50 protein-coding genes (2 of these 50 only partly in view) are annotated in these 57,277 nt (G+C 69.8%); 39 read left to right on the top strand and 11 right to left on the bottom strand.

Annotated features, from left to right (window positions below; genetic code table 11):
- Positions 1-920, bottom strand: partial view of an MFS transporter gene (locus ACYVOK_RS01310; RefSeq protein ID WP_460660348.1) — the 5' portion only. The gene continues 304 nt to the left of window position 1, outside the view; the window shows 920 of its 1,224 coding nt (coding positions 1-920); the start codon lies at positions 918-920; the stop codon falls past the left edge of the window.
- Positions 917-2,446 (bottom strand): class I adenylate-forming enzyme family protein, encoded by a 1,530-nt coding sequence (locus tag ACYVOK_RS01305; protein WP_460660347.1) that lies wholly within the window; start codon positions 2,444-2,446, stop codon positions 917-919. The genes ACYVOK_RS01310 and ACYVOK_RS01305 overlap by 4 nt, the downstream gene beginning before the upstream one ends.
- Positions 2,447-2,741: 295 nt before the next feature.
- Here ACYVOK_RS01305 and ACYVOK_RS01300 point away from each other — a divergent pair, with 295 nt between their 5' ends.
- The 6 genes from ACYVOK_RS01300 (at position 2,742) to ACYVOK_RS01275 (ending at position 9,823) form a co-directional block, all read left to right on the top strand.
- The gene (locus ACYVOK_RS01300; protein ID WP_460660346.1) at positions 2,742-4,028 is read left to right on the top strand and encodes an SGNH/GDSL hydrolase family protein; all 1,287 of its coding nucleotides are present in this window, start codon (positions 2,742-2,744) and stop codon (positions 4,026-4,028) included.
- 5 nt (positions 4,029-4,033) lie between these two features.
- Complete coding sequence (locus ACYVOK_RS01295; protein WP_460660345.1) at positions 4,034-5,266, top strand: cytochrome P450; 1,233 nt, start codon at positions 4,034-4,036, stop codon at positions 5,264-5,266.
- A gap of 7 nt (positions 5,267-5,273) precedes the next feature.
- Positions 5,274-6,200 (top strand): alpha/beta hydrolase, encoded by a 927-nt coding sequence (locus tag ACYVOK_RS01290; RefSeq protein ID WP_460660344.1) that lies wholly within the window; start codon positions 5,274-5,276, stop codon positions 6,198-6,200.
- A 54-nt stretch (positions 6,201-6,254) separates the two neighbouring features.
- Positions 6,255-7,325: an alpha-hydroxy acid oxidase gene (locus ACYVOK_RS01285; protein WP_460660343.1), complete on the top strand. Its 1,071-nt coding sequence runs from the start codon at positions 6,255-6,257 to the stop codon at positions 7,323-7,325.
- Positions 7,313-8,578: an aminotransferase-like domain-containing protein gene (locus tag ACYVOK_RS01280; protein ID WP_460660342.1), complete on the top strand. Its 1,266-nt coding sequence runs from the start codon at positions 7,313-7,315 to the stop codon at positions 8,576-8,578. Before ACYVOK_RS01285 ends, ACYVOK_RS01280 begins: the two co-directional genes overlap by 13 nt.
- A 66-nt stretch (positions 8,579-8,644) precedes the next feature.
- Positions 8,645-9,823 carry an MFS transporter gene (locus ACYVOK_RS01275; RefSeq protein ID WP_460660341.1) on the top strand — a complete coding sequence of 393 codons (1,179 nt, stop codon included), beginning with the start codon at positions 8,645-8,647 and terminating at the stop codon, positions 9,821-9,823.
- Here ACYVOK_RS01275 and coaA read toward each other — a convergent pair.
- Positions 9,799-10,752: a type I pantothenate kinase gene (coaA, locus tag ACYVOK_RS01270; protein ID WP_460660340.1), complete on the bottom strand. Its 954-nt coding sequence runs from the start codon at positions 10,750-10,752 to the stop codon at positions 9,799-9,801. The genes ACYVOK_RS01275 and coaA overlap by 25 nt on opposite strands.
- Positions 10,753-10,926: 174 nt before the next feature.
- On the opposite strand from coaA, the gene ACYVOK_RS01265 reads away from it, so the two are divergent.
- From ACYVOK_RS01265 to ACYVOK_RS01250, 4 genes are all read left to right on the top strand, one after another.
- The gene (locus tag ACYVOK_RS01265) at positions 10,927-11,937 is read left to right on the top strand and encodes a LacI family DNA-binding transcriptional regulator (RefSeq protein WP_460660339.1); all 1,011 of its coding nucleotides are present in this window, start codon (positions 10,927-10,929) and stop codon (positions 11,935-11,937) included.
- A gap of 83 nt (positions 11,938-12,020) precedes the next feature.
- On the top strand, positions 12,021-12,371 hold the full coding sequence (locus ACYVOK_RS01260; protein WP_460660338.1) for a holo-ACP synthase: 351 nt from the start codon (positions 12,021-12,023) through the stop codon (positions 12,369-12,371).
- A 2-nt stretch (positions 12,372-12,373) separates the two neighbouring features.
- Positions 12,374-13,771 (top strand): NAD(P)H-hydrate dehydratase, encoded by a 1,398-nt coding sequence (locus ACYVOK_RS01255; RefSeq protein WP_460660337.1) that lies wholly within the window; start codon positions 12,374-12,376, stop codon positions 13,769-13,771.
- A gap of 55 nt (positions 13,772-13,826) precedes the next feature.
- The gene (locus ACYVOK_RS01250) at positions 13,827-16,775 is read left to right on the top strand and encodes a PIG-L family deacetylase (protein ID WP_460660336.1); all 2,949 of its coding nucleotides are present in this window, start codon (positions 13,827-13,829) and stop codon (positions 16,773-16,775) included.
- Here ACYVOK_RS01250 and ACYVOK_RS01245 read toward each other — a convergent pair.
- Positions 16,759-17,523 (bottom strand): META domain-containing protein, encoded by a 765-nt coding sequence (locus ACYVOK_RS01245; protein WP_460660335.1) that lies wholly within the window; start codon positions 17,521-17,523, stop codon positions 16,759-16,761. The genes ACYVOK_RS01250 and ACYVOK_RS01245 overlap by 17 nt on opposite strands.
- Positions 17,524-17,885: 362 nt before the next feature.
- On the opposite strand from ACYVOK_RS01245, the gene ACYVOK_RS01240 reads away from it, so the two are divergent.
- From ACYVOK_RS01240 to ACYVOK_RS01200, 9 genes are all read left to right on the top strand, one after another.
- A complete protein-coding gene (locus tag ACYVOK_RS01240) occupies positions 17,886-19,121 on the top strand; it encodes a GH12 family glycosyl hydrolase domain-containing protein (protein WP_460660334.1) in 1,236 nt (411 codons plus the stop codon).
- Positions 19,122-19,204: 83 nt separating this feature from the next.
- Positions 19,205-19,846 (top strand): HAD family hydrolase, encoded by a 642-nt coding sequence (locus ACYVOK_RS01235; protein ID WP_460660333.1) that lies wholly within the window; start codon positions 19,205-19,207, stop codon positions 19,844-19,846.
- Between the two features lie 15 nt (positions 19,847-19,861).
- Entirely contained in the window at positions 19,862-21,019 is a 1,158-nt protein-coding gene (gene alr / locus ACYVOK_RS01230) for an alanine racemase (RefSeq protein WP_460660332.1), read from the top strand.
- A gap of 7 nt (positions 21,020-21,026) precedes the next feature.
- Complete coding sequence (locus ACYVOK_RS01225) at positions 21,027-22,142, top strand: alpha/beta fold hydrolase (protein WP_460660331.1); 1,116 nt, start codon at positions 21,027-21,029, stop codon at positions 22,140-22,142.
- A complete protein-coding gene (gene tsaE / locus ACYVOK_RS01220; protein WP_460660330.1) occupies positions 22,139-23,275 on the top strand; it encodes a tRNA (adenosine(37)-N6)-threonylcarbamoyltransferase complex ATPase subunit type 1 TsaE in 1,137 nt (378 codons plus the stop codon). The genes ACYVOK_RS01225 and tsaE overlap by 4 nt, the downstream gene beginning before the upstream one ends.
- Positions 23,275-23,943, top strand: a complete 669-nt coding sequence (tsaB, locus tag ACYVOK_RS01215; protein WP_460660329.1) for a tRNA (adenosine(37)-N6)-threonylcarbamoyltransferase complex dimerization subunit type 1 TsaB — start codon at positions 23,275-23,277, stop codon at positions 23,941-23,943. The genes tsaE and tsaB overlap by 1 nt, the downstream gene beginning before the upstream one ends.
- The gene (locus tag ACYVOK_RS01210; RefSeq protein ID WP_460660328.1) at positions 23,940-24,389 is read left to right on the top strand and encodes a GNAT family N-acetyltransferase; all 450 of its coding nucleotides are present in this window, start codon (positions 23,940-23,942) and stop codon (positions 24,387-24,389) included. Before tsaB ends, ACYVOK_RS01210 begins: the two co-directional genes overlap by 4 nt.
- 67 nt (positions 24,390-24,456) lie before the next feature.
- Positions 24,457-25,509: a tRNA (adenosine(37)-N6)-threonylcarbamoyltransferase complex transferase subunit TsaD gene (gene tsaD, locus ACYVOK_RS01205; RefSeq protein WP_460660327.1), complete on the top strand. Its 1,053-nt coding sequence runs from the start codon at positions 24,457-24,459 to the stop codon at positions 25,507-25,509.
- Positions 25,506-25,958: a GNAT family N-acetyltransferase gene (locus ACYVOK_RS01200; protein WP_460660326.1), complete on the top strand. Its 453-nt coding sequence runs from the start codon at positions 25,506-25,508 to the stop codon at positions 25,956-25,958. Before tsaD ends, ACYVOK_RS01200 begins: the two co-directional genes overlap by 4 nt.
- Before the next feature lie 291 nt (positions 25,959-26,249).
- On the opposite strand, the gene ACYVOK_RS01195 is transcribed toward ACYVOK_RS01200, so the two are convergent.
- Complete coding sequence (locus ACYVOK_RS01195; RefSeq protein WP_460660325.1) at positions 26,250-27,422, bottom strand: class I SAM-dependent methyltransferase; 1,173 nt, start codon at positions 27,420-27,422, stop codon at positions 26,250-26,252.
- Between the two features lie 9 nt (positions 27,423-27,431).
- Positions 27,432-28,043 (bottom strand): peptidoglycan-binding domain-containing protein, encoded by a 612-nt coding sequence (locus ACYVOK_RS01190; protein ID WP_460660324.1) that lies wholly within the window; start codon positions 28,041-28,043, stop codon positions 27,432-27,434.
- Between the two features lie 327 nt (positions 28,044-28,370).
- Here ACYVOK_RS01190 and groES point away from each other — a divergent pair, with 327 nt between their 5' ends.
- From groES to ACYVOK_RS01145, 9 genes are all read left to right on the top strand, one after another.
- Complete coding sequence (gene groES / locus ACYVOK_RS01185) at positions 28,371-28,667, top strand: co-chaperone GroES (protein ID WP_130384566.1); 297 nt, start codon at positions 28,371-28,373, stop codon at positions 28,665-28,667.
- A 250-nt stretch (positions 28,668-28,917) separates the two neighbouring features.
- Positions 28,918-30,537, top strand: coding sequence for a chaperonin GroEL (groL, locus tag ACYVOK_RS01180; protein ID WP_460660323.1), 1,620 nt, complete (start codon positions 28,918-28,920; stop codon positions 30,535-30,537).
- Positions 30,538-30,634: 97 nt separating this feature from the next.
- A complete protein-coding gene (locus ACYVOK_RS01175) occupies positions 30,635-31,090 on the top strand; it encodes a GNAT family N-acetyltransferase (RefSeq protein ID WP_460660322.1) in 456 nt (151 codons plus the stop codon).
- A gap of 163 nt (positions 31,091-31,253) precedes the next feature.
- A complete protein-coding gene (gene shbA / locus ACYVOK_RS01170; RefSeq protein WP_460660321.1) occupies positions 31,254-31,874 on the top strand; it encodes an RNA polymerase sigma factor ShbA in 621 nt (206 codons plus the stop codon).
- On the top strand, positions 31,867-33,375 hold the full coding sequence (locus tag ACYVOK_RS01165) for a hypothetical protein (protein ID WP_460660320.1): 1,509 nt from the start codon (positions 31,867-31,869) through the stop codon (positions 33,373-33,375). Before shbA ends, ACYVOK_RS01165 begins: the two co-directional genes overlap by 8 nt.
- Positions 33,376-33,495: 120 nt before the next feature.
- Positions 33,496-35,010 (top strand): IMP dehydrogenase, encoded by a 1,515-nt coding sequence (gene guaB / locus ACYVOK_RS01160; RefSeq protein WP_460660319.1) that lies wholly within the window; start codon positions 33,496-33,498, stop codon positions 35,008-35,010.
- Between the two features lie 29 nt (positions 35,011-35,039).
- Complete coding sequence (locus ACYVOK_RS01155) at positions 35,040-36,143, top strand: GuaB3 family IMP dehydrogenase-related protein (RefSeq protein WP_460660318.1); 1,104 nt, start codon at positions 35,040-35,042, stop codon at positions 36,141-36,143.
- Positions 36,140-36,868: an acyl-CoA thioester hydrolase/BAAT C-terminal domain-containing protein gene (locus ACYVOK_RS01150; protein ID WP_460660317.1), complete on the top strand. Its 729-nt coding sequence runs from the start codon at positions 36,140-36,142 to the stop codon at positions 36,866-36,868. The genes ACYVOK_RS01155 and ACYVOK_RS01150 overlap by 4 nt, the downstream gene beginning before the upstream one ends.
- Before the next feature lie 22 nt (positions 36,869-36,890).
- The gene (locus ACYVOK_RS01145) at positions 36,891-37,289 is read left to right on the top strand and encodes a hypothetical protein (RefSeq protein WP_460660316.1); all 399 of its coding nucleotides are present in this window, start codon (positions 36,891-36,893) and stop codon (positions 37,287-37,289) included.
- Here ACYVOK_RS01145 and ACYVOK_RS01140 read toward each other — a convergent pair.
- Together ACYVOK_RS01140 and ACYVOK_RS01135 are read right to left on the bottom strand one after the other, a co-directional pair.
- Positions 37,286-37,852, bottom strand: coding sequence for a TIGR03086 family metal-binding protein (locus ACYVOK_RS01140; RefSeq protein WP_460660315.1), 567 nt, complete (start codon positions 37,850-37,852; stop codon positions 37,286-37,288). The two genes, ACYVOK_RS01145 and ACYVOK_RS01140, sit on opposite strands and share 4 nt — an antisense overlap.
- A gap of 48 nt (positions 37,853-37,900) precedes the next feature.
- Positions 37,901-39,352, bottom strand: a complete 1,452-nt coding sequence (locus ACYVOK_RS01135; RefSeq protein ID WP_460660314.1) for a hypothetical protein — start codon at positions 39,350-39,352, stop codon at positions 37,901-37,903.
- A gap of 125 nt (positions 39,353-39,477) precedes the next feature.
- On the opposite strand from ACYVOK_RS01135, the gene ACYVOK_RS01130 reads away from it, so the two are divergent.
- From ACYVOK_RS01130 to bsaP, 4 genes are all read left to right on the top strand, one after another.
- Positions 39,478-41,070, top strand: coding sequence for a succinic semialdehyde dehydrogenase (locus ACYVOK_RS01130; RefSeq protein WP_460660313.1), 1,593 nt, complete (start codon positions 39,478-39,480; stop codon positions 41,068-41,070).
- Positions 41,067-42,782, top strand: a complete 1,716-nt coding sequence (locus ACYVOK_RS01125; RefSeq protein WP_460660312.1) for a GMC oxidoreductase — start codon at positions 41,067-41,069, stop codon at positions 42,780-42,782. Before ACYVOK_RS01130 ends, ACYVOK_RS01125 begins: the two co-directional genes overlap by 4 nt.
- Before the next feature lie 583 nt (positions 42,783-43,365).
- Positions 43,366-44,361, top strand: coding sequence for a biotin synthase BioB (gene bioB, locus ACYVOK_RS01120; RefSeq protein WP_460660311.1), 996 nt, complete (start codon positions 43,366-43,368; stop codon positions 44,359-44,361).
- 14 nt (positions 44,362-44,375) lie between these two features.
- A complete protein-coding gene (gene bsaP / locus ACYVOK_RS01115; protein ID WP_460660310.1) occupies positions 44,376-44,561 on the top strand; it encodes a biotin synthase auxiliary protein BsaP in 186 nt (61 codons plus the stop codon).
- Here the strand turns inward: bsaP and ACYVOK_RS01110 are convergent.
- On the bottom strand, positions 44,558-46,009 hold the full coding sequence (locus tag ACYVOK_RS01110) for a S8 family peptidase (RefSeq protein WP_460660309.1): 1,452 nt from the start codon (positions 46,007-46,009) through the stop codon (positions 44,558-44,560). The genes bsaP and ACYVOK_RS01110 overlap by 4 nt on opposite strands.
- A 203-nt stretch (positions 46,010-46,212) precedes the next feature.
- Here ACYVOK_RS01110 and ACYVOK_RS01105 point away from each other — a divergent pair, with 203 nt between their 5' ends.
- Genes ACYVOK_RS01105 through ACYVOK_RS01075 form a run of 7 tightly spaced genes read left to right on the top strand, consistent with a single transcriptional unit; the run spans position 46,213 to position 52,976 of the window.
- On the top strand, positions 46,213-47,526 hold the full coding sequence (locus ACYVOK_RS01105; protein ID WP_460660308.1) for an adenosylmethionine--8-amino-7-oxononanoate transaminase: 1,314 nt from the start codon (positions 46,213-46,215) through the stop codon (positions 47,524-47,526).
- Positions 47,526-48,647, top strand: a complete 1,122-nt coding sequence (locus tag ACYVOK_RS01100; protein WP_460660307.1) for an 8-amino-7-oxononanoate synthase — start codon at positions 47,526-47,528, stop codon at positions 48,645-48,647. The genes ACYVOK_RS01105 and ACYVOK_RS01100 overlap by 1 nt, the downstream gene beginning before the upstream one ends.
- Positions 48,644-49,300, top strand: coding sequence for a dethiobiotin synthase (bioD, locus tag ACYVOK_RS01095; RefSeq protein WP_460660306.1), 657 nt, complete (start codon positions 48,644-48,646; stop codon positions 49,298-49,300). The genes ACYVOK_RS01100 and bioD overlap by 4 nt, the downstream gene beginning before the upstream one ends.
- The gene (locus ACYVOK_RS01090) at positions 49,297-50,361 is read left to right on the top strand and encodes a cytochrome P450 family protein (RefSeq protein ID WP_460660305.1); all 1,065 of its coding nucleotides are present in this window, start codon (positions 49,297-49,299) and stop codon (positions 50,359-50,361) included. Before bioD ends, ACYVOK_RS01090 begins: the two co-directional genes overlap by 4 nt.
- 35 nt (positions 50,362-50,396) lie before the next feature.
- Positions 50,397-50,582, top strand: a complete 186-nt coding sequence (locus ACYVOK_RS01085; protein ID WP_460660304.1) for a hypothetical protein — start codon at positions 50,397-50,399, stop codon at positions 50,580-50,582.
- A 9-nt stretch (positions 50,583-50,591) separates the two neighbouring features.
- Positions 50,592-52,142 carry a glutamine-hydrolyzing GMP synthase gene (gene guaA, locus ACYVOK_RS01080; protein WP_460660303.1) on the top strand — a complete coding sequence of 517 codons (1,551 nt, stop codon included), beginning with the start codon at positions 50,592-50,594 and terminating at the stop codon, positions 52,140-52,142.
- A 33-nt stretch (positions 52,143-52,175) separates the two neighbouring features.
- Positions 52,176-52,976: a tetratricopeptide repeat protein gene (locus ACYVOK_RS01075; protein WP_460660302.1), complete on the top strand. Its 801-nt coding sequence runs from the start codon at positions 52,176-52,178 to the stop codon at positions 52,974-52,976.
- Here the strand turns inward: ACYVOK_RS01075 and ACYVOK_RS01070 are convergent.
- Both ACYVOK_RS01070 and ACYVOK_RS01065 read right to left on the bottom strand, forming a co-directional pair.
- Complete coding sequence (locus ACYVOK_RS01070; protein WP_460660301.1) at positions 52,963-55,623, bottom strand: tetratricopeptide repeat protein; 2,661 nt, start codon at positions 55,621-55,623, stop codon at positions 52,963-52,965. The two genes, ACYVOK_RS01075 and ACYVOK_RS01070, sit on opposite strands and share 14 nt — an antisense overlap.
- A protein-coding gene (locus tag ACYVOK_RS01065; protein ID WP_460660300.1) for an HSP90 family protein crosses the window boundary here: on the bottom strand, positions 55,620-57,277 show its 3' portion. It continues 103 nt past the right edge of the window; the window shows 1,658 of its 1,761 coding nt (coding positions 104-1,761); its start codon lies off the right edge, out of view; its stop codon occupies positions 55,620-55,622. Before ACYVOK_RS01065 ends, ACYVOK_RS01070 begins: the two co-directional genes overlap by 4 nt.

Genomic DNA, 57,277 nt, shown 5'->3' with positions numbered 1-57,277 from the left:
ATCACCAGCACCAGATGATCGCTCAGCCCCAGAACGAGCAGCCTCGGACTGCCGCCGATGACGGCACCGATCGCGAAGGTCAGGTAGCGCGGAACCTTGGTCGCGAGTACGGCGAAACTGATGCTGCCGAGCAACGCCCCGGCCGAGAACGCACCCAGCGTCAGACCGAGACCGGCCGGTGAGCCGAGTTCCTCCGCGACCCAGAGCGGGATGAACACCGCCGTACTCGCGCTCGCGAACACGTTGATCGTGAAGGTCGTGATCAGCATCGTGGCGAGCAACGAGTCGTGCCGGACGAAGGCGAAACCCACGGCGAGGGAGCGGAAGTACTTGTCCCGTCGCGCCTCCACCGCGGCGTGCGGTGGATGGACGAAGGCCGCGACCAGCAGACCGCACACCACGAACGTCCCGGCGTCGATCCACAACACCGAAGCCGCGTCGGTCCAGTAGATGAGCAACCCGGCCAGCGGCGCGCCCAGCAGCGTCGCGCCGCGCGAGAACGCCTCGTGCAACGACGTCACACGGATGAGCGGAACCTCGGCCGCCTCCGCCATCGGCCGCACCAGCAACTCCTTGGCCCGGTCAGCGACTCCCCGCAAGGCTCCGGCCACCGCCACGAGCAACAACAGCACGGCGAACCCGAGCTCGTTGGTTGCCGCGATCGCAGCCACCGCCACCGCACTCGCGAGGTTCGCGATGATCGAGGAGCGCCGTGCGCCGAGCCGGTCGATCACCGGCCCGCCCATGATGCTCGCCACGATGTACGGCACCATCTCGACCGCCGCCACCAACCCCATCCGCGCCGCGCTGCCGGTCGTCACCAGCACCAGCCACGGAATCGCGACCATCGACACCCGCGAACCCACCGCGGACAGGACGTCCGCGGCGAACAGCACGACCAACCCGCGCCGCGGCGTCATGACGTCGGGTGGAGCTGTGCGTAGAGCTTGCGCAAGGCAACCTTGTCGACCTTGGCGATCCGGGTCAGCGGGAGCTCGTCGACGAAGTCGATCGCCGCCGGGGTCCACATCTCGTTCAAGGTGTCCGTCACCAACTGCTGAAGCTCCTCAGCCCTGACCGGTGACCGGGGTACGACGAACGCGTGCACCGCCTCGCCGACCACCGGATCCGGTACGCCGATGACCGCAACGCCGCGGACAGCGGGATGAGCGGCCAGGACGTCCTCGATCGGGCGGCAGAAGATGGCCCAGTTGCGCCGGGTGGTGACGATCATGTCGTGCACCCGGTCGACCAGGAACAGGTAGCCGTCGTCGTGGACGTACCCGAGGTCCCGGGTCCGCAACCACCCGTCGACCAACGTCTCCGCGGTCAGCTCCGGCTTGCCGAGATACCCGGCGAAGGTGAGTTTGCTCCGCACCCACACTTCACCCGTCTGCCCGGCGGGTAGCACCTTGCCGTCGTCGTCCCGGATCTCGATGCGCACATCGCCGTACGGCGTCCCGGCCGAAGCCAACCGCTCGGGGTGCTGGGGATCCTCGGTCAAGCCGGGCAAGGCAGTGACGACAACCGCCTCGCTCAGTCCGTAGACGATCCGCAGCACCGGACCGAAGCGCGCGATGGCCTGACGCAGTCGCGCCGGCGTGGCCGGACCGGCGCCGACGTTGAGCATGAACAGGCTGCTGCAGTCGACGTCCTCGCCGCCGGGATGGTCGAGCAGTTCGTAGAGCATCGGCGGGGTGACATAGGTCGAGGTGATCCTCTCGGTCGAGACGATCCGGTAGAACTCCGCCGGCGACCAGGTGTCGGTCAGGTACAGCACCCCGCCGGTGAACAGGTTGAAGAAGCTGGTGATCTGCCCACTCGCCAACCACAACGGCGAACCCGAGTAATGCCGCAGCAGCGGGAAACCTCCCGCGACGAACGCAGCCGCCAACTCGAGGATCTGCTCGTAGAAGCTCTGCGTGTGGTGCACGAGTTTCGGATCGCCGGTCGTCCCACTGGTCTGCAGCACCGAGTCCGGCGCCGGCACCGACGAATCGATCGCGTACGGCGTCGCGACCGGAGCCGCCACCAGACGCTCCAGCTCGAAGGCAGGCATCGGAGCAAGCGACGCGGCCAGTTCCGCACCGAGCCCGCCGTCGTAGATGAGCGCATCGGCATCGGCGAGGACGGCGAATCGGTCGATCTCGCGCCGCGACGTGATCGGCGCACACCACAGCACCCGGCACCCATGCAGGTGGAGGGCGAGTTGCAGGGCGGGAGCGTCGAAGCAGTTCGCCGCCATCACCAGCACCTTGCCGCCCGGCCGGATCCCGGCGTCGCGGACCGCGGCCGCGATCCGCAGCACGTCGTCGATCAACTCGGCGTACGTCGCGCCGCGAACACCTCGAACCAGCGCGGGACGGTCGGCGTAGCCCCGGAACAACGACAGCACTCGCAGCACATAATTGCCCCGGTGATCGGGCAGGACGAATTCAGGCGGCATTTTGTCAATATCCCCTCGACTCCGGCCACCCCCAGCCGTCGGCGTGACTCTACTGGATGCGCAGGCCCTGCGAAAGAGCTTGATTCAGCCGTGATCGTCGCGCTGCGGAGTCGTGCGGTCACTGCCCTTCCCGGGCGAAGGAATACCCCTGCGCATCGGTCCGGCAATTCCCTCGCTAACCGCTGAGGAACCAATTCCGGAAATGCAATCGGGTTTCGTTGACCGGATTCCTCGGTGCGTATTACGGTCCGTCCGCACCTGATTCCGCCACCGGTGTCCCAGGAGGTCGACGTCCATGCGTATTTCCACCACTTGGCGAACGGTCGCGGTGACCGCCGCCCTGACCGTCGCCGGATCGAGCCTCGCCGGCGCCGGGTACGGCGATGATCGCCGCAAGGCCGAATGGGTCGGCACCTGGGCCACCGCGGTCACCCACGGCAACGCGTCCGGATCCACGAACCTCGGACTGACCGACCAGAGTGTCCGGCTGGTGGTGCGGCCGACCGTCGGCGGCGACCGGATCCGGATCCGGTTGTCGAACATCTACGGCGAGAAGACCGTCACCGTCGGCGCCGCGACCGTTGCCAAACCCGACAAGTCGACCCCTCAGCTGTCCGACATCGACCCCGCGACCCTGCGCACGCTGACGTTCAACGGCTCCGGTACGGCGTCGATGATCAAGGGCAGCGAGCTGCTCAGCGACCCGGTCGACCTGAAGCTGGCCAACCTGGACGACCTGGTGATCAGCCTGTACTTCCCTCAGAACACCGGCCCGACGACCTTCCACGGCTCGTCGCTCCAGGAGAACTTCGTCGGCCCGTCGAACCTCGTCACCCAGACCGGCGGTGCGGCGTACACGCTGACCCGCCGCTGTTGCTGGTTCTTCCTGTCCGGGGTCGACGTGGAGACCGACCGGTCGAAGGGATCGATCGTCGTCCTCGGCGACTCGATCACCGACGGAACCGCCAGCACGTTCAACGCCAACAACCGCTGGCCCGACCAGCTCGCCGAGCGGCTGATCGCGTCGGCCGGCCGGCGGGAGAAGGTGCCGAGTGTGCTGAACGCCGGGCTGGCCGGCAGCCGGCTCAACCACGAGGGCAGTGAGCCGTCCGACAACGGCGCGTTCCCCGGCTTCAACGAGGTCGGCGTGAACTCGCTGGCCCGGCTCAACGAGGACGTGTTCGCGCAGACCGGTGTCCGCACGGTCATCACGGAGCTCGGGGTCAACGACATCTGGATGTCCGACGACTCCGCGGCCGAGATCATCGGCGCGTTGCGGCAGCTGAACGCCCAGGTCAAGGAACGCGGCCTGCGCAGCCTGGTCAGCACGATCACGCCGTTCGAGGGGATGGGCGGCACCGACAGCTGGACCCCGGCGAAGGAGGCCACCCGGCAGGCGGTGAACAGCTACCTGCGGTCGAGCACGGAGTTCGACGGAGTGCTCGACTTCGACAAGGTGCTGCGCGACCCGGCAGCACCCAGCAAGCTGAACCCCGCCTTCGACTCCGGCGACCACATCCACCCGAACGATGCCGGCTACCAGGCGATGGCGGCCTCAGTTCCGCTCGACCTGGTGCGCTGACCGCCATGCCTCGGACCGCGAACGAAGTTCTCGCCGCCCTCGGTTCCGAGCAAGGTCGCCGCGATCCGATGCCGCTGTTCGCCGAGCTGCATCGGATCGGCCCGGTCTGCCGGCTCGCGCCCGGCAGTTCGCCGTACGCCGTGGTGGTGAACGGGTACGACGCCGCCCAGGAGGCCCTCAAGGACACCAGGTTCCACCGGGTGCTGTCGGCGGACCCGGACCCGAAGGACTCGGTCCTGCGCCGGCTCGGCGGCTCGATGATGTTCCGCAACGAGCCGGATCACCTGCGGATGCGCAAGGTCTTCCAGGCCGTGCTGACGCCGCGCCGGCTGGCCGGGTTCGAACCGGTGGTCGACGCCCTGGTCGCCGAGTTGCTCGACGACCTCGGCAAGGCCGGCGCGACGGTGCCCTCCAGCCGGGGCGGGCAGGTGGTGGACTTCGCCGATTTCGCCTACCGGCTGCCGATCACGGTGATCGGGACGTTCCTCGGCATCCCGCGGTCCGACCTCGGCTGGTTCCGCGACCGGACCCAGCGGATCGACGAGTACCTGGACCTGGGTGGCAAGGCGGAGGAGAAGCTGGCGGCGGCCAACCAGGCCGCCGACGAGCTGAACGCCTACTACGCCAGGTTGATCGCCGGCCGCCGGATCCGCCCGCGCGACGACCTGATCGGGTCGCTGGTGCACGCACTGGACTCGGGTACGGCGGGGATCGACGAGCAGGAGTTGATCGACAACCTGCTGGTGCTGGTCAACGCGAGCTTCGTGACCACGATGAACCTGCTCACCAACGGTCTCGAACAGCTGCTCGCGAAACCCGAGCTGGTCGACGCGGTGCGCGACGATCCAGGTCTCGCGTCTGACTACGTCGAGGAGATCCTGCGGCACCAGAGTTCGGTCCAGCTGATCAGCCGGAAGGCCTCGACCGACCTCGAGCTGGCCGGGGAGCCGATCGCCGAGGGCAGTCTGGTGCTGGTCCTGCCGGGTGCCGCGAATCGCGATCCGGCCAGACATCCTGACGCCGACACGTTCGATCCGGGCCGCGACGACCTGCAGCACCTGTCGTTCGGCGCCGGTCCCTTCTACTGTGTCGGGGCCGCGCTGGCCCGGATGGAAGGGCGGGCTGTGTTCGGTCAGTTGTTCCGCCGGTTCCCGGGGCTGCGACTCGCGAGCGAGCCGGTGCGCAGTCGTAGCCTGCTGCTGCGTGGACACGAGTCCATGCCGATCCGATGGGGGTAGCTCGTCCATGCCGCTGGATCCACAGGTCGAGGCCATGCGCGCCGAACGCGAGGCCAACAACGTCCCGCAGCTCTACACGCAGACCCTGGCCGAGGCGCGTGCCGCCGACCTGGCGTCGATCCAGGCCGCGGGTGGCGAGGTCGAGAAGGTCCACCACGTCGAGGACCTCCCCACTGACGACGGCATTCCGTTGCGCGTCTACCGGCCGGACTTGCCGGAGCCTCTGCCGACGCTGATCTACTTCTTCGGCGGCGGCTGGACCCTTGGCAGCATCGAGACGGCCGACGGCATCAGCCGCAAACTCGCCAATGCCGTTCCCTGCCAGGTGATCACGGTCGGATACCGGCTCGCACCGGAGAACCCGTTCCCTGCCGCCGTGCACGACTGCCACAACGCCACACAGTGGATCGCGGCGCACGCCGAGCAGTTGCGGGCGGACCCGTCCAGATTGGTCGTCGGCGGTGACAGCGCCGGCGGCAACCTGGCCGCCGCGACCACTTTGCTTGCCCGTGACAACGGTCCGGCGCTGGCCGGTCAACTGCTGGTCTACCCGAACACGCTCTACGGATCGGACACCCTCTCGATGAGGGCCGGCGACGACCCGTACCTCTTCAACAAGACCTCGGTCGGCTGGTACTGGGATCACTACCTGACCGACCCCGCGGACGGCCGCAACCCGCTCGCCTCACCGCTCCTGGCCCAGTCCCACGCGAATCTGCCACCGGCACTGGTGATCACCGCCGAGTACGACCCGCTGCGCGACGAAGGGGAGTACTACGCCGAGAAACTGCACGCCGCCGGAGTGCCGACCACGCTGAGCCGGTACGACGGGATGGTGCACGGCTTCTTCGCAATGTCCGGCATTCTCGACGGCGGCAAGAAGGCGATGGCCGAGGCGGCCGCCTGGCTGAGCGGGATCTTCGCGGATGACTGAGGTGCTGAGGAGAGAGGGCATCGCGTCCGGCTCGGATGGACGGGGCTGAGCCTCATGGCCGACACGTTGGCCGACTACGAGTCGGTGGCTGCCGCCGTGCTGCCGGTTGCGGTCCGGGACTTCGTCGCAGGCGGCAGTGGTTCGGAGACGACGCTGCGTCTCAACCGCGCGACACTCGACTCGGTCACCCTGACACCCCGCGTGCTGGCCGGGGTCGCCGAGCCCGACACCACCTGCACCTTGTTGGGCACTGACCTGTCGATGCCTGCCTTGGTAGCGCCGATGGCCTATCAGCGCCTGCTCCATCCGGAGGGTGAACTACTGCTCGCGCGAGCCTCCGCCGACGCTGGAATCCCTTATGTGATCAGCACCTTGAGCAGCTACCCCCTGGAGAAGATCGCGGCCACAGGACCTTCTTGGTTCCAGCTGTACTGGCTGCGCGATCGGACCGTTGTGGCGTCGCTGGTGGATCGGGCGGCCGAGGCGGGCTGCGGCGCGCTGATGGTGACGGTCGATGTGCCGGTGATGGGCCGGCGACTGCGGGACGTACGGAACGCCTTCACCCTGCCCGCCGACGTGGCCGCCGCGAATCTTGTCGACATGACGACAGAGGCACACGTCGCCGTTCCGGGGATCTCGGCGGTCGCCGCCCACACGACCTCCGCCTTCGAGCCTGCTGTCTCCTGGCGTGATCTGGAGTGGCTGCGGACCGCGACCGAGCTTCCTCTTGTGGTGAAGGGGATTCTGGATCCGCGCGATGCCCGCCGAGCCGTCGAGGCGGGAGCGGACGGTGTCGTGGTCTCGAACCACGGCGGTCGTCAGTTCGACGGCGCGCCGGCCTCGATCGATGCCCTCGGCCCGGTGGTCGATGCGGTCGGCAACGACTGCAGCGTGCTGCTGGACAGTGGTATCCGCAGCGGGCTCGATGTCGTCAAGGCGGTCGCGCTGGGTGCGTCCGCCGTACTGGTCGGCAGACCGTTGCTGTGGGCATTGGCTGTGGAAGCTGTGGACGAAGCACTCGCGCTGCTCAGGCGGGAAGTGCGGGACGCGATGCTGCTGGCCGGCTGCGCCGATCTGGCCGCGGTGGCCGGGTTGACGACGGGGAGAGCGTCATGGCCGACCTGACTCTGACCGAGCTGCACGGTTCGCTCACCGACCGGGCGCTCAACTCGATGAACTTCCTCAACGAGATCTCGCACCACTATCCCGACGCGATCTCGCTCGCCGCCGGCCGCCCGACCGAGGAGTTCTTCGCACTCGAAGACCTGCACACCTACCTGGACCTGTTCGCGGATCACCTGCGTTCACAGGGGTACGACGAGCCGGCCGTACGACGGACCATCTTCCAGTACGGCCGGACCAAGGGGGTCGTGCACGACCTGATCGCCCGCAACCTCGCCCTCGACGAGGACATCCACGTCGATCCCGAGTCGATCGTCGTCACGGTCGGCTGCCAGGAGGCGATGCTCCTCGCCGTCCGCGCGTTGCGTTCCGAGCCGAACGACGTGCTGCTCACGATCTCACCGACGTACGTCGGAATCACCGGAGCCGCCCGCCTGCTCGATGTCCCGGTCCTGCCGGTCGCCGAGGGCGACGATCTGGCCTCGGTGGTGAAGGCGGCCCGGGCGGACGGGTTGCGGCCGCGGGCCTGCTACGTGATGCCGGACTTCGCGAATCCGTCCGGGCTCACCCTCGAGCTGGCCACCCGGCGGCAGTTGCTCGAGGTCGCGGCCGAGCAGGACCTGTTGCTGCTCGAGGACAACCCGTACGGTCTGTTTCCGGCCGACGGGGTGGACCGGGTGCCGACGCTCAAGGCTCTCGACACCGATCGCCGGGTCGTCTACCTCGGGTCGTTCGCCAAGACCGGCCTGCCCGGCGCGCGGGTCGGGTACGTCGTCGCGGACCAGACCGTCGAGGCGCCGGACGGCACCATCCGACTGCTCGCCGACGAACTGTCGAAGATCAAGAGCATGGTCACCGTCAACACCTCGCCGGTCGCGCAGGCGGTGATCGGCGGCAAGTTGCTCGCGAACGACTTCAGCCTGGTCACGGCGAACCGGCGGGAACGGGAGATCTACGCGGCCAACCTGCGCGCGATCACCGACGGTCTCGCGGCCCGCTTCCCGAACGGCGAGGTCGCCTGGACCGTGCCGTCCGGTGGGTTCTTCGTCGTCGTCACGGTGCCCTTCCCGGTCGACGACGTACTGCTGGAGAAGTCCGCACAGGAGTACGGCGTGCTGTGGACGCCGATGAGCCACTTCTACGACGCCGGGCCGCCGATCCACGCCCTTCGCCTGTCGTGCAGCGCGGTCACCCGCGACCAGATCGACGCCGCCCTGAACCGCCTGGCCGCGCTGATCAGCGACCACCTGCCCTAACTGGTCCTCTGGACCGCGCCAGAACTGGACCTGTCTGGGGGACCGGTCCGCTTCTAGCGTGAAGTCATGACCACCGCTTGCGAGATCCCGGCAGTCCACGTTCCGACGGCTCCCCGCCTGCTGACCGGCCAGTTCGGCCGGTTGCTGGTGATGGTGTTCGGCTCCGGGCTGAGCATGTACCTGCTCACCTCGGTGGTCCCGCTGTACCTCGCCGCCAACGGGTCCGGCGGAGTCGGCGCCGGCCTGTCCACCGGAGCGATGATGCTGTCCGCGGTCGGCACCGAACTGCTGGTTCCGCGCATGCTGGCCCGCTGGGGCTACCGGATCGTGCTCGGCCTCGGTCTGATCCTGCTGGGCGCGCCGTCGCTGGCGCTGTTGGCCACCACGTCGCTCCCACTCGTCCTGACGATCTGCGTCGTCCGCGGCGCGGGGCTGGCGATCCTGGTCGTCGGTGCGGTCGCATTGGTCGCTGACGTGGCCCCCGAGGGTCGGCGTGGCGAGGCCCTGGGTGTCTACGGACTGGTGGTCGGCCTGCCCGCGGTCATCGGTCTGCCGCTCGGCGTCTACCTGACCGATCTGGTCGGCTTCGGCGTACTGTTCGTCCTCGCGGCCGTCGCCTCGCTGGCGGGCCTCGGCACCCTCGGAGCAATGCCCCGGACTGCGAGCGCCGAGGAACAGCACATGCGGGTCCTGGGTGGTCTGCGTGGCAGCGGGTTGTTGATGCCGACGTTCGTGTTCGCCGCGGTCACCGTCGCCGCCGGTATCAGCGTGACCTTCCTCCCGCTGGCCGTTGCCGAGGACAAGCACTCCCTCGTCGCCACCGCGCTGCTGATGCAGTCGATCACCGCGCCCGGCGCCCGCTGGCTCGCCGGCCGGTACGGCGACCGCGTCGGCCCGGCCAAGTTGCTCGCGCCCGCGCTGGTCCTGGCTGCCTTGGGTGCAGGGTCACTGGTCCTGATCGGCAGTGCCACCGCCATCATCGTCGGCTCCACCCTGTTCGGCATCGGCTTCGGTGCCGCGCAGAACCTCACGCTGTCGCTGATGTACAACCGCGTCCCGAAGACCCGCTACGGCCAGGTCAGCGCGCTGTGGAACCTCGCGTACGACGGCGGTTGGGGCATCGGCGCGATCGTCTTCGGCGCGATCGTGGCCGGCACCGGCTACTCGGTCGCCTTCGGCCTGACAGCGCTGATCGTCGCAGTCGCGATCGTGCCGGCGGTTCAGAGTTTGCGCAGCCGGACGTAACGGACGGCGTGGTCCGCGCCTTTGCGGAGAACCAGGGTGGCGCGGGAACGGGTCGGCAGGATGTTCTCCCGCAGGTTCGGCCCGTTGATGCTGTCCCACAGCGACTCGGCCTTCTTGATGGCCTCTTCCCGGCTCAGTTCGCCGTACCGGACGAAGTACGACTCCGGGTTGCGGAACGCCGTCTCCCACAGTTTGAGGAAGCGGTGCACGTACCAGGACCGGATGTCGTCGGCGGCCGCATCGACGTACACGGAGAAGTCGAAGAAGTCGCTGACCGCCAACCCGCTCTTGCCGTCCGCGTGCCGGGGTGCGGGCTGGAGGACGTTGAGGCCCTCGAGGAGGAGGATGTCCGGCTGCTCGACGGTGGTCCGGACGTCGGGCATCCGGTCGTAGTGCAGATGCGAGTAGACCGGCGCCTCGACCGTGTCCATGCCGGACTTCACCTCGACCACGAAACGCAGCAGGGCCTTGCGGTCGTACGACTCCGGGAAACCCTTGCGCATCATCAGGTTCCGGCGTTCCAGTTCGGCGTTCGGCCAGAGGAACCCGTCGGTGGTGACGAGGGCGACCCGCGGGTGCTCGGGCCAGCGGGCCAGCAGTTCGCGCAGCAACCGGGCGGTGGTGGACTTGCCGACGGCAACGGAACCGCCGATGCCGATCACGAACGGCGTCCGGGTCGCGGCCGGCCGGCCGAGGAAGCTCTCGGTGTCCGCGCGCAGCGCGCGGGCGTGCCGGACGTACAGCGAGAGGATCCGCGACAGCGGCAGGTAGACCTCGCGCACCTCGTCCATGTCGATCTCGTCGCCGAGACCACGCAGCCGCTCGATCTCCTCGGCCGTCAGCGGGGACACGGTCGTCTCGGCCAGTTGCGCCCAGGCGGCCCGATCCAGCTCGGTGTAGGGAGTCACCTCCCGCGTCGGCTGCAGCATGTGCCCATTCTTCCCACCCGGTCGTCCGCCGACCCACCCCGGGCGGGCGTGGCTTACGTCTCAGCCGGATGTTCGAAAGTTTCGGGGCAGGTGGCGATACCTGCGTCGAGGTGGGCTTGTATCGTGCTGGCAACAAGCCTAGAGCAGGGGCGGAGGAACGTCGTGGGTCAGCGGGTGACCATCTCGAAAATTGCGGAGCAGGCGGGGGTCTCCGTTCCCACGGTGTCCAAGGTGCTCAACGGCCGCTCCGATGTCGCCGAGACGACCCGGGCGAAGGTCGAGAGCATCATCCAGGAGCACGGCTACCGGCGCCGTACCACTAGTACGGCGAGCAGCCCGATGATCGACCTGGTCTTCCACGAGATCGCCGGCGACTGGGCGGTCGAGCTGATCCGCGGCGTCGAGGAAGTGGTCCGCGCCGAGGGCGTCGAGCTGGTGCTGTCCGAGTGCGGCGACAGCCGGCGGCCGCGGCAGCAGTGGATCGAGTCGGTCCTGCTCCGCCGCCCGCTCGGCGTGATCATGGTGTTCTCCGACCTGGACGCCGACCAGCGGGCGCAGCTCGAGGCGCGGCGGATCCCGTTCGTCGTGGTCGACCCGGTCGGTGACGAGGGCGACGACGTACCCTCCATCGGCTCCGCCAACTGGAACGGCGGGCGGATGGCGACCATGCACCTGCGCAAACTCGGCCACACCCGGATCGGGATGATCGGCGGGCCGGTCGAGACGCTGTGTTCGCGGCAGCGCGTCGACGGCTACACGGACGCGCTGCGGTCGACGGGTGTCGCGATCGATCCCGCGCTGATCCGGGCCGGGGAGTTCGGGGTCAGCAGCGGGCATCGGGAGGCACTGGCGCTACTGAACCTGCCGGAGCGGCCGACCGCGATCTTCGCCGGCAGCGATCTGCAGGCGATGGGGGTGTACCAGGCGGCGCGCGAGCTCGGGCTGGAGATCCCGCGGGACCTGTCGGTGGTGGGGTACGACGACCTGCCGGTGGCGGAATGGGTGTCGCCGACGCTCACCACCGTCCACCAGCCCCTCCGCCAGATGGCCGAACTCGCAACCCGCATGGTCCTCGACCTGGCCCGCGGCACCACCCCCGCAGTACTCCGCCTCGACCTCGCCGTAGACCTCCGCATCCGCCAATCCACCACCAACCCACCCGAAACCCCACCCCAGCCAAGGTGAGGCCATGATCGCCTGACCCCAGTTCCGCGCCGCTTGCGGCGCGTGTTTTTCTGGGGCTTTCAGCAGACGGCTAGGGTGTGGCCATGATCGTCGGTGTGGGTATCGATGTGGTCGACGTGGAGCGGTTCATGAAGACCCTCGAGCGCACCCCCGGTCTGCGGGATCGCGTCTTCACGCCGTCGGAGGCAGCCAAACCACCGGCCTCCCTCGCCGCCCGGTTCGCCGCGAAGGAGGCGCTCGCCAAAGCCCTCGGCGCGCCCGCCGGCATGCACTGGCACGACGCCGAGGTGCAGACCGACGACACCGGCCGCCCGTGGCTGGAGATCACCGGCACCGTCGCCGCCCAGGCCGGCCGGCTGGGCGTCCAGAGCCTGCACCTGTCCCTGAGCCACGACGCCGGGATCGCCTCCGCCGTCGTCATCCTGGAGGGCTGACCATGCGCCGCGCACACACCGTCGAACAGGTCCGGGCGGCCGAGGCCGACCTGATGGCGCGGCTCCCCGAGGGCACGTTGATGCAACGCGCCGCCACCGGCCTGGCGGTTGCCATCAGCAACTTCCTCGGCCGCACGTACGGCGCCCGAGTCGTCCTCCTGATCGGCTCCGGCGACAACGGCGGCGACGCCTTGTACGCCGGTGTCCGCCTGGCCCGTCGCGGCGCGCACGTCACCGCCGTACTGCTGTCCGACAAAGCGCACGCCGCCGGATTGGCGGCGTTGCTGGCCGTCGGTGGCCGGGTCGGATCAACCGGCGACATCGCCACCGCCGACGTCGTGGTGGACGGCATCGTCGGGATCGGCGGCCGTCCCGGTCTGCGCCCGGATGCTCTCGCCGCGGTCGAGCGGGCGCAGCAGTACGACGTGCCGATCGTTGCCGTCGACATCCCGTCGGGCGTCGACGTGGACACCGGCGAGACCCCGGAGCCGCATGTCCGCGCCGAGCTGACCGTCACGTTCGGCACGCACAAGATCTGCCACCTCATCGATCCTGCCGCCACCGCGTGCGGCCCGGTCCATCTGGTCGACATCGGCCTCGACCTTCCGCCCGCTTCGGTCGAGTCCTTGCAGGCGGCCGACGTACGGGCGCTGTATCCAGCGCCGCACGGTGAATCCGACAAGTACTCCCGTGGCGTCCTCGGCCTGATGGCCGGCTCCGCGCAGTACCCGGGCGCCGCCGTCATCGCCACGGCCGGCGCGCTCGGTGGGCCGCTCGGCATGGTCCGGTACGTCGGCCCGGACGCGGTGGCGGCCGAGGTCCGGGCGGCTCACCCTGAGATCGTCGCCGGAGAAGGACGCGTGCAGGCGTGGGCCGTGGGGTCCGGGCTCGGCGACGAACTCGACGTCGGCCGGGTCCGTGACCTGCTCGACGCCGAGGAGCCGATCGTCCTCGACGCGGACGGTCTGCGGGCGCTCGAGGATTCCGGCGACCACACCGGTGTACTGGCGACACCGCACGCGGGCGAGTTGGCCCGGCTGCTCGGCGTCGACCGCTCCACTGTCGAGGCCGCGCGCCTCGAGCACGCCCGCCTCGCCGCTGAACGCTTCGACGCCACCGTTCTCCTGAAGGGCTCCACCACTGTCATCGCCGCCCCCGACGGCCACGTCCGGGTGAACACCAACGCCACCCCCTGGCTGGCCACAGCCGGCGCCGGCGACGTACTGGCAGGTCTCTGCGGCGCGCTCCTCGCCGCAGGTCTCACCACCCTCGACGCGGCGAGCCTGGGGGCCTACCTCCACGCCGCCGCCGCCAACCTCGCCTCTGCTTCCGGCCCCATCACAGCGTTGTCGGTCGCCGCAGCACTCCCGGAGGCAACCCGCCAATTGTTGCGAGGCTGAGCGTTGGTGGGTAGGACTGAGGTGCTGGTGCCTCCGCCGCCCGAGGAGTGTGCACGTGAAGCGTTTCGCGTTGGTCGTCGTCCTTGCTCTTGTTGCTGTGTTGCCGGTGCCCGCCGAGGCCGTGGCTTCGACCACGGCGTACGTGGCTGATCCGGCGACGAAGATCCATGTGATGGGGGAGTGGGCTCACCCGGACGACGACACGAGCATCATCGGGCCCTGTGGGGTGTGGCATCAGCGGTACGGCGTGAAGTGCGGCGTCATCATGGTGACGCGTGGGGAGGGCGGCGGCAACGCGGTCGGGACCGAGTTGGGGCCGGAGCTGGGACTGCGCCGGGAGAACGAGGACCGGGTGGCGCACTACCGGTCCGGGACCGTCGACATCTTCAACCTGGACCGGATCGACTTCTTCTACAACCAGAGTGCTCCGCTCACGCAGTACTTCTGGGACGAGGAGGAGACGCTCCGCCGTGTCACGCGGGTGATCCGTGAGACGCAGCCCGAGATCTACATCGGGTTCACGCCGACCCTCGCGGCCGGGCACGGCAACCACCAGCAGGCGGGCCGGCTGATCTGGGAAGGCGTCCTCGCGGCCGCCGATCCGACCAGGTTCCCGGAGCAACTCGAAGGCCCGGACGCGCTCAGCACCTGGCAGGTGAAGAAGGTCTTCTCCGGCGGCAGTACGGCGGGAACCGGCGGTACGACGACCGCCCCGAACTGCACCACCGGCTTCACCCCCAGCGGTCTCGACACGGTCGCGGGCGTGTGGACCGGGTACGAGTCGCCGTACAAGTGGCCGGCCGGAAACCTGCAGGGCAAACCGGCCGGCTCGGCCAAGATCTGGCAGCAGGTCGCGGACGAGGGCCGGGCGGCGTACCCGACCCAGAGCCGGGTGATGTTCAAGGGAACGTCGGCCCCGGCGTGCCCGCGGTTCGCGATGACGCAGTCGTTCGTCCCGTTCCAGCCGAACTCCAGCCCGCAGGCCGGCCTGGACGAGGCGATCTTGTTCGGCGCGACGAAGCCCGATCCCGGTGGCCTCCCGCTCGGAACCCTGCAGTACCTGACGTTCAGCCGGTTCTACAACGTCGCGGGCGAGCCGTTCCAGGCGACCGTGCACCTGAAGGCGCCCGACGGAAAACTTGCCCCAGGCAACCTCTCGCTCAACGTGCCGTCCGGCTGGACCACCGACGGACCGAAGCCGGTTCCGGCGAAGCCGAGTGCCGACGTCACCTTCACAGTGACCCCGGCAGCGAACGCCCCGGTCGACCAGAACGCCAAGATCGCCGCGACCTACACGACCGCGAAAGCCAGTGGCTACACCGACAACGTCGTACGGATCGTGGCGGCCGTCGAAGGCCGGTTCCAGCGCTGGGGCAACTGGCAGGAGTACGACGAGTGGCTCGCGAAGACCGCGCCGCAGGCCAACCGGCTCGGCCGCTCCCAGGCGATCCAGTCGATGGCCGTCGGCAGCACGATCGACGTACCCGTCACCGTCCACAACTGGTCGGCGAAGCCGCAGAGCGGCGCGGTGTCGCTGAGCCTGCCGCCGAACTTCACCGTCGACGCGCCGTCCAAGCCGTACGATCTCCAGCCCGGTGGTGACACGACCGTCACCTTCAAACTGACCAACACCGACACGGCTCTGCCCGTGAGCCAGAACGTGTCGATCCCGATCCGGACCGCCACCGGAAGTGAGACGCTCACCCTCACGCTGGTCCCGACGACGACCGTTCCGCAGGCCACGCCGGTCGTCGACGGCAAGGCGGAGCCGGGTGAGTACCCGGGCCCGACGCTCGATCTCGGCCGGATCTGGCAGGGCGCGGGCAACTGCACCGGCGTAGAGGACTGCGGTGTTTCGTCAACGGGTGAAGGCAATACGGCGAAGGTGAGCTGGTCCGGCGATGCCCTGTACTTCTTCATCCACGTGCGCGACGACTACCAGTCGTACGCCGTGACGCCGGCCGAATGTGTCGGTCACTGGCAGGCCGACTCGGTCGAGATCCTGCTCGACCCGCGCGGTACGGCGTCACAGGCCTTGATGGACACCGCCAACACCTTCAAGCTCGGCATCTTCCCGTTCAGCCAGAGCGGAGGCCCTTGCTGGTCGAGGGACGCGGACAACCACCAGGGGTACTCGAGCGGCGAACTCGACACCGGTAACGCGCCCGGCGTGCAGGTCGCGTCGACGGCGCAGTGGGTCGGCAGCAACGAGACGACGGTCCCCCACGCGTACGCCGGTGGCGGCTACGACCTCGAGGTGAAGATCCCGCTCTCGACCCTGCCCGCCGCGGTCGACCCGGCAAGGCTCGGTCTCAACATCACGCCGTACGACAACGACGACACCTCGGCAGCCGGTACGACGACCCTGCGGCACATCGATCAGAGCACGCGATTGGGTTGGTCCGCACTCGGATCGATCCAGTCCGACCCGTACCGCTGGGGCCTGGCGACCCTGCCCGGTTACACACCGCCCTCCGACCGCCCCACGACACCGGCACCGCCGAACGTCTCCAACCCGAACCTCAACGGCGCCCTCTCGCCGCAGACGATCGCCCAGTCCGCCCGCAACGGCGTACCCATCTCCGGCCGCGTCCCGACCACCGACCTGAAGATCCTGTACGCCGCCCTCGGCCGAGCGGCCGTGGACATCTACACCCGCTCCGCGGGCACCGGCACCGCAAGGGCGTTCCTGATGACCGGGCAGATCGACGCGATCCCGGTGTGGACGACGAGTTGCTCACCGGCCGCCGACCCGCCACCCGACTACGGCCTCACGCCCTGTGCGGTCACCGACGGAGCGACCCCGCCCTGGTCTCCGGACATGAGCGGCCACCTCGTCGAACAGGCCACCCACCAGATCACCCGCGGCATCCAGCGCTGGTCGATCCCGCTCACCCCGGCCCAACGCGCCCGCCTGGCCGCCGACGGCCGGCTGCTCATCTCCTACGAAACGCCGCAGAACGAGGTCCAGGCCTTCGACGTGCGGATCAGCGGGCAGCGGTGAAGTCGAGGCCGTTGCCTCCGGCCCGTAATTTGAGACGGTTCGCGTCGATCTCGTAGCTGACGTCGCCCCTGAGCCGGTCGAGGAGGGTCTGCTCGAGCCTGCCGGCGTCGCCCGGGCAGGCCCGCCGGGTGGTGGCGATCTCGCCGAAGGTCAGCTTGCCGGTCCCACGCGCGACCAGGCCCTGGAGTTCGTTGCAGCCGGTGGAGCCGGTGACGCGTTCACCGTTGACCGTGATCCAGACCTTGGCGGACCCGGCCTGGTGGGACGCGGTGTCGCCGCTGATCACGGTCTCCAGGGACCACCTGGTGCCGTCCAGGGAGAGGTCGGGTCCGGCGGTCTCGCGGTCGGTCAGCAGGATCGTCGTACCGCCGGAGGTGAGGGTGAGGCGATCGTCCTCGAGCTTCCAGGACGGCTCGGACTTCAGGACGTTCATCAGCCAGCTGTCCTGCGCGTGCCGTGGAGCGTCGCAGCCCATCGCCGTCATGGCCAGGTCGCCGTCGGTCGAGAGCTTGCCGTTGCCGGTGTCGACCGGGGCCTGCATCGAGTTGCAGCCGGCCTCGGCGATCAGCCGGCCGTCGTCGGTGAAGGTCAGCCGGATCCGGCTGTTCGGGACGAGTCGCTTCGGTTTCCCCTCCTCCGTCACCGTCGTGGACAGGTACGTCTTGCCCTCGAGCGATCCGCCCGCACTCGACTCGTTCCCGCAGCCGGTCAGGGCCAGCAGCAGGCCGGCGCCGGCGGCGCTGATCATCCGCGTCCTCACACCCTACGGACGCCGTGACGGCACCGGACGTTGCACTTCGCTCACCGGTGGCACTCGGTGATGGCGACACGCCGGTGCTGGGCGGGAAACCCGAACACGCTCGGTGAAAGCGGGACCCCGAGTTGGCTTTTCACATCACGGTTGGATAACGTCGGGCGCCGTACGCGTGAGAGCGAACGAGAAGGACATGGCCGGTCCAGCTTTTCGACCGGTCTGCCCGGACCGATTCGGTGCTACGGGGAACGCCGACTGTCCTGGCCTCTCTGGGGACCCAACAGAACAGTTGTGGGCCGCTCCTGCAGTGCTGGGGCAAGCAGGGCGGCCCGTCGAACAGACGAGGAATCATCTACATGCCCCCCACCCGAACTGCCCGAAGCCGCGTCGTCATCCCAGCGGTGTTCCTTGCCCTCGGTGTGCTTGTCGCCGCACCGATCGCCGTCCAGGCGGCCAAGGAATCACCTGTCGCTGCGACGACGGCGAGCGCTGCGACGGACAGCACGGCGTCCACCCTCCCGAGCGTCGGACGCGTCGAGTCGTGCGTCCTGGACGCCTACTCCAGCTGTACCGTGCAGCACGGCTTCGGCGTGAAGCCGGCCGCCATCACCGTGACCGCGGCCGGGCCGTCGATCCTGTCGGTCGACCCGAGCCAGACGAACGACAAGTCGTTCCGGCTACGGGCGCTGAACCGCACCGGCGACAGGTACGCCGCCGGCACGCAGCTGCGCTACACCGCCCACTACGACTTCGTCGCGGCCCCGCCGCAGCCGACCACGCCGGCTCCCACGGCCACCGCCACGCCCACGGCCACCCCGACGGCGAGCCCGACCAGCAGCCCGACCACCACGTCCACCCCGACCAAGACTCCGACGTCGTCCCCGACCACCACGTCGGCCCCGACGACGACGCCCACCGCGACCTCGACGCCCACGTCGACGAGCAGCCCGGTGAAGAGCTGCACCAACCCGGTGTGGACCACCACGTCGAGCAACAACCAGGGCGAGGGCCGGACCTTCGGTGCGTACTACGTCCACAACAACATGTGGAACAACTCGAACGGCACCTACGCGCTGGGCGCCTGCAACTACGACAACTGGTACGTCGACGTGACCCAGCCGCTGCCGGGTGACAAGGGCGTCCAGGCGTACCCGAACGTCCACAAGGACTACAACGACGTCCCGCTGTCGAAGATCCAGTCGGCCAAGTTCGCCGCGACCACGCCGGCCAACTGCGCCGCCTGCATCTACAACGTCGCCTTCGACGCGTGGATCGGCGACGGCCTGAACAACGAGCTGATGATCTGGACCGACAACAAGGGCCAGGTCCCGGCCGGCCGGAAGGTCGACACCGTGACGTTCGGTGGCTTCACCTACGACGTCTGGCACACCTCCGGGTACACCGCCTACGTCTCCCAGGTGACGCAGAAGTCCGGCACGATGCCGCTGGCCAGCTTCTTCAACGACATGATCAAGCGCGGCTGGGCACCGAAGGCCACGACCTGGCAGATCGACTACGGCGTCGAGGTCGTGTCCACCGGCAACACCAAGCAGCGCTTCGGCTTCACCGACTTCTCCATCCAGGAGAACTGACCCCCCGCTCGCTCTCGCGAACCCTCGCGGCCGCCGTGACGCCCCCGGTCACGGCGGCCGCGCCCTGTGCATAGGGTGCTGGCGTGACCGGACTGGTGATCTTCGACAACGACGGCGTGCTGGTGGACTCGGAGCGGCTGGCCAACACGATCCTGGCCGAACTGCTGACCGAGGCCGGGTTGCCGTACACGTTCGAGGAGACGGTCCGCGACTTCATGGGCGGCAGCATGGTCTCGATGCGGCAGAAGGCCGAGGCCAGGCTCGGCCGGCCGTTGCCGGCCGACCTGGAGGACCGCTATCACCAGCGGTTGTTCGACGGGTTCGCGAACCTGCGGGCGATCGAGGGTGTGGACGCCGTACTCGACCATCTGGACGCGCAGGGCGTCACGTACTGCCTGGCTTCGTCCGGCACCCATCGAAGGATCCGTACGGCGCTCAGCGCGGTGGGGTTCCTGGACCGGTTCGAGGGCCGGATCTTCAGCGCGGAGGACGTGGCCCACGGCAAGCCCGCTCCGGATCTGTTCCTGCACGCCGCGCGCACCCTGGGCGTCAAACCGGCCGACTGCGTGGTGGTCGAGGACAGCCCGCTCGGCGTCGCCGCGGCCAACGCGGCCGGGATGACGGTCTTCGGGTACGCCGGGATGACGGACCCCGCGAAGCTGTCGTCGGCCGACCTGGTTTTCCACGACATGGCCGCCCTCGCGGACCTGATCGACGGAGCCTGAGACACTGGAGAGGCTATGTCTACCCTCCAGTCACCTGGCGGCGGTCGCCCGGTCCGCGCCGAGGCGGTCGTCGACCTGGCCGCGATCCGCCACAACGTCGCCACACTGCGTGCCCGCGCCCAGAGCGCGCACCTGATGACCGTGGTCAAGGCCGACGGCTACGGCCACGGGATGGTCCCGGTCGCCCGCGCCGCCCGTGAGGCCGGGGCCGACTGGATCGGCGCGGCCGTGCTCGAGGAGGCACTCGCGTTGCGCGAGGCCGGCGACACCGGGCCGATCTTCTGCTGGCTGACCACCCCCGGCGAGCCGCTCGAGGACGCGATCGCGGCCGGGATCGACCTGTCTGCCGGCGCGCCGTGGGAGATCGACGAACTCGCCGCCGGGGTGACCGACCGGCCGGCTCGGGTCCACCTCAAGATCGACACCGGGATGAGCCGCGGCGGCGCCGTACCGGAGGAGTGGCCGGCGCTGATCCGGGCCGCGCTGCGCGAGCAGAAGACCGGCCGGATCGAGATCAAGGGCATCTGGTCGCACCTGGCCTCCTCGGACGAGCCGAAGAGCCCGGCGAACGAGGCCCAGCTGGCCACCTTCATCGAGGCGATCGAGGTGGCGGAGTCGTTCGGCGTCGACGCCGAGTTCAAGCACCTGGCGAACTCCGGTGCCACCCTCGCGCTGCCCGAGACGCACTTCGACCTGGTCCGCCCGGGAGTGGCGACGTACGGGCTCTCGCCGTTCGGTCACGCGCTGCCCTCGGCCGAGCTGGGGCTGATCCCCGCGATGACGCTGAAGGCCCGGCTCGCGATGGTGAAACGGGTCCCGGCCGGCGCCGGCGTCTCCTACGGCCTGACGTGGACCGCGCCGCGCCCGTCCACCCTCGGGCTCATCCCGCTCGGGTACGGCGACGGGCTGCCGCGGCACGCGTCGAACGGCGCCCCGGTCCAGGTCGGCGGCGAACGTCGTATCGTCGTCGGCCGGATCTGCATGGATCAGTGCGTGGTCAACCTCGAGGACGACCCGGCGGCCGCGGGTGCCGAGGTGGTGCTGTTCGGCCCGGGGACGTCCGGCGAGCCGACGGCGGACGACTGGGCCGATGCCGCGCAAACCATCAACTACGAGATCGTCACCCGGCTGGGAGCACGGATCCCGCGTCGGTACGTCGACAGCGGGAGGTAGACCGGCAATGTCCAAAGCTTCGCGGACCGCTGGTCTGATCGGAGCCGCGGTCGGCGTGCTCGCGGCCGGCGCGGCGGCCGGGGTCGCGGTCGAGCGGCAGGTGATCGGCCGCCGGTCGAGTCAGCGCGCGCAGCTCGAGGCGGAACCGTTCGGCTCGCTGCGCGGCACCCCGCACGTCTTCACCGCTGACGACGGCGTCGAGCTGTACGTCGAGGTGGACGAGCTGAAGCGGTCCCGCCGCCCCGCCCCGCCGAAGCGGCGGTTCGGCAAGAAGTTGCCGCTGCCACCGGAAGACCTGACTGTCATCTTTGCGCACGGCTACGGGCTGAACATGGACTGCTGGCACTTCGAGCGCCGCGACCTGGCCGGCATCGGCACGATGGTCTTCTACGACCAGCGCTCGCACGGCCGCTCCGGGCGGTCGGCGAAGAAGAACGTCAGCATCGACCAGCTCGGCCGCGACCTGTACGGGATCCTGGAGCAGTTCGCGCCGACCGGTCCGGTCATCCTGATCGGCCATTCGATGGGCGGCATGTCGATCATGGCGCTGGCCGAGCAGCACCCCGAGCTGTTCGGCGACCGGGTGATCGGTGTCGGCCTGTGCTCGACCAGCGCCGGCGGGCTGGACCGGGTTCCGATCGCGCTGCCGGGCCGGGCGGGCATGCTGATCCGGGCGCTGGCCACGCCGACGGTCGCGGCGCTGGCCCGGATCCCCGACGTCGTGGAGCGCAGCCGCAAGGCCGGGACGGACATCAGCTACCTGCTCACCCGGAAGTACTCCTTCGGTTCCGAGGTGCCGCCGGCGTTCACCGAGTTCGTCAACGAGATGATCGCGGCGACGCCGATCTCGGTGATCGCGGAGTTCTACCCGATCTTCGCGCTGCACGACAAGTACGACGCCCTGCAGCCGTTACAGAAGGTGGAGTGCGTGGTGATCGGCGGCGACTCCGACCACCTGACCCCGTTCGAGCACGCCGAGGAGATCGTCCGGCACGTGCCGGGCGCCGAGCTGGTCGAGGTGAAGAACTGCGGCCATCTGGGCCTGATCGAGCACCACCGCGAGTTCACCGCAGCCCTCCTTGGCATGATCGAACGAGCAGAACAATCCCTGGGACACCCATGACCGACCTTCACGTAGTGGACGCGACCGCCGAGCACGCGGACGAGATCGTGGCGGTGATCCACCACGCGTTCTCCGCCCGGCGGGTGCTGGACCCGCCGTCGACCGCGCTGTCCGAGAACGCGACGACCGTCACCGACGCGGTGAACCGGCACGGCGGCCTGCTGGTCCGGATCGACGGGACTCCGGTCGGCGCGGTGCTGTTCGAGCAGACGGGCGACGTCCTGAACCTGCGCCGCGTCTCGGTGGACCCGCGGCACCAGGCGCGCGGCGTCGCCTCGGCGATGGTCGGCTGCGCCGAGGAGGTCGCCGTACGGCGGGGACTCAGCCGGGTGCAGCTGATCGCACGGGTCGAGTTGCCGGACACCGTGGAGTTCTGGCGCCGGCGCGGCTACTCGGTCGTCGAGCGTCAGGACCACAACCTGATCTACGCGAAGGCGATGCCGGCCGAACTCACCGTGCCGACGGCGGACGACATGCGGGCGATCGGTGAGGAGCTCGCGGGTCAGCTGCGGGCCGGCGACGTACTCGTGCTGTCGGGTGATCTCGGCGCGGGCAAGACGACGTTCACGCAGGGCCTCGGCGCCGGGCTGAAGGTGCGCGGTGACATCACCTCGCCGACGTTCGTGATCTCGCGGGTGCATCCGTCGCTGGTGGACGGCCCGGCGCTGGTGCACGTGGACGCCTACCGGCTGGGCGGGATCGCGGAACTGGACGATCTCGACCTGGACGCGAGCCTGGACGACGCGGTCACCGTGGTCGAGTGGGGTCACGGGCTGGCCGAGTCGCTCGCGCCGGACCGGCTCGACATCGTGGTGACGCGGGGCGACGACGACACCGACGAGACCCGGGAGATCCGGATCACCCCGGTGGGTCCGCGCTGGGCCGCGTCCGGTATTCGCGTCTCCGCCCCCATCCCCGCGGCAGCGCACCCGCCTTCCACCCCCAACCGGGCGACGGACACCCGAGGCACCGCCACGTCGTCGCCCGAGCCTCCCACCACGTCCACCCGGCCAGCGGAGCCGCTCGGTCCCTCCACCTCGTCGACCGAGCCGGCTGCCACGCCCAGCCGGGCGGCGGAGCCGCCCGCCACGTCCTCGTCGTCGGCCGAGTCGTTTGGTTTGGAAGGTTCTTGATGCTGCTTGCTTTCGACACCTCGAGTGCCGCGGTCACCGTGGCCCTGGCCGATCCGGTCAGCGGCGAGATCCTGGCGTCGTCCACGACCGTCGACGCGCTCCGGCACGGCGAGTTGCTCGCGCCCGCGATCGCGGCGTGCCTGGCGACGGCGGGCCGATCGGTGCGCGACCTGACCCGGATCGCGGTCGGCGTCGGCCCGGGCCCGTTCACCGGACTGCGGGTCGGTCTGGTGACCGCGCGGACCATGGCCGACGTCCTCGGGATCGAGGTCGCCGGGGTGTGCAGCCTTGACATCCTGGCGCGGCAGTCGGAGTTGGCACTGCCCGTGGCCGTTGCGACGGATGCCCGGCGCAAGGAGATCTACTGGGCCCTGTACGACGGCCCGGCCGCGGACGGCAGCCGCCGTCGACTGGAGGGTCCGGCCGTCGATCGGCCGGCCGAGGTGGCCCACGTCCTGTCCGGCCTGCCGGTGATCGGGCGCGGTGCCGTGCTGTACGGCGATGCGCTCGGTGTGGCCGAGGTCGACGTCGCCGAGTACCCGTCGGCCGAGGTGCTGGCGACGGGCGTGGCGACCGGGACACTCGAAGTGGTCGCGCCGGATCCGCTGTACCTCCGCCGCCCGGACGTCACCCTGTCCGGCGGCCCGAAAAGCGTGCTGCCGAAGTGAGACCTGCCATCAGGGCGGCGACCGCGGACGATCTGGCCGCGCTGGTCGCGTTGGACGAGGTGTGCTTCGGGCCGGAGGCCTGGAGTACGGTCTCGTGGGCGGCGGAGTTCGACCGGCTGTCCGAGGATCGGATGATCCTGGTCGCGGACGAGGGTGCGGTCGTCGGGTACGTCGTTCTGCTCCTGCCGCCGGTGGCGTTGGACGTGGTCGAGTTGCTGCGGATCGCGGTGGCCCCGGCCGGGCGGCGTACCGGGATCGGCGGCCAGTTGATGACGGCGGCGCTGTCGAAGTGCGCCGGCCGGACGGTGTTACTGGAAGTTGCTGCGAGCAACGAGTCGGCTCTGGGACTGTACCGGGCCTTCGGGTTCGCGGAGATCAGCCGGCGGCGCGGGTACTACGCCGGCGGCGAGGATGCGGTGATCATGCGGTGGCGGGAGGAAGAGTGAGCGAGCGAACCATAGGTCGAGCGGTGCGTAACGCTCACACCGGAGCCGAGCGAAGCGAGGTGGAGGTGTGAGCGTTGAGCCTTTGATCCTGGGGATCGAGACGTCGTGTGACGAGACCGGGGTCGGGATCGTCCGCGGGCAGACGCTGCTCGCCGACGCGATCGCGTCCAGTGTCGAGGAGCACGCCCGGTTCGGCGGCGTCGTACCGGAGGTCGCCAGTCGCGCGCATCTGGAGGCGATGGTCCCGACGATCCGGCGCGCCTGCGAGACCGCTGGGATCAAGCCGTCCGACATCGACGCCGTCGCCGTCACCAGCGGGCCCGGCCTGGCCGGTGCGCTGCTCGTCGGTGTCGCCGCGGCCAAGGGTCTGGCCTTGTCGCTCGACAAGCCCTTGTACGGCGTGAACCACCTCGCGGCCCACGTCGCCGTCGACACGCTGGAGCACGGCGATCTGCCGAAGGGCTGTGTCGCAATGCTGGTGTCTGGCGGGCACTCGTCGCTGCTGGCCGTCGAGGACATCACCGAGGGCGTGCTGCCGATGGGCACCACGATCGACGACGCCGCGGGGGAGGCCTTCGACAAGGTCGCGCGGGTGCTGGGCCTGCCCTTCCCGGGTGGTCCATATATCGACAAAGCGGCCCGTGACGGCGGTGACCGGCTCTACGTGACGTTCCCGCGCGGGCTCACCTCGCAGCGGGACCTGGAACGGCACCGGTTCGACTTCTCCTTCTCCGGTTTGAAGACGGCGGTGGCCCGGTGGGTCGAGGCGAAGCGCCGCGACGGTGAGGACGTGCCGGTCAACCACGTCGCCGCGGCCTTCCAGGAGGCGGTCTGCGACGTACTCACCCGCAAGGCGATCGACGCGTGCAAGGACCGCGGGTTCGAGCACCTGCTGATCGGCGGCGGGGTCGCGGCGAACTCGCGGTTGCGCGCGATGGCAGAAGAACGCTGCGCCGAGGCCGGTATCGCCGTCCGCGTGCCGCGGCCTGGGCTGTGCACCGACAACGGCGCGATGGTCGCGGCGCTCGGCTCGGAGTTGGTCCGGGCCGGGAAGGCGCCGTCGCCGCTGGAGTTGCCGGCGGACTCGTCGATGCCGATCACGGAGGTGCTGAACAGGTGAGGTGGAGTCACCCGGACGGCTTCGAGGCCGACGACTCGGCCGACCGCGTCGATGTCGACGTGGTCCACGGCTTCCTCCGGGGGTCGTACTGGGCGCCGGGGATTCCGCGGGAGGTGGTGGCGCGGTCGATCGCGGGCTCGCTGAACCTCGGCGTGTACGCGCCCGACGGATCGATGGTCGCCTTCGCGCGGGCAGTCACCGACCGGGCGACCTTCGCCTGGCTCGCCGACGTCTTTGTGGTCCCCGAGCGGCGCGGTCACGGGCTCGGCAAGTTCGTCGTCGCCACGCTGCTGGACCACCCGGATCTGAAGGGTGTGCGACGCATCATGCTGGCGACCAAAGACGCGCAGGAGCTCTACCGCGGCTACGGGTTCACCGAACTCGTCGACGACACGAGCAGCATGATGGTGATCCGCAGGGACCCGGCCGAGCTGTACGGCGACAGCTGAGACCGGCTGCGGCGCGGGGAAGGGCGCGGCAGCGGGCAGAGACCTGGGGCCGGTACGCCGCTTACTCCCCAGGTGAAACGGTCAGCGGCCGACCGGTTCTGCTCCGCACACTGCCCCAGCCAGGTGAACGGACGACTTCGGCCGCGTGACCGCCAGTCGACGTACGGCTCCTCAATCCGTACGTCGACCGATCGCTCCTCCGGTCTAGTGGCGGGCCTCCGGGAGAGTGCGGCAGCGGACGCAGCACCTCGCCCGCCGGCAAGTCTCCCGGAGACCCGCTCGTGGGATCGATCATATGTTCGAGTGTGCTCCGAGCGCAACCCGGCGGCAGGAATAGGCCACGGCGTCGCGGCCGATCCGGGTGACGATCAGCGTGGCTGCCGAGGAGCCCTTCGGTGTGAGCTTCTTCCGGAGTTGGGCCGGGTCGACGTCGATGCCGCGCTTCTTGATCTCCAGCGTGCCGATGCGGTGAGTCCGCACCCAGGAACGCAGCGCCTTCTCCTTGTACGGCAGCTCCTCCACGACCTCGTACGCCGACGCGAGCGGAGTCGCGATGAGCTCGTCTGCCGTGACGTAGGCGATCCGTGGATCCAGCAGCCGCCCGCCGACCGCGGCGGCGACCGCAGTCACCAGTCCGGCCCGCACCACGGCACCATCCGGCTCGTAGATGTACTGCCCGACTGGGCCGGTTTCGGCTTCGGGTGTCTCGGTGACAGTTGCTCCGCTGGGCAGCAGCGTTGCCCGCCGCTTCGTGCCGGTGAACAGCCGCCCGGACCACAGTGCGGCCTCCTTCACCTCGCCTGCGTCGCTGATCCACTCGGCCTCCACGCCGTCGGGCACGGCGTCGTGCGGAATCCCCGGTGCGACCTTCACGCAGGCTGTGCGGCGGAGCAGCTCGGTCACGAAGGACCACGGTGGCGAGTAGGCGTTGTGGTCGAACACCCGTCGCCCGTCCGCTCGACGCGCCGGGTCCGCGAACACCACGTCGTACGGCGTGAGGTCGAACGACTCGGCGTCGCCGACCACGACCTCACCGGGCAGGCTGAGTGCGGCCAGGTTGGCGCGTGCTGCGTCGGCCGTGGCCGGATCGCGTTCGATGCCGGTGACCCGGAGGCCGGCGCGTGCGGCGCTGATGAGGTCGCCGCCGATGCCGCAACCCAGGTCGACCACGCTGCTGCCGGGGAGCGCTGCCGCGATGCGTTGAGCCCGGTGAGTGCCGACAGTGGTTCGCGTGGCCTGTTCGAGGCCGTCAGGGGTGAAGTACATCCGGGCCGCGTCCGGACCGAACTTGGCAGCGGCTCGGTGGCGCAGTGAGGCCTGTGTGACCGCAGCGGTCACAAGCGCGGCGTCGTACTCGCGGCGCAGCTTCTCGACCAGTTGGAGCTCTCGGCCGGGCTGGTAGCTCCCGCAAGCGTCGGCGAGGAGTTCAGCGCCGGGGCCGTCCAGCAAGCCGGTGACTATCACCACGCCACTTTAGAGCGGACTCGAGCAGCCCTTGCTCCAACTGCGGGTGGCCATCGAGTAGAGACGCCAGTTCATGGCCGAGCGGGTCTTCGGGCCGTAGATGCCGTCCGCGACGAGCTTGTGCTTGCGCTGGACCATCTTGACCACCGCACGGGTGTTGCTGCCGTAGACGCCGTCGACAGCGAGCTTGGTGCCGTAGCAGAAGTTCAGGTTGCGCTGGAGGACCCGGATGGCGGTGTCCGGGTCGCCGAACACGGTGGAGCCGCGGTGCGGGTCGTCGCCGTGCATGAGATTGCAGTAGGTGCTGTCGCTGCCGTACACGGACGGCATCGGGATGCCCCACGTGCGGTTGACCGGCACCAGTCGCGCCGACCGGCATTGCGGCAGCGCCGCTGCGGCGGCCGTCTGGGCGTCGGCGGAGGCGCGGGTGGCGTCGGCCGACCGGTCTGCCGGAGCCTGCTGCGGCGGCGGACCGGCTGCGGGGGCGTCGGCGCTCGGCGTCCCCGGCTGGTCCTTCGAAGCGCCTGCCGCGACCGCTCCGACCGCGAGCGCGCCGACCGCGGCGAGGACCGCGACAGTGCGGCCTGACAGTGTGGGCAGAGAGGGAAAGCTGAAGGCCATGGTCTCTCCTCGGGCACCCGGTCCCGGGGCGGCCGGGACGCCGTACAGACAGAACGGTCCCATGCCGACACCGGGTTGGCCCAGCACTCGGCCACAATCCGCACTCGTTCGGTCACGTACTGGCGTCGAGGCTCACCGGACCCGGGATTGCGTCCGTCGGAGACGTGACCTTGGCACTCGAGTTGACCGAGTGCTAATCGCGGCCTAGATTCGGTGTTGGCACTCTCGGGTTGAGGGTGCCAGCGGTCCGGCCCTTGACCCCCGCGACGGCAGGGGAGCGCGACCACCTGAACCACAGACAAGCGAATCGACCGTGGAGGTCAGCAAGTGTCGGTCACGATCAAGCCGCTCGAGGACCGAGTCCTCGTCGCGCCGCTCGAAGCCGAGCAGACCACGAAGTCGGGCCTGGTGATCCCGGACACCGCCAAGGAGAAGCCCCAGGAGGGTGAGATCCTCGCCGTCGGTCCGGGCCGGATCGACGACAACGGCAACCGCGTCCCGCTGGACGTCGCCGTCGGTGACAAGGTCATCTACTCCAAGTACGGCGGCACCGAGGTCAAGTACGACGGCCAGGACTACCTGATCCTGGGCGCCCGCGACATTCTCGCGGTCGTCAGCAAGTGACGACCCCTCGCTGTTCCTGACTGACACCGCCCCGGTGCCGACGACTGGCGCCGGGGCGGAGTCGGTCCGGCATCCAGCCGTGGTCCGGGAAGACGCCCGGGCCGGCCGGAGCGGGCGGGGTTCACCCCACCCGGCACCGGCCGGTGTGTGCGTCGGCCCGGGCGGCAGGCAGGGTGCGCCGGGAGCAGTGCAGTGGATCCGAACCGGCTGACCGCAAGGCAACAGAATTCAGAGAGGGACTGGTTTTTCCATGCCGAAGATCCTCGAGTTCGACGAGAACGCGCGGCGCGCGCTGGAGCGCGGCGTCGACAAGCTCGCGAACACGGTGAAGGTGACGCTGGGGCCGAAGGGCCGCTACGTCGTCCTGGACAAGAAGTGGGGCGCCCCGACCATCACCAACGACGGTGTCACCGTCGCGCGTGAGGTCGAGTTGGACGACCCGTTCGAGAACCTTGGTGCGCAGCTGACCAAGGAGGTCGCCACCAAGACCAACGACATCGCCGGTGACGGCACCACCACCGCGACGGTGCTGGCGCAGGCGCTGGTGCACGAGGGCCTGCGGGCGGTCGCCGCCGGGGTCAACCCGATGGGCCTGAAGCGGGGCATCGAGGCGGCCGTCGAGGCCGTCTCGGCGAAGCTCGTCGAGACCGCCCGTCCGGTCGACGACAAGGGCGACATGGCCCACGTCGCCACCATCTCCGCCCGCGACGCCGAGATCGGCGAGCTGATCGCGGACGCGTTCGACAAGGTCGGCAAGGACGGTGTGATCACCGTCGAGGAGTCGAACACCTTCGGGACCGAGCTCGAGTTCACCGAGGGTATGCAGTTCGACAAGGGCTACATCTCGCCGTACTTCATCACCGACGCCGAGGCCGGCGAGGCGGTGCTGGAGGACCCGTACATCCTGATCCACCAGGGCAAGATCTCCGCGATCGCGGACCTGCTGCCGCTGCTGGAGAAGGTCGTGCAGTCCGGCAAGACGCTGCTGATCATCGCCGAGGACGTCGAGGCCGAGGCGCTGTCCACCCTGGTGGTGAACAAGATCCGCGGCAACTTCACCTCCGTCGCCGTCAAGGCGCCGGGCTTCGGTGACCGCCGCAAGGCGATGCTGGAGGACCTGGCCGCGCTGACCGGCGCGCAGGTCGTCGCGCCCGAGGTCGGCCTGAAGCTGGACCAGGTCGGGCTCGAGGTGCTCGGCACCGCCCGCCGGATCGTCGTCACCAAGGACAACACCACGGTGGTCGAGGGCGCCGGCAAGGCCGACGACATCGAGGCCCGGGTCAACCAGATCAAGGCCGAGATCGAGCGCACCGACTCCGACTGGGACCGCGAGAAGCTGCAGGAGCGGCTGGCCAAGCTGGCCGGCGGCGTCTGCGTGATCAAGGTCGGCGCGGCCACCGAGGTCGAGCTGAAGGAGAAGAAGCACCGGATCGAGGACGCTGTGTCCGCGACCCGGGCCGCGATCGAGGAGGGCATCGTCGCCGGCGGCGGCTCCGCCCTCGTGCACGCGGCCGCCGTGCTGGAGAACGGCCTGGACCTTGAGGGCGACGAGCTCGCCGGTGTCCGGATCGTCCGCAAGGCCATCGTCGAGCCGCTGCGCTGGATCGCCGAGAACGGCGGTTACGAGGGCTACGTCGTGACGTCGAAGGTCGCGGAGCTGGAGGTCGGCAGCGGATTCAACGCCGCCACCGGCGAGTACGGCGACCTGCTGGCGCAGGGCGTGCTGGACCCGGTCAAGGTGACCCGGTCCGCGCTCGCCAACGCCGGCTCGATCGCCGCGCTGCTGCTGACCACCGAGACCCTGGTGGTCGACAAGCCCGAGGACGAGGAGCCCGCGGCCGCCGGCCACGGCCACGGTCACGGCCACTGAGCCTCGGCTTCCGAGCAACACCACACCGCCCGGCTGGTCCACGGACCAGCCGGGCGGTTCTTTTGTGGGGCACGGGGCGTGGTTGGGTTGGGGGGTGATGGTGATTCGGGAGCGCGTTGAGGACGATCTCGGGATTTGCGTCGGGTTGTTGCGGGACGTGCATGAGCTGGCCGGTTATCCGGTCAACTGGCCGGCGGATCCCCGGCGCTGGTTGACGCCCGAGGAGGGGCTCGGTTGCTGGGTCGCGGTGGCCGACGGCCGAGTGGTCGGGCATGCCGCGCTGACTGCTGACGGAGAGGACGCCGCCCAGGTCGAGCGGTTGTTCGTAGATCCGAAGGCGACCCGGGCCGGGGTCGGGCGGCGGCTGCTCGAGCACTGTGTCACGACGGCTGCCGGGCTGGGGCGGGAGCTCTCCCTGGACGTCGTCGACAAGCCAGAGTCGGCCGCGATCGCCTTGTACCGAAGGGCCGGCTGGCGGGAGACCGGCCGCACCCCGATCGACTGGGGCGGCGACCAGGCCTCCGCCGTACTGCGCTTCGAACCACCCCGCTGATCAGCTCTCCGCGGCCGCCGGGGGTGCCGACCAGCCCGTACGGGCGGGTAGTGACGGATCGTGATGAAAATTCCCTCCGGTGATCACGAATTGCCACTAGGCAAGACAAGGTGAGCGCCGTACCATCTTTCAGGCTGACCGGTCCGACACGAGGGGGCGAGGGGTGACCGAGGTCCAAGTACCGCACACCCACGACCGGGTCGAGCTCAGGGATCTCGCCGCGCTTGCGGGCGAAGGCGACCGGACAGCTCTCAACGACCTGCTCACCAGGGTGCGCGCCGTCGCCCATCGTTATGTCCGATCGCGGCTGTACACGTACCCGGGCGGCGCCGACATGGTCGACGACGTCGCCCAGGAAGTCTGCGTCGCGGTGTTCGGCGCACTGAGCCGGTACCGCGACGAGGGCAGACCGTTCGAGGCCTTCGTCTACGGCATCGCGGCCCGCAAGGTCGCCGATGCCCAGCGTGCGTTCGCGGTGGCCGACGTCTCGACGCCGGACCTGCCGGACGGCGCGGACGAGTCGCCGACGCCGGAGGAACACGCGGTCCGGCACTCGGAGGTCCAGCACATCATGGGCCTGCTGGAGAAGCTGCCGGAGAAGTTGCGGGAGATCCTGCGGCTCCGGGTGGTAGCGGGGTTGTCAGCCGAGGAGACCGGCCGGGCACTGGGCATGACACCGGGGGCGGTGAGGGTCGCACAGCATCGAGCGTTGAACACGCTCAGGGGGTTTGTGGGGCATGAGGCACAGCTGGAACGAGGAGCAGGGGAGGGGCATCATGGCTGACCGTTTCGATCTCGACGCGATCGACGCCGATGACGCACTGCTCGACCTGCTGGCCGCTGGTGGGGAGTCCGCGCGGAGCGCGGGCGAGCATGACCCGGCCGTGAAGCTGCTGGCCGAACTGCGGCTCGCCGTGGAGGTCGAGGACGAGCTGCCGGTGGAGACGATCGACGACCCGGAGAGCTTCCTGGCGCGCTGCGCGGCGCTCAACCCGGTGACCGACCCGTTCGCCCGCAAGGTGGCGGCACGCGGTCTGGCGCTCGGCGTCGCCGCGGTGGCCGCGCTGTCGGTCTCCGGTGTCGCCGCGGCGGTGACCGGCGATCCGCTGTCGCCGTACGAGAAGGTCATCGAGAAGATGGTCGACGCGGTCCGCCCGCAGACCAGCTTCCCGACCGAACAACTCGACGGTATGCCGGTGGTCGACAAGACGAAGATCGTCAAGGTCGCCAAGGACTACCAGGAGAAGCAGGAAGCCAAGCAGGTCGAGCAGGAGCAGGAAGCTCAGGCCGACCTCTTCCCGCCGCAGTCCCGTGTCGACGGCACGCCGCCGCTGATGCGTCCGCCGGTCGACGAGAAGCCGATCGCGGTCGTGAAGCCGATCGAGCCGACTGTCGCCGAGCCGACCACGGCGCCGGAGCAGACGGACGGGAAGACCGACGAGAAGCCGGTCGACGACCAGCCGGCCGCGGAACCGACCGAGCAGCCGACGTCCGAGCCGACCGAACAGCCGGCCGAAGAGCCGACGCCAGTACCGGAGCCAACGGTCCCGCCGACCACCACGCCGCCTCCGGCCGAACCGTCCGATCCGGTCACGACGCCGCCGCCGAACACCGGCGAGACCGGGAACAACGGCGAGACGGGTGAGCCCGGGAACAAGGGTGAGACCGGGGACGGTGAGACGGGGTCGACCCCGACCACCAGCCCGACCACGCCGCCGGCCCAGCCGGGTGGCGACCAGGGTTCCAACCCGGGTCAGGCGGGCGACGACTCGTCCGGCGAGCAGTTGCCGGCGGACGACGCCACCCCGCCTGCCGCCGACACCGAGCCGGCCGACAGCACGACCCTGCCCGGCGGTGACACCAGGCCGGCCGACGACAGCGCGCCTGCCGGGGACTCCAAGCAGCCTGCTGGTGACGCCGAGTCGGCCGACGACAGCACGCCGTCGGCTGGTGACACCGAGGTGTCGACGCCGCCGGCCGTGCAGAAGCCGAGTGACCAGGCCGGCAACCTCGTCGAAGAGGTCGAGGAACTGGTCACGCCGCTGCTGCCGACGCCGACCGGGGCGCCGGTGCAGCCGAGCGCACAGCGGTACTTCGACAGCGCCGCGAAGCACTCCAGCGGCAAGGTGACGACCGGTTCGGTCCGCGCGACGTACGCCAAGGGCAAGCACTCCAGCGGCAAGTACGCCGAGGGCAAGCACGCCGCGATCGCCCGGACGCACGGTTCGCTCGAGGACAAGGCGGTGCTCCGGATCCTGGGCGTCGTCAACCCGTCGAAGAAGTGACCTGACCCCGCCCGTCGCCCGGCGGCGACGGGCGGTTGTGGACGGGCGGTTCGGGGTGCCCGGCGGGAGCGGCATAGGATGGTGTCCCGTTCTCGCCGTGCAAAGGTGCCTGCTTTCCCCATGGACATCACACCCGCTGGAGTTCCCGACAAGTTCGCCGTCCTCGGTCTCACCTTCGACGACGTGCTGCTGCAGCCCAACGAGTCCGACGTCATCCCGTCCGAGGTCAGCACCCGGTCCCGGGTGAGCCGCAACATCGAGGTCAACATCCCGCTGCTGTCCAGCGCCATGGACACCGTCACCGAGGCGCGGATGGCGATCGCCATGGCCCGCCAGGGCGGCCTCGGCGTCCTGCACCGCAACCTGTCCATCGAGGACCAGGCTCAGCAGGTCGACCTGGTCAAGCGGTCGGAGTCGGGGATGATCGCGCAGCCGATCACCATCGGCCCGGACGCCACCATCGGCGAGGCCGACGCGCTCTGCGGGCAGTACCGGATCTCCGGCGTGCCGGTCGTCGACGACGCCGGCGTCCTGGTCGGCATCGTGACGAACCGGGACATGCGGTTCGAGAGCGACCTGTCCCGTCCGGTCCGCGAGGTGATGACCAAGCAGCCGCTGATCACCGGCAAGCAGGGCATCTCCGCCGACGACGCGATGGCGCTGCTGAGCCGGCACAAGGTGGAGAAGCTGCCGCTGGTCGACGACGCGGGCAAGCTGACCGGCCTGATCACGCTGAAGGACTTCGTCAAGCGCGACAAGTTCCCGCTGTCCACCAAGGACGCCACCGGCCGGCTCATGGTCGGTGCCGCGATCGGCTTCTTCGGCGAGGCGTACAAGCGCGCGATGACCCTGGTCGAGGCGGGGGTCGACGTACTGGTCGTGGACACCGCGCACGGGCACTCCCAGGCGCAGCTGGAGATCATCCGCAAGCTCAAGGCCGACCCCGCGACCCGCGGTGTCGACATCGTCGGCGGCAACGTCGGCACCCGCGAGGGCGCCGCGGCCCTGGTCGAGGCGGGCGCGGACGGCGTCAAGGTCGGTGTCGGCCCGGGCTCGATCTGTACGACGCGGGTCGTGTCCGGCGTCGGCGTACCGCAGGTCACCGCGATCTACGAGGCCTCGCTGGCCTGCAAGCCGGCCGGCGTACCGGTGATCGGCGACGGCGGCCTGCAGTACTCCGGTGACATCGCGAAGGCGCTGGTGGCCGGTGCGGACACCGTCATGCTGGGCTCGCTGCTCGCCGGGTGCGAGGAGTCGCCGGGCGACCTGGTGTTCATCAACGGCAAGCAGTTCAAGGCGTACCGGGGGATGGGTTCGCTCGGCGCGATGTCGTCGGCCGGCGGGCTGCGCAAGTCGTACTCGAAGGACCGCTACTTCCAGAGCGACGTCGGCAGCGACGAGAAGCTGATCGCCGAGGGCGTCGAAGGCCAGGTGCCGTACCGCGGCCCGCTCGCCGCCGTCGCCCACCAGCTGATCGGCGGTCTCCGCCAGTCCATGTTCTACTGCGGCTCCCGCAGCGTGCCCGAGCTCCAGGAGAAGGGCCGCTTCGTCCGCATCACCTCGGCCGGTCTCCAGGAGTCCCACCCGCACGACATCCAGATGACGGTCGAGGCGCCGAACTACTCCGGTCGCTGAGCCCGCCTGCAACCACGAAGGACCACCAGATGGAGATCGAGATCGGCCGTGCCAAGCGCGGGCGGCAAGCGTACGCGTTCGACGACATCGCGATCGTGCCGTCGCGGCGTACCCGGGACCCCGAGGAGGTCTCGGTCGCCTGGCAGATCGACGCGTACCGGTTCGAGTTGCCGATCCTGGCCGCGCCGATGGACTCGGTGATGTCACCGGCGACCGCGATCGCGATCGGGAAGGCCGGCGGTCTCGGCGTACTCAACCTCGAAGGCCTGTGGACCCGGTACGAGGACCCCACCAGCCTGCTCGAGGAGATCACCACGATCGGTCCGGAGCAGGCGACGCACCGGCTGCAGGAGATCTACTCCGCGCCGATCAAGCCCGAGCTGATCTCCCAGCGGGTGCAGGAGATCCGGGACTCCGGTGTCACCGTGGCCGGCGCGCTTTCCCCGCAGCGGACCAAGCAGTTCGCCAAGCATGTCGTGGACTCTGGCGTCGACCTGTTCGTCATCCGCGGTACGACGGTGTCCGCCGAGCACGTCTCGGGTCAGGCCGAGCCGCTCAACCTCAAGCAGTTCATCTACGACCTCGACGTACCGGTGATCGTCGGTGGTTGCGCGACGCACCAGGCCGCGCTGCACCTGATGCGGACCGGGGCGGCCGGCGTGCTGGTCGGCTTCGGTGGCGGTGCTGCCCACACGACCCGCAAGGTGCTCGGTGTCGCGGTGCCGATGGCGTCCGCGGTGGCGGACGTGGCCGCGGCGCGGCGGGACTACATGGACGAGTCCGGTGGCCGGTACGTGCACGTGATCGCGGACGGCTCGGTCGGGCGGTCCGGCGACGTGGCGAAGGCGATTGCCTGCGGCGCGGACGCGGTGATGGTCGGGTCGCCGCTGGCCCGGGCGAGCGACGCCCCAGGCGGCGGGTATCACTGGGGTGCCGAGGCCTGGCACGCCGACCTGCCCCGCGGCGAGCGGGTCGAGGTGGGCGTCACCGGGACGCTGGAGCAGATCCTGTTCGGCCCGTCCTGGGTGCCGGACGGCACGATGAACCTGGTCGGCGCCCTCAAGCGCGCGATGGCCACCACCGGCTACACGGAGCTCAAGGAGTTCCAGCGGGTCGAGGTCGTCGTCGGGTGAGCACCGGCGTCCTGCTCCTGCACGGTTCCAGCGGTACGCCGGACGTGGAGCGGGCCGGGATCCTCGAGGCCGAGGGGTACGACGTCCTCGCGCCACAGTGGTTCGACGGCAGGATCAGTGAGATCCCGCTGGAGTCGTTTCCGCTGGACGAACTCGCGGCCCGCAATGACCGGCTGGTCGTGATGGGTACGTCGCGCGGAGCGGAAGCGGCCCTGCTGCTCGGCACGCTCGATGACCGGGTCGACGCGGTGATCGCGCTCGCACCGGCCGCCCACGCCTGGGCGTGGGCCGAGGACGGCGTGCAGACCTCGCCCTGGACGTGGCAGGGCGAGCCGCTGCCGTTCGTGCCGCTCGACTTGGACTGGACGACGGACGTCGTACCGCCCGCGTTCGTCGGCTGGTACCGGCAGAGTCTGCGGCGGTACGCCGACGAGGCCGAAGCGGCACGGATTCCGGCCGAGCGGTTCAAGGGCGAGTTGCTGATGGTCGTCGGCGGTGACGACCAGGTCTGGCCGTCGGTGGAGTTCGCGGAGCGGATCGCCTTGTCACGTAAGGGTTTGCCGACCCGCACGGTCCCCGCGGCACGGGCCGGTCACCGGGTGATCTTCCCCGGTGAGGCACCCAAGACCGGTGGTCAGCGGATGGCGCGCGGCGGGACCGAGGCGGCGGATCGGGAGCTCGGCGCGCTGGCCTGGGCCGACTTGCGTCGGGTCCTCACCGGTTGAGCGGTTCTGGAAGGATGACGCCATGGGATTGTTCAGCCGACGGAGCAGCCAGGACGCCGACAACGTTGCCCTCGCCGCCGCGCGGGCCAGACTTTCCTCCGACGACGTCGATCAGGTGCGGTTCCTGATCACCACCAGGAAGACGGTGAACGCGGTCAAGCTGATCCAGGACCGGACCGGCCTGGAGCTGAAGCAGGCCAAGAGTCTCGTCGACGACATCCGCCTCGGCCGGTACGTACCGCCGATCCCGAAGACCCCGGTCGTCCGCCGGCCCGGGACGAATCTCGCCGAGCGCACCCGCGCCCTGAAGGCCCAGGGTGAACTGCACCAGGCCACCGCCCTGGTCGTGTCCGAGACCGGAATGACCGAGGCCGAGGCCGGTCTGTTCGTCGGCGCGCTGAAGCCCGAGGTATCCGACTAGCCCGTCGCGGACCAGCGGGGGTCGCGGCCGAAGGCGCCGACGAGTTGGTCGGCCGGGTCGGTGAAGCCCTCGACCGGATCGGCGACGGCGCCGGACGAGCGGTAGAGATCGGCCCGCTGCGCGTACCAGGTCGCGACCTCGTCCACGAGGTCCGGGTCCAGCCGCGGCTCGGCGCCGATCGCGGCCGCCAGGTCCCAGCCGTGGATGAGGTGGTCGGCGGCCAGTTGGCGAAGGTACTCGGCCGGGTCCTCGTCGCCGTACGAGAGATGCACCTTCTCGATCGGCGCGGCAACCGCCTCCTGGGCGGCGCGGGCTGCGGCGGACGCGGCGGCGACGGGGTCATCGCCGAGCAGGTCGCCGTCCAGTGAGTCGCCGACGTCGGCGATGGTCTTGCCCTCCATCAGCGGTACCGTCCAGCGCTCCTCGCCGACGACATGGTTCACCAGCGCGCGCACGTCCCAGTCCGAGCACGGCGTCGGCGCCGACCACTGGCCGGGCTCCACCTCGTTCACCAATCTGACGAATCCGTCGACCGTCCGGTTGTGCAGTTCCACCACGTCCATGACCGTTCCCCCTCTCAGCGCCAGCGTCCGCCCGCGCGGGGACGATCGTCAACGGCCGAGCTGGAGCTGCTGCGCGGCCTCGTGGGCGTGCTGGGAGGCCATGATGTCGCCGGTGGCGGCGAGCAGATCGCCGTGGTGCCGGTAGCAGGAGCCGGCCAGGTCCTTCATCTCCGAGTCGTCGTCGGTGAACGGGATCAGCGCGGTCGCCACTTCGGCGCACCAGCCGGCGAGGTCGAGCGCCATCTCGGTCCGCCCGGCCTGGTGGTACGCCGCGGAGATGTCGAGCAGCACTTGTGCCCAGATCGGCGCGTAGGTGCTCGTCTGGTACCGCATCCGGTGCGACTCGCGCTCCGACGAGATCGCGAACAGGTAGTGCGACTCCAGCCCCAGCGTGAGTGCGGTGTCCACGTCCTGCAGCAGCAACGGCCGGACCAGTTCGGCGAGCTCGGTCGCGCGGACCGCCGCCGACTCCGGATCGGTCCGGCCTGACACGGTCGCGAGTGTCATCCCCGGCGCGGGCTCGCTCAGCGCCAGCAGCCGGTGGTACTGCTCGAACGGCCCGAGCTTGATCTCGGCGTTCTCCAGCGCCGCGACCAGGGTCAGCGGCAGGCCGCGGTCCAGCTCCTCGGTGACCCGCTGGGCGGTCTCCGCGTCGGTCGCGAGCGCCGTCCGCAGGCACGCCTCGCCCTCCATGATCCGGCCGACGATGCCGAGGTGCTTGCCCTTCCGGGTCAGCGCGGCGACCAGCGTGCGGAGGTCGGTCGCCGACTCGGAGTCCGCGAGCGTGTCGGCGGTCGTCAGGCCGATCTCGTCCGCCTCCAGCGCGAGGTCGAGCCGGCCTTCCGCGGCATGGACGTCGGCGGACACGGCGGTCGCCGTACACAGGTAGCGCGCGTAGGACAGCGACTGCGGGCTCTCGTTGATCTGGTCCGCGAGTTGCAGGAAGAGCTGGGTCGCCGCGTCGGCCGACGCCACGGCCAGGGCGGGATCGCCGTACCGGCGCAGGATGAGGGCGTTCATCGCCAGCACCCGGGCGAAGTCGGGCTGGTGCTTGACGCCGTCCGGGCCGCCGACGAGCTGGCCGTATGCGATCACCGCGCCGTCCATCTCCAGTACGGCGGTCGCGCCCCGGCCGCGGTGGGCCTGGGTCATCGCCCGCCGGGCCCGGACGTCGGCCAGGAACGAGGTGGCGTCGAGGACACCGGCGTCGCTGAGTTCGGTGTAGCCGAGTTGCGCCTCGTGCAGCGCGGCAAGCGCTTCCTCGTGCCGGCCGGCCGCGTTCAGCGAGCCCGCCAGCTCGTACTGCGTCGCGGCCATCAGGTGCTTGGCCTCGTAGTGGTCCGGGTGCCCCTCGGCACGTTCCCGGGCCAGCTCGATGACCCGTTGCTGATACGGTCCGGCCTCGTCGGCGCGGCCTTCCTCGATCAGCACCTGAGCTGTCTGCAGAGCCTCGGCGAGCTCGTCCTCAGGAGGCGTCCAAAGCCCCCCGCTGTCCACCATCTCGACGTTCCACCCCTTCGCAGGTTCGACCGATCAGCTTAGTGGTCCACCAGGCAGAACCCGGAGGGCTGACACCGGCGATTTCCGGTACTGACATGGCTATTACCGGCAGGTAGCCTGGAGTAATGAGCGAGCAGACCTCGATTCCTGCCGATCCCGAGCTCGACCCGACGGCGTCGTACGCGACCGACCAGTCGGTCGTCCGCCGGCTGTCGGGACTGCTCCGGGCGTCGGCCGGTGCCAGGACCTCCTACGCCCCCGCGACCGGACAGCCGATCGCGACGCTGCCGCTGTCGAGTCCGGACGACGTGGTCGCGGCCGTGCGGTCTGCGCGCAGGACCCAGCAGACCTGGAAGCGGGTGCCGCTGGCCGAGCGGGTGGCGATCCTGCTGCGGTACCACGACCTCGTTCTGGACCATCGGCACGAGCTCGTGGACCTGGTGATCCTCGAGTCGGGCAAGGCCCGCAAGCAGGCGTTCGAGGAGGTCGCCCACGTCGCCATGACCGCTCGCTACTACGCCCACCGGGCCGCCGAACTGCTCGGGCCGCAGCGCAAGCTGGGCATGTTCCCGATCCTGACCCGGGCCGAGCAGCGGTTCGTGCCGAAGGGCGTCGTCGGCATCATCTCGCCGTGGAACTACCCGCTCAGCATGGCGATCTCCGACGGTCTTCCGGCCGTGCTGGCCGGCAACACCGTCGTCCACAAGCCGGACAGCCAGACGACGCTGACGGCGCTCCGGGCGCTCGAGTTGCTGTACGACGCAGGCCTGCCGCGCGAGGCCTGGCAGCCGGTGAACGGCGACGGCCCGACCGTCGGCGGCGCGATCATCCAGAACACCGACTACATCTGCTTCACCGGCTCGACCAAGACCGGCCGGCTGGTCGCCAAGCAGGCCGGCGAGCGACTGATCGGCTGCAGCCTCGAGCTCGGCGGCAAGAACCCGATGCTGGTGCTGCGGGACGCGGACGTGCAGCGGGCCGCGGAAGGCGCCGTACGGGCGTGCTTCTCCAGCGCCGGCCAGTTGTGTGTGTCGATGGAGCGGCTGTACGTCGCCGACCAGGTGTACGACGCGTTCGTCACGGCGTTCCTCGACCGGGTGAAGAAGCTGCGGCTGTCCGCGGGGACCGGCTGGGACGTCGACATGGGGTCGCTGGTCTCGAAGGCCCAGCTGGACACCGTGACCCGGCACGTCGAGGACGCGCGGGCCAAGGGCGCCGTCGTCCTGGCCGGCGGCAAGGCCCGGCCGGACATCGGCCCGCTGTTCTACGAGCCGACCGTGCTGTCCGGGGTGACGCCGGAGATGGAGTGCTTCGACAACGAGACGTTCGGGCCGGTGGTGTCGATCTACCGGTTCTCCGACGAGTCCGAGGCGATCCAGCGGGCGAACGAGGGCGAGTACGGGCTGAACGCGAGCGTCTACAGCCGCGACGGCCGGCGCGGCCGGGCGATCGCCGCCCAGCTGGTCGCCGGCACGGTCAACGTGAACGAGGCGTACGGCGCGACGTTCGGCTCGATCGACACCCCGATGGGCGGGATGCGGGCCTCCGGCCTCGGCCGCCGCCAGGGCATCGAGGGCATCCGCCGGTTCGTCGACCCGCAGGCGATCGCCACCCAGCGACTCCTCCCGATCGCGGCCTCGCACGGCATCTCCGACGAGACGTACGCCGAGCTGATCACCGGAGCGCTCCGGGTGCTCAAGAAACTGGGCCGCCCATGAAATTCGATTACGACGTCGTCGTCATCGGGTCGGGGTTCGGCGGCAGTGTCAGTGCGCTGCGGCTGACCGAGAAGGGGTACAGGGTCGCCGTACTGGAGGCCGGTGCGCGGTTCGAGGACGCCGGCTTCGCGAAGAACTCGTGGGACAAGAGCCGGTTCCTGTTCGCGCCGCGATTCGGCTGGTACGGCATCCAGCGGATCAGCGCGCTGCGGGACGTGATCATCCTGTCCGGGGCCGGTGTCGGCGGCGGCAGCCTGGTCTACGCGAACACCCTCTACGAGCCGCTGCCCGCGTTCTACACCGACCGCCAGTGGGCGCACATCACCGACTGGAAGGCAGAGCTCGCGCCGTACTACGACCAGGCCAAGCGCATGCTCGGCGTCACGACGTACCCGCACTTCACGCCCGCCGACAAGGTGATGAAGCAGGTCGCCGACGAGATGGGGGTGGGCGACACCTTCCACCCGACCCCGGTCGGCGTCTTCTTCGGTGAGCCGGGCGTCGAGGTCGAGGACCCGTACTTCGGCGGCGCCGGCCCTCGTCGTCGCGGCTGCATCGACTGCGGCGAGTGCATGACCGGTTGCCGGCACAACGCGAAGAACACGCTGACCAAGAACTACCTCTACCTCGCCGAGAAGGCCGGCGCCGACGTGTACCCGATGACCACGGTCACCTCGGTCGAGCCGCTGCCGAACGGCGGGTACGCCGTCGACACCCGCCGTACCTCGAACCGCCGGATCATGCGGCGGTTCACCGCCCAGCAGGTCGTGTTCGCCGCCTCCGCCCTGGGTACGGCGAAACTGCTGCACCGGCTCCGGGACGAGGGCAGACTGCCGCGGCTGTCCGACCGGCTCGGCGTGCTCACCCGGACCAACTCCGAATCGTTGCTCGGCGCAATCTCCCGGGACCGCGACGTGGACTACAGCCGCGGGGTCGCGATCACCTCGTCGTTCCACCCCGACGACATCACCCACATCGAGCCGGTCCGCTACGGCAAGGGCAGCAACGCGATGTCGCTGCTGCAGACCGTGCTGACCGACGGCGACGGGGACCGGCCGCGGTGGCGGGCCTGGGTGCGCGAGCTCGGCCTGCAGCGGAAGAACATCCGCCGGCTGTACGACCTGAAGCACTGGTCCGAGCGGACCGTGATCGCGCTGGTGATGCAGACCGAGGACAACTCGATCACGACGTACGGCCGGCGGGACCGCTTCGGCCGCTGGCGGCTGACCTCGAAACAGGGGCACGGAGCGCCGAACCCGTCCTGGATCCCGGTCGCGAACCAGGTGGTCCGGCGGATGGCGCAACTGATGAACGGCACCCCGGGCGGGACGATCGGCGAGCCGTTCAACGTGCCGATGACGGCCCACTTCATCGGCGGCTGCGTGATCGGTGACTCACCCGAGACCGGCGTGGTCGACCCGTACCACCGGGTCTACGGGTACGACGGCCTGCACATCATGGACGGGTCGACGATCTCGGCGAACCTCGGCGTCAACCCGTCCCTGACGATCACCGCCCAGGCGGAGCGGGCGCTGTCGTTCTGGCCGAACAAGGGCGAGGACGACGTCCGGCCACCGATCGGGTCGCCGTACCAGCGGATCCAACCGGTAAAGCCCCGCCGCCCCGTCGTCCCGGCCGACGCCCCCGGCGCACTCCGCCTTCCCGTAGTCGAGATCACCCACCCCCAACAGCAGCCCGTGACGAACCCGTAACCCAACCACAATAATCAACCACCCGACGTAATGCCTGCCGGAAACGTCGGGGTCGGAAATAGCGGGTGAAAATGAAGAAACCTCGGCTCTGGGTGAGGGAGACGAGGTTGGGGTTCTTGAAAAGGGGCGGAAAAGGGAGCAGGTCCCTCGGGAACGTTTCCGCCCAAATCGTTTCCCGAGGGACCCACTCAAGCCGGGGTGAGGCGCCCGGCGCTTTGGGATCGGGTCACCAACCACAGCTGGCGACCCGAGCTCTTGGTCACTACTTTACATCCGATTCCAGGAGTTTCGAGTCTTCGAGAGCGGTTGTGACCACTCTGCGTGCTGATCGTAATGATCAGCGATTCGTTGCTCCTTGTCACCGGGTGGCGGTCTTCCTTGCGGTAACCGCCTCTGCACACATCAACGAGACCCCTCACAGGGGGTTACGAGGTTCCACAGAAAAAATCCGGAAAGTTTTGGCGAGGCTGCGGAGAGTGGCTGAGTCACCTCGGCCCAGGGTGTTCCACGTGACGCCCACCGCAGAGACGCCGTACCGGCCTGTCTTACTGTGGGCCGACCCGTCAGATCAGGCAGGAGAACGATGAGCGACATCCTCGAGGTGGCCCGCGAGCAGGTTCTGGAGCGGGGCGTCGGCCTTTCCCAGGAACAACTCGTCGAGGTGCTGCGGTCGCCGGACGACCTGGTGCCCGGCCTGCTCGCCCTCGCCCACGAGGTGCGGGTGAAGTGGTGCGGCGAGGAGGTCGAGGTCGAGGGGATCATCTCGCTGAAGACCGGCGGTTGCCCGGAGGACTGTCACTTCTGCTCCCAGTCCGGCCAGTTCACCTCACCGGTCCGCTCGGTCTGGCTGAACATCCCGGAGCTGGTCGAGGCGGCCAAGGAGACCGCGAAGACCGGTGCGACCGAGTTCTGCATCGTCGCCGCCGTCCGCGGCCCGGACCAGCGGCTGATGTCTCAGGTGAAGGCGGGGATCGAGGCGATCAACGCCGAGGTCGACATCAACATCGCCTGCTCGCTCGGCATGCTCACCCAGGAGCAGGTGGACGAGCTCAAGGCGATGGGCGTGCACCGCTACAACCACAACCTCGAGTCGGCCCGTTCGTACTTCGGTTCCGTGGTCACCACGCACTCCTTCGAGGAGCGGTGGGAGACCTGTCTGATGGTCAAGGAGTCCGGCATGGAGCTGTGCTGCGGCGGCCTGGTCGGGATGGGTGAGACCCTCGAGCAGCGCGCCGAGCTGGCCGCGCAGCTGGCCGAGCTCGACCCGCACGAGGTGCCGCTGAACTTCCTCAACCCGCGGCCGGGTACGCCGTTCGGCGACCTGGAGATCATGGACGGCAAGGACGCGCTGCGGACCATCGCCGCGTTCCGGCTCGCGATGCCGCGGACAGTCCTCCGGTACGCCGGCGGCCGCGAGCTGACCCTGGGTGACCTGGGCACCCGCGAGGGTCTGCTGGGCGGGATCAACGCGGTGATCGTCGGCAACTACCTGACCACCCTCGGCCGCCCGGCGACCGCGGACCTCGACCTGCTGGCCGAGCTGAAGATGCCGGTCAAGGAACTTCAGAAGACCCTGTGACGAGGCTGGACGCTGTGACTGAGGTGTACTGCGGCCACTGCGGCCGGGAGCTGGCCGACGGCAGTCACGAGGACTGCCGTCGGGCCTTGACGCTGGAGCCGCCCCGCTACTGCGCCGACTGCCGGCGCCGGATGGTCGTGCAGGTCCATCCGATGGGTTGGTCAGCGCGCTGCTCCGTGCACGGCGAACTGTCGAGCTAGCGGACGGCGTCCGACGCGGCCACCACGTCGACCAGGCCGTGTCCCTTGTCGTACGACGTACTGCCGCCGCGCGGATCCGGTTGGTACGCGGCTCCGTCGGCGTACTGGTAGGCGGTCGAGACGAGGGCGTTCTCGATCTGGGCCGGGGTGGCGGACGGGTTCGCCTGGAACAACTGGGCGACGATGCCGGCGATGTGCGGCGCCGCCATCGACGTACCGCTGATGGTGTTGTAGTTGCCGCCGTCGAGCGGGGCCAGCCCGGTGCTGCAGATCGGCAGGTAGATCCGGCAGGACGACGTGATGTCCTCGCCCGGAGCGGAGATGTCCGGGTAGGTCGAGACGGTGCCGCTCTTGCCGCGCGACGAGAACTCGGAGACCTTGCCGTCCCGGGTTCCGGTGCCGAGGTCGTAGTACGACGCAACGGACAGGATGCCGCCGGTCGGGTCCTGGCCGGGTGGGTTGGTCAGCGACGTACTGCCGTCGCCCCCGTCGTTGCCTGCGGCCCAGACCGTGACGACACCTTCGGCCGCGAGGGCGCGCTGCAGTTTGACCGTGGCCGAGTTCGGGTCGAACGCGCCGCCGCCGGACGGGCCGTAGGAGTTGTTGGTGACCTTGATCGGCGGGCACGTACTGGCCGGGACGCCGGCGCCACAGGGTGCCGCGTGGTTCTCCAGGACCCAGTTGAGCGCGGCGTCCGCGCCGACGATGAGCAGAGCCGCGCCGGTCGAGATGGAGACCAGCGATGCGCCCGGGGCGGCGCCCTGCAGCCTGGTCCCGTCCGCGAGGGTGACCTTCCGTCCGGCGACGATGCCGTTGACGTGCGTGCCGTGGCCGCCGACGGACAGCAGGTCGGTGTCCAGGGAGCCGGCGTCGACCGGCAGGCAGAGTGTCTCGAGCAGTGGGTCGCAGACGATCTTCAGGTTCTTCACCACCGCCGAGGTGCCGTCGGGGTTCGTGAAGAACGGATGGGTCGGGTCGACGCCGCTGTCGATCACCGCGACGCTGACGCCGCGGCCGTCCAGTGGGTTGCCGTCCGCGCCGGTCCGGGTGGCCGCGGCCTCCGCACCGCGGGTGGCGAGATGCGAGGTGGACGTGTGCAGCCTGATCGGCTGGTTGCCCTCCAGGTAGGTGACACCGGGCTTGGTGCGGGCCGCGAGGATCTGCGACTTGGTGCCCTCGGCAACCACGACGCCGATCTTGTCGTACGACGTCAGGTGCCGCAGGCCACTCGCCGTGACGGCCTTCTTCGCCGCGGCGAGGTCGGTGCCGTGGACGAGGACCGTGGCCCGCTGCTGCAGCAGCGGCAGGGAGCCCAGCCGGTCGAGTTGCCGGCTGAGGTACGGCTGGATCGGGGCGGAAGTGGTCTGCTGGGCGTGGACCGGGGTCACGACGGTCGCGGCGAGCAAACAGGCCGCGGCGGTGGCGATGAGCGGTCTGGAGGTGCGCATGGTGTTCTCCTCACAGGGCGTGGACCGGCCAGTGCGCCGGGCGGGGCGCGGGGTTACGGGCCGGTAACAATGCTTTGCCCAATGTAAGGCGGCGACCACGGAATGAGAAGGGCCAACGAGAGGTGGGCCACATCGCGGCCACCCACACCTCCGCACTCCCGGACCAGCGATTACCGTGTGGTCCTCAGGACGGAGGCGGAGCGGTGTCACAGTCGGTCGGTGAGTGGCTGGAGCGGGACGCGGAGCGGCTCTGGCATCCGTATTCCTCGCTCAGCGACCCGTCGCCGGTCCGGCTGGTGCGCGGCGCAGAGGGCGTCCGGCTGCACCTCGACGACGGCGTGGGCGGCACGGTCGAGGCGATCGACGCGATGGCGTCCTGGTGGTGCATGATCCACGGCTACCGCCATCCGGTGCTGGATGCGGCCGTGAAGAGCCAGGTGGACGACTTCAGTCACGTGATGTTCGGCGGACTGACGCACGAGCCCGCGGTCCGGCTGGCCGAGCGGCTGGTCGAGATCACCCCGGACCCGCTCCGGCATGTGTTCTTCTGCGACTCCGGCTCGGTCTCGGTCGAGGTCGCGATCAAGCTCGCCCTGCAGTATCAAGTTGCCAGGGGCAACAATGGCCGGACCCGGATGCTGACCGTCCGCGGCGGGTACCACGGCGACACGTTCGCGCCGATGAGCGTGTGCGACCCGGTCAACGGGATGCACTCGCTGTTCACCGGCGCGCTGAAGGAGCAGGTGTTCGGCCCGCAGCCTCCTGCCGGGTTCGACCGCCCGGCCGACGATCCGGAGTTCCTGGCCTGGGCGGCGGCGCTGACCGGGATCGCCGAGCGGCACGCGGACGAGATCGCCGCGATCGTCGTCGAGCCGATCCTGCAGGGCGCCGGCGGGATGTATCCGTACAGCCCGGCCTGCCTGCGGGTTCTGCGCCACGTCGCAGACCGGCATGGCTTCCTGCTGATCCTGGACGAGATCGCCACCGGCTTCGGCCGCACCGGCACGCTGTTCGCCTCCGAGCACGCCGGAATCGACCCCGACATCCTCTGCATCGGCAAGGCCCTGACCGGCGGCTACCTCTCGATGGCCGCCACCCTGTGTACGACGGACGTCGCGCACACCGTCTCGAACGGTCCCGGCGGCGCGCTCATGCACGGCCCGACCTTCATGGCGAACCCGCTGGCCTGCGCGGTCGCACTCGCCTCGATCGACCTGCTGCTGTCGCAGGACTGGGCGCAACGGGTTGCGCGGATCGCCGAGGTCTTGTCGGCCGGCCTGGCCCCGGCGGCGTCACTGCCTGGGGTCAAGGACGTCCGCGTGATCGGTGCGGTCGGCGTCGTTCAACTGGGTGGCCCGGTGGACATGCAGCGGATGACGGACGCCGTACTGCGGCGCGGTGTGTGGGTCCGGCCGTTCCGCGATCTCGTCTACACGATGCCGCCGTACGTCTGCACCGACGACGAGATCGCGACAATCGCCGACGCGATCACCGGGGCTGTGCGGGAGGTCGGCTGATGCTCGAGGAGTGGCTCGCCCCGAAGGCTGCCGCGCTGGAGTCGCGTGGACTCACTCGCCGGCTCCGTGCGCGCTCGGCCGATGAGCGGCTGATCGACCTGGCCGGCAACGACTATCTCGGTCTGTCGTCCGATCCGCGCGTGATCGAGGCCGCGGCCGACGCCGCACGCGTATGGGGGACCGGTTCGACGGCCTCTCGCCTGGTGACCGGTACGACGGCTCTGCACGAGGAACTGGAGTCGGCGCTTGCTGCGTACACCGGGCAGGAGTCGGCGCTGGTATTCTCGTCCGGATATCTGGCGAACCTCGGTGTGGTGACTGCCCTCGGCGGTCCGGGAACGCTGATGGTGTCGGACGACCACGTTCATGCCTCGCTGGTCGATGCCTGCCGGTTGTCGCGGTCGCGGGTGGAAGTTGTCCCGCACAACGATGTCGAGGCGATCTCGAAGGCTCTTGCCGAGCGCAATGAACCGCATGCGGTGGTGCTGACCGAGTCGGTGTTCAGTGTGCTGAGCGACGCGGCGCCGTTGCAGGAATTGTCGGCGGCCGCACTCGAGCACAACGCCGTGCTGCTGGTGGACGAGGCGCATGGCCTTGGGGTCACCGGCGGTGGCCGGGGTTCGGTCGCCGCGGCCGGGCTTGCCGGGTTCGATCACGTGATCGTCACCATGACGTTGTCCAAGGCAATGGCTGCGCAAGGCGGCGTCGTCCTGGGTCCGGCGGTCCTCCGCGACCACCTGATCAACCGGTCGCGGCCGTTCATCTTCGACACCGGACTCAACCCGGCCGCGTGTGCTGCCGCGCTGGCTGCCCTCCAGGTTTTGCGGGACGAGCCCGAGCGGCCGGATGCCATTCACGCTGCGGCGGCCCGGCTTGCCTCGGCGTGCGGCGTCCCACCGTCGTCCGGTGCCGTCGTCTCGGTCCCGCTGCCCGGCCCCCGGGAGACCGTGCGCGCCGCAGAACTCTGCCTCGCCGGTGGCGTCCGGGTGGGCAGTTTCCGTCCGCCGTCCGTCCCCGACGGGATCAGCCGCTTGCGGCTGACGGCGAACGCCGGACTGAGCGCCGAGGACCTCGACCGGGCCTGCGCCGTCGTCGTCGACGCGATCGGGCAGGTCTCATGATCACCTTCGTCACCGGCACGGATACCGGTGTGGGCAAGACGATCGCCACCGCGGCTCTCGCCGTACGCGCGGCGGCCTGGGGTGAGGTCGCGGTGGTCAAGCCCGCGCAGACCGGTGTCGGGCCCGACGAGCCGGGCGACCTCGCCGAGGTCCGGCGCCTGACCGGCATCACCGATCTGCACGAAGGCGTTCGGCTGCGCGATCCGCTGGCCCCGACGACGGCGGCACGCCGCGAAGGTGTCCGGCTGCCGACGGCCGAGGATCACGCCAAATTCATCGAGAACCTCGCCACGACGCGGGACACCGTCCTGGTCGAAGGCGCCGGCGGGCTGCTGGTCGGGCTGGACTCGGAGGGCCGGGGACTGGCCGAGGTCGCCGCGCACCTGACGGTCCCGTTCGGGTTCGTGGTGGTGACGCGGTCCGGCCTGGGCACGCTCAACCACACCGGTCTCACCGTCGAGGCGCTGCGTCGGCGCGAGTTGCCGATCGAGGGCCTGATCATCGGGTCCTGGCCGGGCGACCCCGACCTGGCCGAGCAGTGCAACCTCGAGGACCTGCCCGCGGTCACCGGGGTCCCTGTGATCGGGCGCATCCCAGCCGGCGCCGGTCAGCTCGAAACCTTCGCCGACGATGCCTCGGGCTGGTTCGGGTGAGCGGTTGTCCCGCTCGGTACGACGAGGAACTCGGGTACTGGATTGTCGACGACCCGTCGCTGGCCCGTGAGGTGTTGCTGGATCCGGAGACGTTCCGGCCGGACAACGCCGTACTGGCCCACACGCCGTTGTCGGTGAAGGCGCTGCGGGTGTTGTCGTCGGCCGGGTTCGCGTTGCCGCCGACGCTGGCGAACAATGCGGGGGAGTCGCATCGGCCGATCCGTTCCGCGGTGGCGCGGTTCTTCAGTCCGGCGCGGGTCGCGGCGGTCGAGCCGTTGACCCGTTCGCTGACGGCCTCACGGGTTGCGAAGGCGATTTCCGCGCTGGCCGCAGGTGAGCAGGTCGACCTGGTGGAGGTGGTTGCGGCCGAGCCGCCGGCGCTCGTCGTACTCGACATGCTCGGTCTGCGGGATGTCGACGTACCGGCGTTGAAGGCGTGGAGCCGGGATTCGCTGGAGCTGTTCTGGGGTTGGCCGGATGAGGACCGGCAGCTGGAGCTCGCCCACAGTGCGGCCGAGTTCTACGACTGGCTTCGATCCCGTACGACGGCCGCCCGGAAGGGCTGCGATGACGACCTTTTCGGCGTGCTCGTCGGCCTCGGGCTCAGCGACGAGGAAGTGTGTGCTGTCGGGTACTTCCTGCTGATCGCCGGCCAGGAGACGACCACCCAGCTGATCTCGACCGCGTTCCACCGTTGTGTCGGACGGTCCTTCGAGCCTGTGGGAGTGGTCGAGGAGGTGTTGCGGGAAGCCTCCTCGGTGCCGACCTGGCGGCGGATCACCGCTGAGCCGGCCCGGCTCGGCGAGGTCCAGCTGCCGGCCGGGGCCCCGGTCCTGCTCGGCCTGACCGGCCACGGCGGTCCCGCCGACCTCGCCTTCGGCGTCGGGATCCACCGCTGCCTCGGCGCCGGCCTGGCCCGAATGGAAGCCCGGGTGGTCCTCGAGTGCGCCGACGAACTGCTGGCCGCCGTAGAGCTGGTGGAGGAGCCGCCGATGATCGAGCTGTTGTCCTTCCGGGCTCCGCGGCGGCTGCTGGTGACTTCGACTCGTAACGCGGGGTAACGCGATCGATAACTGAGAGCGATAGCGTGCGCGACGTGAGCTTCCCACCTCGCCGCCGGGTGCGGCTGTGGTTCGGCCGGCACGTGATCGCGGACTACATCGGCGACCCGGCCTCGGCCGACCGCCACGAGGCCGCGATGCGCCGCCGGTTCCCGGGCCTGGAGATCACCAACGAGCCGCTGCGGACCGCGGATTACAACCCCGCTGACCTGCACCGATAGGCTTTGCGGGTGAGCGAGCATGAGTTGGTTCTGGTCGTCGACTTCGGGGCGCAGTACGCGCAGCTGATCGCGCGCCGGGTCCGCGAGGCCAAGGTGTACTCCGAGATCGTGCCGCACTCGATGCCGGTCGAGCAGATGCTGGCCCGGAACCCGAAGGCGATCATCCTGTCCGGCGGCCCGCAGTCGGTGTACGCCGACGGCGCGCCGCGGGTCGAGTCGGGGCTGTTCGACGCCGGGGTGCCGGCGTTCGGGATCTGCTACGGGTTCCAGGCGATGGCGCAGACGCTCGGCGGCGAGGTCCGCCGGACCGGGCTGCGCGAGTTCGGCCGGACGCCGGTCACGGTCAGCTCCGCGGGCACGCTGCTGGCCGGGATCCCCGAGGACCTCAACGTGTGGATGTCCCACGGCGACGCCGTCCATTCGCCGCCCTCCGGTTTCGCCGTACTGGCCGCGTCCGACGGCGCGCCGGTCGCGGCGTTCGAGGACCTGGACCGGAGGCTCGCCGGTGTCCAGTGGCACCCGGAGGTCCTGCACTCGCAGGCCGGGCAGGCGGTGCTCGAGCACTTCCTCTACGACATCGCCGGCTGCCGGGGCGACTGGACCACCACGAACGTGGTGGAGGAGCAGGTCGAGCTGATCCGGCAGCAGGTCGGCGACAAGCAGGTGCTGTGCGCGCTGTCCGGCGGTGTCGACTCCGCCGTCGCGGCCGCCCTGGTGCACAAGGCGATCGGCGACCAGCTGACCTGTGTGTACGTCGACCACGGCCTGCAGCGGGCCGGGGAGTCCGAGCAGATCGAGAAGGACTTCGTGGCCGCGACCGGGATCCGGCTCGAGGTGGTCGACGCCGAGGAGCAGTTCCTCGGTGCGCTCGCCGGCGTGACCGACCCGGAGCAGAAGCGCAAGATCGTCGGCCGCGAGTTCATCCGGACCTTCGAGGCGACCGCGCGCAAGGTGGACGCCGAGCGGCACATCGAGTTCCTGGTCCAGGGCACCCTCTACCCGGACGTGGTCGAGTCCGGCGGTGGAGCCGGCGCGGCGAACATCAAGTCGCATCACAACGTCGGCGGCCTGCCCGACGACCTGCAGTTCAGCCTGATCGAGCCGCTGCGGACGCTGTTCAAGGACGAGGTCCGCGAGCTCGGCCTGGCCGTCGGTCTGCCCGAGACGATGGTCTACCGGCACCCGTTCCCGGGCCCGGGCCTGAGCATCCGGATCATCGGCGAGGTGACACGCGAGCGGCTGGACATCCTGCGGGCCGCGGACCTGATCGCCCGCACCGAGCTGACCGCCGCCGGCCTCGACCGCGACATCTGGCAGTTCCCGGTGGTCCTGCTCGCCGACGTCCGCTCGGTCGGCGTCCAGGGCGACGGCCGCACCTACGGCCACCCCGTCGTGCTGCGCCCGGTCACCAGCGAGGACGCCATGACCGCCGACTGGGCCCGCCTCCCGTACGACGTCCTCGAGCGCATCTCCACCCGCATCACCAACGAGGTCGACGAGATCAACCGCGTCACCCTCGACATCACCAGCAAACCCCCGGGCACCATCGAGTGGGAGTGATGTCTCGCCCCGTCCGACAGTCCTACTGGCGCGATGACCGAAGGGGTGGGAGACCCGCGGCTGGTCGCCGAGGGTGAAGTGAGTATGGCCCGGCTGGCGCTGGACGACGCCGAGATCCGGCACGCGGCAGAGCACGTGGCGAACGCGTTGGCGGCGGATCCGACCTTGCCGGACGCGCACGCCGTTCTGACGACGCTGCTGGGTCATCCCGAGGGCGGCGTCGAGTTGTGGCCACTCGACGGCGAGGTGTACATCGGCACCGTGGTGGCCCGGGCTCACGCGGCGGCGTTCGGGGGAAACTATGCGGACGCGCTGAGCCTGATCGTCTCCGCGCAGCGGTACGAGCCGGCCGCTCCATGGGCCGACGTCGCCTGGGTGCTGGATCCCGCGATGCCGGCGAAGCTGACGCCGGACGAGCTGATCAGCGTGTTCGCGGGACTCTTCCCGGTCATGCCGGAGCCGTTCCCGGAGGAGCTTCGGCCGGCCTTCTCGCCGTACCTCGCGCTGGCTCGGCACGGCACGGCCGCACACGGCAACTCCGCTGCTGTGTGGTGGGCGGCGTCCATCCTGGTCCGGCGACTTGGCCTGCTGGACGAGGCGGCCGACTATGCGGCTCGCTCCGAGCACTTCGAGCCCACCGACCGCGCCGCGATCGCGCTGGGGTACGCGCTACGTGAGCAGGGGCGGACGGACGACGCCCTGGCGGCGCTGGAGCGTGCGTTGAGGTATCGCCCGGACAATCTGGCGGTCCATGCCGATGTCGCCGCGATGCTGGGGGATGCCGGCCTCCTCCGAAGCGGCGCGGCCTGTTCCGTCGGCGCTAGCTGTCGCTGAGTCGGGCCTCCAAGGTGGCGGCTTCTTGGGTGCTGCCTTGGGTGCGGAGGCGGTCTGCGAGGAGGTAGCCGGCGCGGTACCAGATGTCGTGGCCCGTGGGGAGGGAGGTGAAGAGCTGCTCGGCCAGCTTCTCGTCGGTGGTGCCGTGTTCGGCGATCAGCAGGCGGGCGTTGGCGTGCTGGTGCTCGTAGCCGCCGCGTTCGTAGTGCTCGGCTGCCTGAGTTGCGTGCTGTACGGCGGTGGCGGTCTCACCCTGCTGAAGAGCGATCATGGCGAGATCCCAGTGCACGCCGGCGGTCTGGAACAGCACACGCTCGTCGGCTGACGGCAGCGACTCCAGGAGCGGCCCTGCGGTGTCGATCAGCTCAGTCGCGCGGCCGAAGTCACCGGTGTAGCGAGCCGACTGAGCGGCCAGGCGAAGGGCCTGCACCTGCTCGACCGGCTGCTCAGCGGTCCCGTAGTACGACGCTGCTTGCAGGAACGCGTCGACTGCTTCCTGGTCCCGGTCCAGCTGCTCCAGCAACAGGCCTTCGTCCTGCCGGATCATCGCCAGCCAGTGGGGATGTGCCTCGGCCGGTGCGGCCGCCAGTACTTCGCGAACCTTCGTCAGGGCGGACTCCAGCTCACCCAGAGCGCGGTAGGCGTCGATGAGCACACCGCGTACGTCGGCCAGTGGGTCTGCCAACTCCGGATCGCCGGCCAGCGCGGGCAGGGCCTCCTCACCCGTCTCCGCCGCCTCGAGCGGACGGCCGGTCAGCAGGTAGGCCCGGGCCAGTTCGAGCTGGCAGAGCGCCACATGCACTCCGAGACCAGGTGTCCCCGCTGACAGTGCGACAGCCTCGGTCAGGTCCTCCGCCGCCTCCGCCGGACGGTCCAGCTCCAGCCGGATCCGTCCACGCTGCCGGTACGCGAAGGACCGTGCCAGGTCGCTCGCCGTACACATGCCGACCGTGGCGGCCTCCTCGGCCTCCTCCATCCGGCCGAGCTGTGCCAGCAGGTTGCACTGCAGGATCGCGCTGCTCGCCTTGAGTTCGTTGTCGACGTCCGGATGCCGCCGTACCTCGGCCAGTTCCCGTACGGCGTCCTCGTAGCGGCCGGCGTGGGCGTACATCTGTGCCAGCGAGTCCTGCCAGCCGGCGCGACGGTGTGGTTCGTCGTTCTCGATCAGCCGGCGCAACGGCTCTTCACCGGTCGCCAGGCCCTCTTCCACTTCGCCCTGGGAGCACAGCATCCGGCCGATGCGACCACGGTCCCGCAGGACCCGTACCTCGTCGCCGAGCTCGGCGTACAGCGTCAACGCCTCCCGCCACGCCTCCAGCGCGACCTCGGGCTGGTCCTGCGCCACCAGACCGCGTCCGTCCAGCACACGCGCCCGGTCCAGGGCAGTCCACTCGCTCTCCGGCACCTCCTGCTCGAACGCCTGCCAGGCGGCGATCGCCTCGTCCGCACGCCCGCGCTGCCAGCACTCCTCGGCCCGGTCCAGCCAGCCGCGTCCCTTCGGCGACGGCCCTGGGTCCGCGACCTGGGGCTCCTCGACCGGGGTGCGCTTGCGGAGCTGCGCTCGCCGCGCGGTCTCCGACAGCGGCAGGTATTCCACCCACGGCTCGGCAGTCAGGGTCGCCCGGATCTCGTCGCTGCGATGCGTCGTCCCGTTGCGGGCGTCGAACTGCGCCGCCAGCTCCAGCGCACGCTCGGCCAATTGTTCGGCGAAATCTCCGGCCGCAACGGCATCCGCCTGCGGCCGGCGGATCATCAGCCCACCGTCGACCCTGCTCAACGCCAGCGACGACGCGGCCGCGAACACCATCTCGGCGAACGGCGACGGCGGATCGGCCAGCTCGTTCAGGTGCCGTTCGATCAGCTCGACGGCCTTGAGTTCGTTGCCGGTCCGGGCCAGGAACAGCACGTGATCCGCGTGCTCACTGAGTTCACCGACCCGTCCGCGCAGGATCCGGTACCCCTTCCGGTGCGCGTCGACCGCCTCGGAATACATGCCTTCGGCAACATACGCCGGAAGCAACGCGGTCAGCATCTGCTGCGGCTGTTCGTCGCAGGTGAGCTGCCCGTCCAGGACGTTCACGGCCAGCGCCACGGCGTCCGCCGTACGACCGACGCTGGTCAGGTGGTGGACCTTCGACGTGGGGTCGCAGCCGACACAGTCCGACAGGTCGTCGCGCGGCGCGGTCGACCAGAGCCGGAACTGCTCGGTCGCCGTGTCCGCGTCACCGATGTGGTGCGCGACCAGCCAGCGGTGCTGATGGACGGCGTGCAGGCTGTGACCGCTGAGCCGCCACCGCCGCTCCATGTCGTCCAGTACGGCGTACGTCCGGTCCAGCGGCACCTCCGGGAACTTGGTCAGCGTGCTCGGCGCGTACTTGAAGCACCAGTGGAACAGGTGCGAGTACTCCTGATACTTCGCCGGGTCCGCGTCCCAGTCCGCCACACACCGTGCGAACGGCACCAGCGACTTCCGCGGCTCACCGCCCATCACGTACGCCGTGACGAGCGCCAGCCGACTGTAGAACGCCAGCTCGTCCGCTCCGTCCGCGTCAGCCCGCCGTACGACGTCCTCCAGCAGAGCGGACCGTGCTTTCCCGTACGGCGTGCTCTCGGCGCGCTGAAGCCGGTCGATCAGGTCCTGGTTCATCGGGTCGGGTCCTCCTGCGTGGGGACGGCCTGATCGAGCAGGCCGAGGAACGAGCGGTTCACCAGCGCGGAGTCGGCCGGGCTGATCGGGTGGTAGCCGAGCATCAACGCGTGCCCGTACAACCCTTCTACGGCGAGTTGTGCCAGCTCCCGGTCGCCCAGCGACGCCATCCGACGTACGAGCGGGCTGCGGTGGTTCAGGACGAGCTGCGGGCGGCTGTCGTCGTGGGTGTCGAGCGCACCGAGCACCTCCGACCAGAGTGCGTCCGCACGGTCCTTGGTGGCTCTGAGCTCACTGGCGAACTGCGCAGACCTGTCGACGAGGTAGAGCGCCGGCAGACTGGCGGGCTCGAACGCACGAACCACTACCTCGCAGCCGACCGAGTCCAGCGCGTCCTGAGCCAGCTGGAGGAACGGGCGGAGCTGCAGCTCGGTGTCCGGGTCGAGAGTGTCGAAGCTGGTGCTGAGCTCTGTCGGGTCGAAGCGAGTCGTGACAAGTCCGGGCACGACCTCGGGGAGCCTCTCGAGCAGCTCGCTGTCGTACGTGTAGCCGCCGTTCACCACGGTGATCTGCTGCGCGGCGGCGACCGCGGCCAGCTGGCGGAACTCCTCGATCGTGGCGACGTACCGGATCTCCCCGGCGCGCTCCTGCAACTCGGCGGCCGTCATCCGGCCGTGGTTGGTCTCGAACCGCAGCCAGCGGTGGACGAGGCGCAGCATCTCGTCGTCGTGCAGGGCGAGAGCCTTCACACCGAGCTGATGAATGCCGAGGAACCGGTCCAGTTTGGCAGGATCGGTGCTCCCCAGCCGGACCAGCCAGCCCCGCAACTGCGCACCGAGCGCTTCCCTGGTGGCCTCGAGGTTCCCGTCGTCGAACAGCGCCTCACGGCTCGCCGTCGGCCGCAGTTCGGAGGTGTCGATCACCGCTCGGACGAAGAACGCCCAGTCGGGCAACAACCCTTCGACGTTCTCCGCGAGCAGCATCCGCTTCAGGTACACGCGGTGGGTTGCACGTTCGGCCGGGTTGGCCGCGAACGGCAGGACGAAGGCGACACCCGTGAGACCGGCGGCCGGATTGTTCAGGTGGATCACGTCCAAGGGCGTGAACCCGAGCTTGTCCTGGGCGTAGCCGACCAGGTCGGCGAGCCCGGCCCCCTCCCAGGGTGCCTTCCCGTCCGTGATCTGCTCGCCGTCGACGCGGATGTCGATCGGCAGCAGGGCGCCGAAGAGCCGGATCAGTTCGACGACCGTGGCCTTCTTGTACCACTGCTCCGCACCACGCCGGGCCTTGAGCGTGACCGTCGTACCGGTCTCGGCGCGGTCGGCGGTCTCCCCGATCGTGTACCGGCCGTCCGCCGTACCGATCCAGTGTGTGGCCGGGCCACCGGCCGGCTGGGTGACGACCTCGATCTCGTCGGCGACCATGAACGCGGACAGCAGACCGATGCCGAACTGGCCGAGGAACTCGGTGCGGGCGAAGCCGATCTCGTCCCGCTTCGAACTGCTCCCGATCGTCGCCAGCAACTCGCGGACCTCGTCCGGCCGCAGTCCGATGCCGGTGTCGCTGATGCTCAGCACGTCGTCCGCCGTGCGTACGTCGATCCGCCGCGGCGCCTCGGGATCCCCGGCCTGCCGGGCGGTGATCGCGTCGACCG

Source organism: Kribbella swartbergensis (assembly GCF_054784135.1).
The sequence above is the reverse complement of the archived record's forward strand: the minus strand, read 5'-3'. Positions and strand labels throughout refer to the sequence as shown.

What these genes read in the sequence shown, in the direction of transcription:
- ACYVOK_RS01305 (WP_460660347.1), bottom strand. Translation starts at nt 2,446, where the DNA reads ATGCCGCCTGAATTCGTCCTGCCCGATCACCGGGGCAATTATGTGCTG.
- ACYVOK_RS01300 (WP_460660346.1), top strand. Translation starts at nt 2,742, where the DNA reads ATGCGTATTTCCACCACTTGGCGAACGGTCGCGGTGACCGCCGCCCTG.
- ACYVOK_RS01295 (WP_460660345.1), top strand. Translation starts at nt 4,034, where the DNA reads ATGCCTCGGACCGCGAACGAAGTTCTCGCCGCCCTCGGTTCCGAGCAA.
- ACYVOK_RS01290 (WP_460660344.1), top strand. Translation starts at nt 5,274, where the DNA reads ATGCCGCTGGATCCACAGGTCGAGGCCATGCGCGCCGAACGCGAGGCC.
- ACYVOK_RS01285 (WP_460660343.1), top strand. Translation starts at nt 6,255, where the DNA reads ATGGCCGACACGTTGGCCGACTACGAGTCGGTGGCTGCCGCCGTGCTG.
- ACYVOK_RS01280 (WP_460660342.1), top strand. Translation starts at nt 7,313, where the DNA reads ATGGCCGACCTGACTCTGACCGAGCTGCACGGTTCGCTCACCGACCGG.
- ACYVOK_RS01275 (WP_460660341.1), top strand. Translation starts at nt 8,645, where the DNA reads ATGACCACCGCTTGCGAGATCCCGGCAGTCCACGTTCCGACGGCTCCC.
- coaA (WP_460660340.1), bottom strand. Translation starts at nt 10,752, where the DNA reads ATGCTGCAGCCGACGCGGGAGGTGACTCCCTACACCGAGCTGGATCGG.
- ACYVOK_RS01260 (WP_460660338.1), top strand. Translation starts at nt 12,021, where the DNA reads ATGATCGTCGGTGTGGGTATCGATGTGGTCGACGTGGAGCGGTTCATG.
- ACYVOK_RS01255 (WP_460660337.1), top strand. Translation starts at nt 12,374, where the DNA reads ATGCGCCGCGCACACACCGTCGAACAGGTCCGGGCGGCCGAGGCCGAC.
- ACYVOK_RS01245 (WP_460660335.1), bottom strand. Translation starts at nt 17,523, where the DNA reads ATGATCAGCGCCGCCGGCGCCGGCCTGCTGCTGGCCCTGACCGGCTGC.
- ACYVOK_RS01240 (WP_460660334.1), top strand. Translation starts at nt 17,886, where the DNA reads ATGCCCCCCACCCGAACTGCCCGAAGCCGCGTCGTCATCCCAGCGGTG.
- alr (WP_460660332.1), top strand. Translation starts at nt 19,862, where the DNA reads ATGTCTACCCTCCAGTCACCTGGCGGCGGTCGCCCGGTCCGCGCCGAG.
- ACYVOK_RS01225 (WP_460660331.1), top strand. Translation starts at nt 21,027, where the DNA reads ATGTCCAAAGCTTCGCGGACCGCTGGTCTGATCGGAGCCGCGGTCGGC.
- tsaE (WP_460660330.1), top strand. Translation starts at nt 22,139, where the DNA reads ATGACCGACCTTCACGTAGTGGACGCGACCGCCGAGCACGCGGACGAG.
- tsaB (WP_460660329.1), top strand. Translation starts at nt 23,275, where the DNA reads ATGCTGCTTGCTTTCGACACCTCGAGTGCCGCGGTCACCGTGGCCCTG.
- ACYVOK_RS01190 (WP_460660324.1), bottom strand. Translation starts at nt 28,043, where the DNA reads ATGGCCTTCAGCTTTCCCTCTCTGCCCACACTGTCAGGCCGCACTGTC.
- groL (WP_460660323.1), top strand. Translation starts at nt 28,918, where the DNA reads ATGCCGAAGATCCTCGAGTTCGACGAGAACGCGCGGCGCGCGCTGGAG.
- ACYVOK_RS01175 (WP_460660322.1), top strand. Translation starts at nt 30,635, where the DNA reads ATGGTGATTCGGGAGCGCGTTGAGGACGATCTCGGGATTTGCGTCGGG.
- ACYVOK_RS01165 (WP_460660320.1), top strand. Translation starts at nt 31,867, where the DNA reads ATGGCTGACCGTTTCGATCTCGACGCGATCGACGCCGATGACGCACTG.
- guaB (WP_460660319.1), top strand. Translation starts at nt 33,496, where the DNA reads ATGGACATCACACCCGCTGGAGTTCCCGACAAGTTCGCCGTCCTCGGT.
- ACYVOK_RS01155 (WP_460660318.1), top strand. Translation starts at nt 35,040, where the DNA reads ATGGAGATCGAGATCGGCCGTGCCAAGCGCGGGCGGCAAGCGTACGCG.
- ACYVOK_RS01145 (WP_460660316.1), top strand. Translation starts at nt 36,891, where the DNA reads ATGGGATTGTTCAGCCGACGGAGCAGCCAGGACGCCGACAACGTTGCC.
- ACYVOK_RS01140 (WP_460660315.1), bottom strand. Translation starts at nt 37,852, where the DNA reads ATGGACGTGGTGGAACTGCACAACCGGACGGTCGACGGATTCGTCAGA.
- ACYVOK_RS01135 (WP_460660314.1), bottom strand. Translation starts at nt 39,352, where the DNA reads ATGGTGGACAGCGGGGGGCTTTGGACGCCTCCTGAGGACGAGCTCGCC.
- ACYVOK_RS01130 (WP_460660313.1), top strand. Translation starts at nt 39,478, where the DNA reads ATGAGCGAGCAGACCTCGATTCCTGCCGATCCCGAGCTCGACCCGACG.
- ACYVOK_RS01125 (WP_460660312.1), top strand. Translation starts at nt 41,067, where the DNA reads ATGAAATTCGATTACGACGTCGTCGTCATCGGGTCGGGGTTCGGCGGC.
- bioB (WP_460660311.1), top strand. Translation starts at nt 43,366, where the DNA reads ATGAGCGACATCCTCGAGGTGGCCCGCGAGCAGGTTCTGGAGCGGGGC.
- ACYVOK_RS01110 (WP_460660309.1), bottom strand. Translation starts at nt 46,009, where the DNA reads ATGCGCACCTCCAGACCGCTCATCGCCACCGCCGCGGCCTGTTTGCTC.
- ACYVOK_RS01100 (WP_460660307.1), top strand. Translation starts at nt 47,526, where the DNA reads ATGCTCGAGGAGTGGCTCGCCCCGAAGGCTGCCGCGCTGGAGTCGCGT.
- bioD (WP_460660306.1), top strand. Translation starts at nt 48,644, where the DNA reads ATGATCACCTTCGTCACCGGCACGGATACCGGTGTGGGCAAGACGATC.
- ACYVOK_RS01075 (WP_460660302.1), top strand. Translation starts at nt 52,176, where the DNA reads ATGACCGAAGGGGTGGGAGACCCGCGGCTGGTCGCCGAGGGTGAAGTG.
- ACYVOK_RS01070 (WP_460660301.1), bottom strand. Translation starts at nt 55,623, where the DNA reads ATGAACCAGGACCTGATCGACCGGCTTCAGCGCGCCGAGAGCACGCCG.